Below are 56,147 nucleotides of genomic sequence, written 5' to 3' on the forward strand. Positions count from 1 at the left end.
CGGGTCGACGGAATGGACGACCGGGTCATGGAGGTAACGACGGACCAGGAGATCGATGTTGCGGTCCAGCGTGGCCGAGAACAGCATGCGCTGGCCGTCGGGACGCACCTGGTCCAGCAGTTCGGTGACCTGCGGCATGAAACCCATGTCCGCCATCTGGTCGGCCTCGTCCAGAACGGTGATGTTCACCCGGTCCAGGCGGCAGTCCTTGCGCTCGACGAGGTCCGCGAGGCGGCCAGGAGTCGCGACGACCACCTCGGCCCCCGCACGCAACGCGCCGGCCTGCCTGCCCATCGACATGCCGCCGACCACAGTGGCCAGCCGCAGCTTCAGCAGCCGGGCGTACGGGGTGAGCACCTCGGTGACCTGCTGGGCCAGCTCGCGCGTGGGGACGAGGATCAGGGCCAGCGGCTTGCGCGCCTCGGCACGCCGCCCGCTCGTGCGCACGAGGAGTGCCAGGCCGAAGGCGAGCGTCTTGCCCGATCCGGTGCGCCCGCGGCCCAGGACGTCGCGCCCCGCGAGGGAGTTCGGCAACGTGGCGGCCTGGATCGGGAACGGCTCCTTCAGGCCGAGACTGGTGAGCAGTTCCAGCAATGCGGCCGGCATGTCCAGTTCAGCGAAGGTCGCGGCCGCGGGCAGGGCCGGGGTGACGGTGGCCGGCAGCGCGAACTCCCCCGGCGGGCGGAAACGGTCATTCGTGCGAGTCGAACGGCTCATGGGAAACCTTCCTCGGCAGGGCACGCATCGAGGAATCCCCGGCAGGAACGAACCGGATGAATTGCAAGCACGAGCCGGATGCGGGACTTGAATAATTCCATCGCAATGCAAAAACAGATATCTGGGGCCCCGCCGTAAGGCGGGGCCCCAGATATCCCATACGCTTCGACGTCAGGCGGGAGTGATGTTCTCCGCCTGCGGACCCTTCTGGCCCTGCGTGATGTCGAAGTTCACCTTCTGGCCTTCCTGGAGCTCACGGTAGCCCTGGGTGGCGATGTTCGAGTAATGGGCGAAGACGTCCGGGCCGCCGCCGTCCTGCTCGATGAAGCCGAAGCCCTTTTCCGCGTTGAACCACTTGACGGTGCCAGTAGCCATTTCATATCCCCTTGGGGGGCAGTGCCCGGGGGTCCACACCGTGTGAACCCTTGCATTGCCACATTGAACCCCATCAATTTTAGCACGCTCCGGATTTTTTCCCGGCATCGACCCAGGAACGACAAACGGACCCACCTGTCCGGATTGCCCCTGTTCGGCGCCCTTGATCGAGGGCGCCCCTGATCGCCTGAAGCCACGGGAACGCTCCTCGCCCGCCGTTCGTCTACAGTTCATGAGCCGTCTACAAGCCTGTAGTCACTCCTAGGAAGGCCCGCGGCCTATGACCACACCGCTGCACCTCGCCTCACAACTGGCCGTCGACGTGCTGGACGCCCGCTCGCTGCCGGCCGAGGTCACCCGCTCCCGCAGTGCCGCCAGTGTGCCGGAGGAGCGCGGATGACCTCGACCTTCGACGGGTCCTCGATCGACGGATCCGGCTACCTGGACGTGGTGCGCCTGGCCCAGCACTCACCGGGCTGGCTGGACGACCTGGTGTTGCTCTGGTCGACGTACGGGCTCGCCTTCTTCGCCCTCCTCACGGCGATCGGCTGGTGGCGGGCCCGGCGGGCGGGGCCCGCGGCCGCGGTGCCGGCGCTGGCGGTACCGGCGGTCGTCATCGTCGCGTACGGCGCCGACTCCGTCCTGAAGCTGGTGGTACGTGAGGACCGTCCGTGCCAGAGCCTGCACGTGACGGTGCTGGAGGCGTGTCCGGCACCCGGTGACTGGTCCTTCCCCAGCAACCACGCGGCGATCGCCGCCGCCGCCGCGGCGGCGCTGCTGTTCGTCTCCCGGCGGCTGGGTGCGATCGGTGCCGTGGCCGCGCTGGCGATGGCCGTTTCCCGTGTCTGGGTCGGCGCGCACTACCCGCACGACATCGTCGCCGGGATCGCCGTCGGCGCACTCACGGGGCTGTTGCTGATGACGGTGGTGCGCAGACGGTCGGAAACCCTGGCCCGGTGGATCACATCCGGGAGACTGCGCCCACTGCTCGTCGCCCCCTGAACCAGTCGACCGTCGCCGGCGCAGCCCGCCGCGCGCCGGAGGAGTCACCGGAAGACCAAGCGTCAGAAGATCCCCGTCGCTGAGGACGACACGAGGACGACAACACTGCTCGCGATGTTGCCGCGTCGTGGCCCGACCCCCCTGGACAAGGGCCAGTTCCCGCCCGACGGCATCACGCCGGCCGGCGGTCCGAAGACCTCCCTGGCCATGGAGACGCCGGTCGGCAACGTGCAGGGCTCGGTGGACCTCAGCAAGACGTTCACCAACGACTTCGCCCTCCCGGCCAACAGGTCCGAGGGCTTCAAGACCACCACGACCCCCGCAGGACCGACCGGCTGATCCCCGCCGGGCACGGGGCCGCACGGGTGACAGCCTCCCGGGCGGCCCCGCACCACGCCCTCCTTCGACGCTACGGTTCCGGCTCGTGCATCAGCCGAGGAAGCTCAGGCGCACCTGACGGTTGGCGTTGTCCCTGTTCGTGTCCACCAGACACACGGACTGCCACGTGCCCAGTTCCAGTCGTCCGCCGACCACCGGGAGGGTCGCGTGCGGGGGGACGATCGCCGGGAGGACGTGGTCGCGGCCGTGGCCGGGGCTGCCGTGCCGGTGCTGCCAGCGGTCGTCGGCGGGGAGCAGGGTGTGCAGGGCGGCCAGGAGGTCGTCGTCACTGCCGGCGCCCGTCTCGATGATGGCGATGCCGGCGGTGGCGTGCGGGACGAAGAGGTTCAGGAGGCCGTCGCGGCCGGCCGCCACCTCGCCGAGGAAGGCCTCGCAGTCGCGGGTGAGGTCCACGACCCGCTCCCGGGAACCGGTGGCGACGTGCTGCACTCGTGTGGTGAAGGCATCTGACATGCCCCCATCCTGACCCATAAGCGGGATTCCACACGTCACCGGCCGCCCGCCGGGGAAGATCCCCGAACGCCTCGATGTTCGTAGAACCGTGAACAACACGCGTGAGGTCGACGTGGTCGTCATAGGTGCGGGCCAGGCGGGTCTGGCCGGCGCATATCACCTGCGGCGCACGGGCTTCGAGCCGGACCGTGACTTCGTCGTGCTCGACCGCTCCCCCGCTCCGGGCGGCGCCTGGCAGTTCCGGTGGCCGTCGCTGACGTACGGCAAGGTCCACGGGATGCACTCCCTGCCGGGAATGGAGCTGACGGACGCCGATCCGGCGCGGCCGTCGGCCGAGGTCGTCGGGGAGTACTTCGACACGTACGAGCGGACGTTCGACCTGCGGGTGCGGCGGCCTGTCCACGTGAGCGCCGTGCGAGAGGGCGACGGCGGTCGGCTGCTGGTGGAGACCTCGGACGGAACGTGGTCGACGCGGGCGCTGATCAACGCCACCGGCACCTGGGACCGGCCGTTCTGGCCGCGTTACCCCGGTCAGGAGAGCTTCCGGGGACGGCAGTTGCACACCGCGCAGTACGCGGGGCCCGAGGAATTCGCCGGGCAGCGGGTGGTCGTGGTGGGCGGGGGCGCCTCGGGCACCCAGCACCTGCTGGAGATCGCCCCGTACGCGGCCGCCACCACCTGGGTGACCCGGCGGCCGCCCGTGTTCCGCGAGGGGCCGTTCGGCGAGGAAGCGGGCCGCGCCGCGGTCGCGCTGGTGGATGAGCGGGTGCGGCAGGGGCTGCCGCCCAGGAGCGTGGTCTCGGTCACGGGACTGCCGCTCAACGACGCCATCCGTCAGGGGCTGCGGGACGGCGTCCTGGACCGCCTGCCGATGTTCGACCGGGTCGCTCCCGACGGCGTGGAGTGGCAGGACGGACGCAAGGTCACCGCCGACGTCATCCTGTGGGCGACCGGCTTCCGCGCCGCCCTCGAACATCTGGCGCCGCTGCGGCTGCGCGAGCCGGGCGGGGGGATCCGGGTGGAGGGGACTCGCGCGGTCGACGACCCGCGTGTCCACCTCGTCGGGTACGGGCCGTCGGCCAGCACCATCGGCGCCAACCGGGCGGGACGCGCGGCCGTGCGGGACATCAGACGGCTGCTTGCCGCGGAGTCCGTGGCCGCGTGACCGGGCGCCCGCTCACTGGGGGGACTGCGAGAGCGGGGGCTGCGAGAACGAGGACTCCGAGAGCGGGGACTCCGAGAGCGGCGGCTGCTGCTGCGCGGGCACGCTCGGCGAGGGCCGAGGAGCCGGACTCGGACCCGACGGCCGCGCCGTGCTCTGCTGCATCTCGTTGAACTCGGCCACGTTGCGCTGGTGCTCGGCGTAGTCGGTGGTGAAGCGGGTGTCGCCGGGCTTGACGGTGACGAAGTACAGCCAGTCGCCCGGCTCCGGGTTGATCGCCGCGCGCATCGCCTCCGCGCCGGGATTGTCGATCGGCGTGGGCGGCAGACCCATGCGCTGGTAGGAGTTGTAGGGGCTCTCGATACGGGTGTCGTCCGTGCTCGTCCGGCCCGATCTGCGGTCCAGGGCGTAGTTGATGGTGGAGTCCATCTGCAACGGCATGCCACGCTGGAGCCGGTTGTAGATGACCCGGGCCACCTTGCCCATCTCGGCCTTGGAGGCGGCCTCGGCCTGGACGATGCTCGCGATGGTGACCGTCTGGTAGACGTTCATCGCGTTGTGCTGCGCACCGGCGGCGACCGGCGCCTTGTTGTACTTCTGGGCGGCGGTGTCGACCATGAACTGGAGCACGGACTGCGGGGTCGCCTTGTCGTCGATCGGGTAGGTCGCCGGGTAGAGGTACCCCTCCGGATTGCCCTGGGCCTCGGCCGGCAGCTTCAGGCCGGCCTTGCCGATGGACTTCCGAGTGGTGCCCGGGGGCAGGGAGAGGGCCTTGTCGACGGCCTCGTAGACCTGGTTCGCGCGCGAGCCTTCCGGGATCACCAGACTCATGGTCCGGGTACTGACTTCATCGTTCAGACCGAGCAGCGGCACCGCCACGGCGGTGCCGGCCAGGACGGCGCCGGTCACGACGAGGGCGATACGGCCCCGGCGTGTCAGTCGGGTGGTTCTCCGTGGCGGAGTGTTCGTCTGCATGCGGGCACGGTAGCTTGCATACCGTCATAATCCCGGCATATGTGGGTTCATACAGACATATCTTCAGCTGGTCGGTTCCAATTGCGCGTCCCGGCGGACCAGGGCCGCGTACCGCCCGTCCAGCTCCAGCAGTTCCTCGTGCGTCCCCCGCTCGGCCACGTGTCCGGAGTCCAGCACCACGATCTGGTCGGCGGCCCGGACGGTGGACAGGCGGTGGGCGATGGTGAGCGTCGTCCGGTTGGCCGACAGGGCGTCGATGGCCTCCTGGACGGCGGCCTCCGTACGGGTGTCCAGGGCGCTCGTCGCCTCGTCGAGGATCAGCACCGGCGGATCCCGCAGGATGGTGCGGGCGATGGCCAGCCGCTGCTTCTCGCCACCGGAGAAACGGTGGCCGCGCTCGCCGACGACCGTGTCGTAGCCGTCGGGCAGCGCGGCGATGTGGTCGTGGATCTGGGCCGCCTTCGCCGCCGCGTGCAGTTCCTCCTCGGTGGCGTCCGGCTTGGCGAAGCGGAGGTTGTCGGCGACCGAGGCGTGGAACAGGTACGTCTCCTGCGAGACGACGCCGACCGCGCGGGCGAGGGTGTCGAAGTCGAGGTCGCGGACATCGACGCCGTCCAGGGTCACCCGGCCGCCGGTGACGTCGTACAGCCGGGGCACCAGGTAGCCGAGCGAGGACTTGCCCGCGCCGGTCGGGCCGACGATCGCCAGGCTGCCGCCCGCCGGGACGGTGATGTCGACGCCGTCGAGGACGGGCCTGCCCTTGCCGTCGTAGCGGAACTCGACGTCTTCGAGGCGGACCTCGCCCTTGACGTGGTCGAGGTGGACGGGCCGCTCCCGTTCGGTGATGTCGATCGGCAGGTCGAGGTACTCGAAGATGCGCTGGAACAGCGCCAGCGAAGTCTGGATCTGCACGCCGGTCGACAGCAGGCTGACGGCCGGGCGGAACAGGCCCTGCTGGAGGGAGACGAAGGCGACGATCGTGCCGAGCGAGGTCTGCGGGCCACCCAGTTGGAGTGCCACTCCGGCGGTCCAGTAGATGACGGCGGGCATGGCGGCCATGACGATGGTGATGACGGCCATCCGCCAGCGGCCGGCCATGTTGGACCTCACCTCGAGGTCGACCAGCCGCTCGGACTCCTCGGCGAAGGACGCCGTCAGGGACTCGGCGCGGCCCATGGTGCGGCCGAGCAGGATGCCGCTGACGGAGAGCGACTCGGTGACGGTGGCCGCCATCGCGGCCATCTGCTTCTGGCGCTGGGTGGTTATCTTCTTGCGTTCGTTGCCGACGCGGCGACTGATCCACACGAAGACCGGCAGCAGGAGCAGCGAGACGAGGGTGAGGCGCCAGTCGAGGGCCGCCATCGCGACGATCGTGGCGACCACGCTGGTGAGGTTGGAGACCAGTGAGGTGGCGGTGGAGGTCACGGTGGCCTGCATGCCGCCGATGTCGTTGGCTATGCGGGACTGCACCTCGCCGGTGCGGGTGCGGGTGAAGAAGGCCAGCGACATGCGCTGGAGGCGGCCGTAGACGGCGGTGCGCAGGTCGTGCATGACCCGCTGGCCGACGGTCGTGGAGATCAGGGTCTGGAGCACGCCGAAGACGCTGCTGAGGACGGCGCTGAGGATCATGCCGAGCGCGAGCAGGCTCAGCAGTCCGGTGCGGCGGTCGGGGATCGCGACGTCGAGGGTCTCCTTGAGGAGGAACGGCGTGGCGACCGAGACCAGCGACGAGGCGCCGACCAGCAGGCCGACGATCGCGAGCCGGCCGCGGTAGGGGCGGAAGAGCTTCAGGATGCGGCGCACCTGCCGGGGCTGTTCCTTGGCGTCGGCAGGTGGGGTCCAGGAGGGTTCACGGTCGGGGTGCATGGGCTCCTTCGGAGGTGAGCGGGTGCCGGCGTCGTGGCGGGGCCGGGTCGGCCACGACGGCTGACGACGGCCGACGGATCTCAGGTCATTGTTACCTATACTCACAATGAACGGCATCCTGATATTGTTCCCGCATGACCACCCCCGACCCCGAGGGCCTGCTCGCCGAGCAGTTGCTGCGGCTGACGCGCCGGGTGCACCGCATCCAGAAACACCATCTGGAACAGCGTGACCTGGGCATCACCCCGGCCCAGTCGCGGCTGCTGCGCACCCTGGCGCACTACGGCTCCCCGCCGCGGATGGCCGACCTCGCCGAGCGCCTCGAGGTGGTGCCGCGCGCGGTGACCACCCTGGTGGACGGGTTGGAGGCGAGCGGCAGGGTGCGCCGGGTGGCCGACCCGACGAACCGGCGGGTGACCCGGATAGAGCTGACGGACGCGGGCCGCCAGGCACTGGAGGAGCTGCGCGGCGCGCGCCGGTCGGCCGCGCGCGAGATCCTCGCGCCGCTGACGGACGAACAGCGCGAGGTGCTCGGCGACCTGCTGGACACACTGGTGGACGGGGCGGCGGCCGGGCGCTGCTGACCGTCTCACGCCCGGGGGCGGCGCTCAGCAGCGGCTGTCGTCCTCGGTCAGCACCCCCTGGACGGTCGTCAGGGAGCGGTCGTGACAGCCGCCCGAGCCGTGGAGCCGGTAGCGCTCGCTCGTCGTGCCGACCGCGTGGCGCTGATCGCGGGGGACGTCGAGGGTGTAGGTGGCGTCGCCGGTGTAGGTGTCGTCGAGCCGCGACCACGCCGTGCGCCTGCCGCCGCGGGTCTCGGCCACCGCCGCCCGGTCGCCGAGCGTGAGCACCGTGCGCAGCCGGTCGTCGGCACCGATCGCGGTGGTCCCGTTCATCGTGTACGTCCGGTGCGTGCGCGTCGTCCGGGCGGGCCCGCGTCCGTCGGTCGTGACCGACTCGTCGTCCGTCCAGGTGGCGTCGAGTCCGTCCGTCGTCTCGCCCTCGGTCCACCGGTGTGCGGAGGTGTTGGCCAGCGTCCGGCTGACGGTGGTCGTCACGCGGCCGTGCGAGGTGTCGACGTATCCGGCGACGGTGAGCCGGTGACCGGCGTCGGTGTCCACGCGGTGCTCCGAACCGGGCGTGTAGGACGAGGAGTTCCTGATGTCGCCCTCCTTGTGCACCGTGAGCCCGCCGGTGACGTGCGCCCGGCCCGCGTCCTGCCAGACCAGGACGTTCACCGGAGTGCTCCAGCCCGTCTGTCCCGCGGGGACACCGACCACGGACACCTCGACGCGGTGCGGACGGCCGTCGTCGAGGATGCCCGCGTAGGGCGTGAGGTCGTACTCGACCGGCCGCACGTCGAAGGCCCGCGGACCCGGGACGACGTACCAGAGGAAGGGGTTGGACCAGCCGCCGGTCCACACGTTCGGGAAGGGCGCGGCGATCCCCGCCAGTTGGCCGTCGACCTTGACCTGCACCTCGCGGTAGGGGCCGCCGGCCGCCTTGCAGGAGTACGGCGCCGGGTCGGGGGCGGCGAGGTACCAGAACTCCTCGCAGCCGCCGCCGGAGCCGGTGGCGTACACCTCGGCGACGACGCGCTCGCTGTTGCGCGGGGCGGTGAGGGTGGTCCCGGCGGCCGTGTCGGTGAGGGTGAGGACGCGGTCGGGGACTGTGGTGGCGGGACGGCCCGCGTAGAAGGTCAGCGTGACCTTGACGTCGATGACGCCCGTGTACGTGTCGTCGACGACGTTCCCGATGAGCATTTCGACGTCTCCCGGGTCGCGGAAGGTGGAGCTGTAGCGCGTGACGTCCTTCTCCACGGACCACTCGATGCCGTCCGGCGACGGTTCCGGTGTCGACGTGCGCAGGATCTCCACGCCACCGACGTGCAGATAGCCGAGCCGGTCGTACTGACGGCCCTTCACCTTGCCGTCGAGCCGCAGTACGACCTTGCTCCAGCGGTCGCCGCAGCCCTCAGGGGGCGTGTAGGTGCCCTTGTACGGGGTGAAGTCCCGGAACTGCGTCTCGGCGAGGGTGACGCGGCAGGACTTGGTGTGCGGCGCGGTGACCGGCGGGGCGGCGGTCACCGGGTCGTGCCAGTCGGTGCCGAACTCCGCGGGGACGTCGGCGGACCGGGCGGGAGCCGCTCCCAGGAGGACGCCCGCCAGGAGGGTGAGCCCGGCGAGCATGGACATGACTATCCGGCTTCTCATGGCCGGTGTTCTACGGGGAGTCGGGGCCGGCCGCAATGACGCCCGGGCGGATCAGGCCTTCAGGTCCACCCGGTCCCCCATGACGATGACCGGCCGCCGGGCCGGGTCGAGCGTGCGCAGCAGGTACTCCATGGCCTCCTTCGAGACGCTGACGCAGGCCGACGTGCCACTGCCGTGGTCCATGTGCAGCCAGATGCCGCCGCCCTTCTGTTCGCCCTCGGGACGGGACGGGTCGTTCGGCGGGGTGCCCCTGACGCGGTTGTAGTCGATGGCGATGACGTAGTCGAAGTCGTGCCAGTGCGACTCGTCCCACTGACGCGGGGCCGCGAACGACTCGTCCTGCGTGTACGGCAGTCCCGCACCGGGGTCGTCGAGCACGCCGCCCGCGTCGGAGAGCGTGTAGACGCCGACGGGGCTGCGGTTGTCCCCCATGTGGTGGTCGGTGCTCCAGCCCTTCTTGCCGTTGTGGGCCGGCCAACCGCGCGTCCGCTCCCAGCCGGTGCCCCGCTTGGTGTACAGCACGAGCGTGGCTTCGGCCGAATCCTTGCCCCGGCCGTAGACGACCACGACCTGGCCGGAGGCCGCGGGGATCCGCCGGCGCAGCCCGTCGCCGACGCCCGGTACGCGGGTGGTGCGGACAGCGGCGGGGCTGCCGTGCCGGTTGCGGGCGGGGGCTCCGCGATCCCCGCCGGTCCGGGCCCCGCCGTCTTCCGCCGAGCCACCCGGTGACAGGGCGGTCAGGGCGGTCAGGGCGGTCAGCAGGGTTCCGAACGCCGCCACCAGGACCGTGGCACGCCGCACACCGTTCGTCTGCACCGGCCCATGGTGACACTCCGTACCGGCTGATTGCGCAATGTTCCGGACAGGACGCGCGTATCGCCGTCATGGAAAACCGTTTGCTTTCGACCACGCTGCGACGCGAACCTTTCACGGTTTGTTGCCGCCGCTCTCGCCCCCTCCCCCGACACGAGCCACTGGGACGACCCAAGCCATGCAGATTCAAGACCTTCCGTATCCCGACCCGGGCGTCCCCGACGCGCGTTCGGGTCCCCGATTCCTGTGGTGGCTCGGGCGGAACCAGCTGGGCGGGCAGATGAAGTCGCTGGCCTGGGGCCTGCTGCACTTCGTCTCCGTCTCCGCGCTGCCGTTCTGCGTCGGACTCGCCGTGCAGGCCGTCGTCGAGCGCTCGGGCACGCGCCTCGCCCTGACCGGCGGACTGATGGCGGTGTGCGGCGTCGGCATCGCCGTCGGCGACACCTTCCTGCACCGGGCCGCCGTCACCAACTGGATCACGGCGGCCGCCCGCGTCCAGCAGTTGCTGGCCCGCAAGGCCGCACAGCTGGGCTCCGCGCTGACCCGACGGGTAGCGGCCGGCGAGGTGGTGGCCGTCTCCACCGGGGACGTGGAGAAGATCGGCTGGTTGGTGGAGGCGGTCTCGCGCTTCACCGCGGCCGCGCTGACGGTGGTCGTGGTCTGCGTCGCCCTGCTCGTCTACCAGCCCGCGCTCGGCGTGGTGCTCGCGGTGGGACTGCCCGTGGTGGCGCTCGCCGTGCTGCCGCTGCTGCCCCACGCGACGCGGCGCGCCGACGTGCAGCGCGAGAAGGCGGGCCGGGCCACCGAACTCGCCTCGGACACCGTGGCCGGTCTGCGCGTTCTGCGCGGCATCGGCGGCGAGGAACTGTTCCTCGACCGCTATCGCAGCGCCTCCCAGGAGGTCCGGCGGGCGGCCGTGCGCAGTGCCCGGATGTGGTCCCTGATCGCCGCGATCCAGGTGCTGCTGCCCGGGCTGCTGCTGATCGCGGTCGTCTGGCACGGCGTCCACCTGGCCCGCGCGGGGCGGATCACCGTCGGAGAACTCGTCACCGCGTACAGCTCGGTGATGATCCTCGCCTATCCGCTGCGGCACTTCGAGGAGATCGCCATGGCGTACTCCTTCTCGCGCCCCTCGGCCAAGCGGGCCGCGCGCGTGCTGTCCCTGGAACGCGCCACGGACGTCGGGGGCTCGCGCGCTGCACAGACGCCGGGCGGTGAGCTGTACGACCCGGAGACCGGTCTGCTCGCGCCCTCCGGCCGGCTGACCGCCGTGGTCTGCGGGGACCCGGACGCGGCCGGGCGGCTCGCCGAACGACTGGGCGGACACGCCACCGAGCCGGGCCCGTCGGTGCTGCTCGGCGGGGTGCCGCTGGACGAGCTGCCCCTGGACAGCGCCCGCACCGCCGTCCTCGTGCAGGACAAGGACCCGGTACTGCTGTCCGGTTCGCTGCGCGAGCTGCTCGAGGTGCCCGCGTCCGGTGCCGTCGAGGCCGAGGCCGCGCTGGCCGCCGCGCAGTGCGGAGACGTACTGGAGGCCCTCGTCCAGGGATCGCTGGACGCCACCGACCCGATGGACGCCCGCATCACCGAACGCGGTCGCTCGCTCTCGGGCGGCCAGCGCCAGCGGCTCGCGCTGGCCCGATCGCTGATCACCGACCCCGAGGTACTGGTCCTGGACGAGCCGACCTCCGCCGTCGACTCGCACACGGAGGCACGGATCGCGGAGGGGGTGCGCGGCCTGCGGGCCGGCCGCACGACGGTGGTGTTCACCTCCTCGCCACTGCTCCTGGACCGCGCGGACCGGGTCGTCCTCGTGCACGACGGCGAGGTCGTGGCGGTCGGTGTGCACCGCGAGCTGGTGCACACCGAGCCCCGGTACCGGGCGGTCGTGACCCGCGAGACCGACGACGAGGCTCGCGTGACCGGACCGCTGGAAGACGACCGCGCCGCCCTGCGGGGCGCGCTGGAAGAAATCGAGGAGAGCGCATGATCGGCGTCGCGCCACCGGCGTACGACCCGGCGGCCCCGACGACGGCCACCACCCTGCCCGTCGGCGCCTCGGCGACCGTACGCGCCTACGTGGCCGAACTGTTCCGCCGGCACCGCCGCGCCTTCGGGATCCTGATCGCGGTCAACACCGTCGCCGTGGTGGCCTCCATGGCAGGCCCCTACCTGGTCGGCGGGCTGGTGGAACGGGTCTCCGACGGGGCACGCGAACTGCACCTGGGCCTGACCACCGGCCTGTTCGTGCTCGCGCTGACGGTCCAGGCGGTGTTCGTACGCGAAGTACGGCTGCGCGGGGCGATGCTCGGCGAGAGGATGCTGGCCGACCTGCGCGAGGACTTTCTCGTCCGGTCGGTCGGGCTGCCGCCGGGGGTGCTGGAGCGGGCCGGCACCGGCGACCTGCTCTCCCGTATCACCACGGACATCGACCGGCTCGCCAACGCAATGCGCGAGGCGGTACCGCAGCTGGCGATCGGGGTCGTGTGGGCCGCGCTGCTGCTCGGCGGGCTCGTGGTCACCGCGCCGCCGCTGGGGGCCGCCGTACTGCTGGCCGTACCGCTGCTGGTGGCGGGGTGCCGCTGGTACTTCAAGCGGGCCCCGTCCGGCTACCGCTCGGAGGCCGCAGGGTACGCCGCCGTGGCCGCCGCGCTCGCCGAGACCGTGGACGCCGGCCGCACCGTCGAGGCCCACCGCCTCGGCGAGCGCCGCATCGCCCTGTCGGAGCGCCGGATCAAGGAATGGACGGCCTGGGAGCGCTACACCCTCTGGCTGCGGTCCGTGCTCTTCCCGGTCATCAACGCCACCCATGTCACGGTCCTCGGCTCGGTCCTCATGGTCGGCGGGTTCTTCGTGCTGCACGGCTGGATCGGGGTGGGGCAGCTCACCACGGGCGCCCTCATCGCGCAGATGCTCGTCGACCCGGTCAACCTGATCCTGCGCTGGTACGACGAGGTGCAGGTCGCCCAGGTGTCGCTGGCCCGCCTGGTCGGCGTGCGCGACATCGAGCCGGCCGCCGGGGACGCGGCGCCGGACCCGGACGGACGCGACGTGCAGGCGGACCGGGTGCACTTCGGCTACCGCGAGGGCGTCGACGTCCTGCGCAAGGTGTCGCTGGAGGTCGCGCCCGGCACCCGGCTGGCTCTCGTGGGTCCCTCCGGGGCCGGCAAGTCCACGCTCGGCAGGCTGCTCGCCGGCATCTACGCTCCCCGGGAGGGCCGGATCACCCTCGGCGGCGCGGAACTCTCCCGGATGCCCGCCGAGCAGGTTCGCTCGCACGTCGCCCTGGTCAACCAGGAGCACCACGTGTTCGTCGGCTCCCTGCGCGACAACCTGCTGCTGGCCAGCACCGGCGCCACCGACGCCGAGCTGTGGGCCGCCCTGGGCGCGGTCGACGCCGACGGCTGGGCGCGGGCGCTGGACGACGGCCTGGACACCGAGGTCGGCTCGGGCGGGCTGGCGCTCACCCCGGCCCAGGCCCAGCAGATCGCGCTGGCCCGGCTGGTGCTGGCCGACCCGCACACGCTGGTCCTGGACGAGGCGACCTCGCTGCTGGACCCGCGCGCGGCACGGCATCTCGAGCGCTCCCTGGCCCGCGTCCTCGACGGCCGCACGGTGGTCGCCATCGCCCACCGGCTGCACACCGCGCACGACGCCGACGTGATCGCCGTCGTGGAGAACGGCCGGATCAGCGAGCTGGGCAGCCACGATCAGCTGGTCGGGGCGGACGGCGCGTACGCGGCGCTGTGGCGTTCCTGGCACGGATGATCCCGCGGAAGGCAGGACGGCCGGCGGGGCCGGAGGGGCCGTGCGCACTGCCGTCGGACGGCTCGGGGCCGGGGCCGGGGTATGCGCTCTCGGGCCAGGCCCCGTGCCGTTGCGCGGTGCCGAACCGGAGTGGAAGGCTGGAGACTGGCACCGGCTTGGGGAGCACCCGGGAAGCGTCCGGTCACCGTCCGGTTCGCGCCGGGTGACACCTGTGCCCCGCATCCCGGCGGTCAGCCGCCGGACGCGGTGAGAACGGGCCGTGCCCAGCAGCTGGAGGTACCCGTGGACAGCACCGACGGATGGGGAGATGACGTATACCAGCCCGATGCGTCCGAGATCCAGGACGACGCGGGACTGCTCGACGCGGAGGACACACTCGTCGACGACGGTGTCGACGATCCCCTGGACCGCGGCTGGTCCCCTCCCGAGCGACCGTGGGCGGTGGAGCACGCGGGCGTGACGGCGGGCGAGCGCCGGCGGGGCGAGACTCTGGACGAGCGCCTGGCCGAGGAGATGCCCGACCTCGCCACCCCCGACGGCGACGGTATCGGCGACGTCGAGGACACCGACGGCGAACTGCTGGACAACGAGGTCGGCGATCTCCGCTCCGGTCGTCTCGTGGCCCCCGACGAAGGGGCGCACGAGGACGAGGAGGCCGCCCTCGTCGCCACCGACGTCGGCATCGACGGCGCGGCCGCCTCCGCCGAGGAGGCCGCGATGCACATCGTGGACGAGGACACCTTCGGCTGAACCCGACGCAGCACGCCCGCCGACCGCCCCGTGCGAGGAGCCGCCATGCAGCAGGACAAGCACCCCGACTACCACCCGGTCGTCTTCCGTGACCGCGCCGCCGGCTACGCCTTCCTGACCCGGTCCACCGCGACCAGCGACCGGACCATCGAGTGGGACGACGGGGAGACGTACCCCGTCGTCGACGTGGAGATCTCCTCGGAGAGCCATCCCTTCTACACCGGCCAGGCCCGCACGGTCGACACCGAGGGGCGCGTCGCGCGTTTCGAGCGCCGGTACGGCGGAGCGGACGCCGGGTCCAGCGGCGGGTCCGCTCCGGGCGGGGGCGGCGAGCCGGCCTGAGCCCGAACGGCCCGAGCCCGTCAGATGACGTTGAGCGCCGCCGCGCAGCCCACTCCGCCGAGCAGCATGAACACCGGCATCAGCACCTTGAGCTCGACCCAGCTGCCCGCCCGGAACCGCATCGCCTTCGGCGGCCCCAGCGGGTACCAGCGCTTGCGGCCCACAGGGATCGGCCACAGGATCGGGCAGCCGGAGACGGTCAGCGCGTCCCCGATGTCATGCACCAGCGCCCCCAGCACGACGGGCAGCCCCAGCCACAGGTACTCCTGCCCGGGCGCGGTGAACAGCCAGTCGGAACCGTTGCCCGGCTTGTCCAGGATGCCGGCCAGGATCCACGCGCTCGTCGCGGCCAGCAGCCAGACCAGGACATCGCTGCTCGAGCCGCGGGCCGCCCGCCACAGCAGGCCCTCGATGGCCAGCACCATGTGTGCGAACAGGATCGCCAGCACGGCCCACCGGCCCCCGGTGATCGCCGCCGCGGAGCAGCCCCCGCCGATCAGGACCGCCCACAGCCAGGTGTGCGTCAGCGTCCGGTGACCGCCGGAGCGCCGCGGGTCGCCCTGCTTTCTGGTCGCCTTGTAGACGGCGTACGACAGCTTGTCCACGATCTCGCAGATCCAGCGGGAGAGCGGCCCGAAGGCGCGCGAGATGGTCGCCGCCTTGTGGTCGAGGTCGGGGGCGAGCGCGGCTCCGGCGCAGATCAGCGCGCCGACCAGGAGCACCGGCCAGGGCATCGGGTGGCCCGCCGCGGCGGCTGCCGCTCCGACACCGAGCCAGGCGGCGGCCCCCGACAGTGAGTGTGCTGGTCCCATCATGGCCGTTGCCCGCCCCATTCCTCGTGTGCCGCTGTCCAGTTGACCGGGTGCGTTGACGCTCCGTCGGCGACACAGCGTAGCTGCCGTGATCTTCCTGCTCGCAGCCGATTCCCCCATCGGCCGGGAGGCCAGGCAAGATGGGTGCGTGACCCTCATCGATCAGCTGCCGCCGACCGCCGACCCCGACGCCCTGTACGAAGCCTTCGAGTCGTGGGCCCAGGAGCGCGGTCTCACGCTCTACCCCCACCAGGAGGAGGCGCTGATCGAGGCGGTCTCGGGTGCGAACGTGATCGTGTCGACGCCCACCGGCTCGGGCAAGTCCATGATCGCCGCGGGCGCGCACTTCGCCGCGCTGGCCCGGGACGAGGTCACCTTCTACACCGCTCCGATCAAGGCGCTGGTGTCGGAGAAGTTCTTCGAGCTGTGCAAGCTCTTCGGCACCGAGAACGTCGGCATGCTCACCGGCGACGCCTCCGTGAACGCCGACGCGCCCGTCATCTGCTGCACCGCCGAGGTGCTCGCGTCCATCGCGCTGCGCGACGGCAAGAACGCGGACGTCGGCCAGGTCGTCATGGACGAGTTCCACTTCTACGCGGAGGGCGACCGCGGCTGGGCCTGGCAGATCCCGCTGCTCGAACTGCCGCAGGCGCAGTTCGTCCTGATGTCGGCCACGCTCGGCGACGTCTCCTTCTTCGAGAAGGACCTCACCCGCCGCACCGGCCGCCCCACGTCGGTGGTCCGCTCGGCGACCCGCCCGGTTCCCCTGTCCTACGAGTACAAGTTCACCCCGCTCACGGAGACGCTCACCGACCTGCTGGAGACCAGGCAGGCGCCGGTGTACATCGTGCACTTCACCCAGGCGCAGGCCGTGGAGCGGGCGCAGGCGCTGATGAGCATCAACATGTGCTCGCGCGAGGAGAAGGAGCAGATCGCCGAGCTGATCGGCAACTTCCGCTTCACCACGAAGTTCGGCCGCAACCTCTCCCGGTACGTCCGGCACGGCATCGGCGTCCACCACGCCGGCATGCTGCCCAAGTACCGGCGCCTGGTGGAGAAGCTGGCACAGGCCGGTCTGCTGAAGGTGATCTGCGGCACGGACACTCTGGGTGTCGGCGTGAACGTGCCCATCCGAACGGTGTTGTTCACGGCGCTGACCAAGTACGACGGCAGCCGTGTGCGCACCCTGCGCGCCCGTGAGTTCCACCAGATCGCGGGCCGGGCCGGCCGGGCCGGCTTCGACACGGCGGGGTTCGTGGTCGCGCAGGCGCCCGAGCACGTCATCGAGAACGAGAAGGCACTCGCCAAGGCGGGCGACGACCCGAAGAAGCGCCGCAAGGTGGTGCGCAAGAAGGCACCGGAGGGCTTCGTCGGCTGGACGGAGAACTCCTTCGAGAAGCTGATCGCCTCGGAGCCGGAGCCGCTGACGTCCCGCTTCCGGGTCACGCACACGATGCTGCTGTCGGTGATCGCCCGGCCCGGCAACGCCTTCGAGGCGATGCGCCACCTCCTGGAGGACAACCACGAGCCGCGCAAGCAGCAGCTGAGGCACATCCGGCGGGCGATCGCGATCTACCGCTCGCTGCTGGACGGCGGCATCGTGGAGAAGCTGGACGAGCCGGACCCCACGGGCCGCATCGTCCGCCTCACGGTCGACCTCCAGCAGGACTTCGCCCTCAACCAGCCGCTGTCCACGTTCGCGCTCGCCGCGTTCGAGCTGCTGGACCCGGAGTCGCCCTCCTACGCCCTCGACATGGTGTCGGTCGTCGAGTCCACCCTGGACGACCCTCGCCAGATCCTCGTCGCGCAGCAGAACAAGGCGCGCGGCGAGGCGGTGGCCGCGATGAAGGCGGACGGCGTCGAGTACGAGGAGCGCATGGAGCGCCTCCAGGACGTCACGTACCCGAAGCCCCTGGAGGAGTTGCTCTTCCACGCGTACAACACGTACCGCAAGAGCCACCCCTGGGTCGGGGACCATCCGCTGTCGCCGAAGTCCGTGATCCGTGACATGTACGAACGGGCGATGTCCTTCACGGAGTTGGTGTCCTTCTACGAGCTGGCCCGCACCGAGGGCATCGTGCTGCGCTACCTCGCCAGCGCCTACAAGACCCTGGATCACACCATTCCGGACGACCTCAAGTCGGAGGACCTCCAGGACCTGATCGAATGGCTCGGCGAGATGGTGCGCCAAGTCGACTCCAGCCTGCTGGACGAGTGGGAGCAGCTGGCCAACCCGGAGGAGATGACCGCCGAGGAGGCTCAGGAGAAGGCCGACGAGGTCAAGCCGGTCACCACCAACGCCCGCGCCTTCCGGGTGCTGGTCCGCAACGCGATGTTCCGCCGCGTGGAGCTCGCCGCCCTCGACCAGGTCGACGAACTGGGCGAGCTGGACGCCGGGTCGGGCTGGGACGCCCAGGCCTGGGGCGAGGCGATGGACAAGTACTGGGACGAGTACGAAGACCTCGGCACCGGTCCCGACGCCCGCGGTCCGAAGCTGCTGGTGATCCAGGAGGAGCCGCAGAACAAACTCTGGCGCGTCCGCCAGATCTTCGACGACCCCAATGGCGACCACGACTGGGGCATCAGCGCGGAAGTCGACCTCGCGGCCTCCGACGTGGAGGGCCGTGCGGTCGTCCGCGTCACCGATGTCGGCCAGCTGTGAACACAGGAGACTTCCGCCCATGACGAATCCGGCCGAGAGGCTCGTCGACCTGCTCGACCTGGAGCAGATCGAGGTCAACATCTTCCGTGGACCGAGCCCGCAGGAGTCCCTGCAACGGGTCTTCGGCGGGCAGGTGGCGGGCCAGGCGCTGGTCGCCGCCGGGCGCACCACGGACGGTGACCGTCCGGTGCACTCGCTGCACGCGTACTTCCTGCGCCCGGGCCGCCCGGGCGTGCCGATCGTGTACCAGGTGGAACGGGTCCGGGACGGACGGTCGTTCACGACGCGGCGGGTCACCGCCGTGCAGCAGGGCCGCACGATCTTCAATCTGACCGCCTCCTTTCACAAGCCTGAGGAAGGACCGTTCGAGCACCAGCTGCCGCCGGCCCGCGAGGTGCCGCACCCTGAATCCCTGCCGACGGTCACGGAGGAGATCCGCAAGCACCTGGGCGCGCTGCCCGAGCAGCTGGAGCGGATGGCGCGCCGCCAGCCCTTCGACATCCGTTACGCCGACGGGCTGCGCTGGCACCCCGAGGAGATCGAGGGCGCCGAGCCGCGCAGCGCGGTGTGGATGCGGGCGGTCGGCCCGCTGGGCGACGACCCGCTGGTGCACACGTGCGCGCTCACCTACGCCAGCGACATGACCCTCCTGGACGCGGTCCGCATTCCCGTCGAGCCGCTGTGGGGTCCACGGAATTTCGACATGGCCTCGCTGGACCACGCGATGTGGTTCCACCGGCCGTTCCGCGCGGACGAGTGGTTCCTGTACGACCAGGAGTCCCCGATCGCGACAGGGGGTCGTGGTCTGGCCCGCGGGCGGATCTACGACCTGCACGGGCGTCTGCTCGTGTCGGTCGTCCAGGAAGGGCTGTTCCGGTCCTTGCAGTCGCTGTAGCCGAGGTGGCCGCTGTTCAGTGCGCCGCGGGCCGGGGGCTTCTGCGGCGCAGCCAGTTCCGCAGTCCGCGTGAGGCCTTCGGCGAGCACACCGCGTCGGGTGCGGGCGGGGCCGGGAGTCGTGCGGGCACGGACCCGCGCGGCACCGGGCGTGGAGCGGGCCGGTGGGCGCGAGCCTCGTCGACCGTCTGCGCCAGGTCGTCGCGGAGCCGGCCGACCTCGTCCGGGTCGTCCGCCGTCATGATCCGCACGGCGAGATCCGCCGATGGCGAGCCCGGCGTGCCGTGGGCGGGCGGCCCCGGACGGAACCGGTTCACATGGGCCCGTTCGTAGGGGTCCTGGACCATGTCCGAGATGTGCACGGGGTCGAGGAAGGCGGCCACGGCCCCGGCGCGCTCCCACGGATCGTCGGCCTGTCGCAGCAGGAATCCGAGGTGGCGTCCGCGCCAGGTGCGGGCCCGCAGGTCCAGCCCCTCCCCCAGTCGGTCGCGCAGGGCTTGAGGGGTACGGCCGGTCAGCAGGCGGGCGTTCCGCTCGTCCGCCGCGAACTTCCGCAGTTCCTCCGCCAGATAGAGCCAGACCACGGCGCGGTACCGGTTCAAGTAAAACCTGACTGGTACCACAAGACCGAGGCGCGCGAGCCGGGTGAACCGGGCGGCCGACACCTCCATCAGCGCCGCGCCCTCTGTGGTGCCCACGGTCCTGACGCTCTCCCGGAACGATTCCGGGAATCCGTCCTGCGCGCGCAGGCGCTCGATCTCGGCACGGTCGACGCGGCGGCCTCCGCCTCCTCCCTCGTCGGGCAGGGTACGGATCCGGCCGAGGTGTACCGCGAGGTCGAATTCACCGCGGCTGAGGCCTAGTTCGCGAGCGGCGCGGCTCGGCGTGCAGGTCGGGTGACGCGGTGCCTCGATGGTGTTGCCCGTCATGGTCGTCTCCCCCGTGGAGTCGGTGGCTCACGCCGTCCGCGCTCGCCGTGAAAAAACCGTAGCCGGTCCGGCGAATTTCCGGGCGGGCCTGTGGATAACTCCGTACGGGGCAAGGAATGCGCAGGTCAGAGGTCTTCTTTGGGTTCACGCCCGGGCTGGCGGGCGTCCACGCCGAGGTGCTCGCCGACGCGGTTGACGAGCAGCGTCATCTCGTAGGCGATCTGGCCGATGTCGGCTTCCGCGCCGCTGAGTACGCACAGGCAGCTGCCGCTGCCGGCGGCGGTGACGAACAGGACGGCGTCGTCGTACTCGATCATCGTCTGGCGGACTCTGCCCGCGCCGAAGTGGCGTCCCGAACCCTTGGCCAGGCTGTGCAGTCCGGACGCGACGGCGGCGAGGTGCTCCGCGTCCTCGCGGCGGAGGCCGGTGCTCGCGCCCGTCACCAGACCGTCGTTCGACAGGACCAGCGCGTGCCGTACCTGTTCCACACGCCCGGTCAGGTCGTCCAGGAGCCACCCGAGTCCCTGGTTCTGCGCCATCTTCCGTCTCTCCCCGTGTGACGTCTCCCCCTGGCTGGAGGAACTTCCCGCCAGCCTTCCCCACGACCGGCGTCCGGGCAAGGAGGATGGGGGCATGGCACAGAAGATGACCGATGAGGAATGGCGGGCGTTCGTCTCGGAGGGCACCCGCACCGGCAAACTGTCCACTGTGCGCGCCGACGGCAGCCCGCACGTGGCGCCGATCTGGTTCCTGCTGGACGGCGACGAAGTGGTCTTCAACACGGGCAAGGAGACCGTGAAGGGGCGCAGTCTGGCCCGTGACGGACGCGTCGCGCTCTGCGTGGACGACGACCGGCCCCCCTTCCACTTCGTGACGCTGAGCGGCCGAGCCCGGCTGTCCGAGGACCTCGGCGAGGTCCGGGACTGGGCGACCCGGATCGCCGCACGGTACATGGGTGAGGAACGGGCCGAGGAGTTCGGCGCCCGCAACGGTGTTCCGGGGGAACTCCTGGTCCGCGTCACCGTGGACCACGTGGTGGCGGTGAAGGACATGACGGGCTGAGGCCGCCTCCGGCGGTCAGCCCACCGAGTCGAGCAGCCGGGCGGTGTGCATCCGCCCGGCGTATTCGACGAGCCGGATCAGCACCTCCTTTCCCGAGTCCCGGTCGCGGGCGTCACAGAGGACCACGGGCGTGCCCTGGTCGAGGTCGAGGGCGCGGCAGACGTCCTGGGCACCGTGGGCGCGGGCGCCGGAGAAGCAGTTGACGGCCACGACGAACGGGATGTGCCGGTGCTCGAAGTAGTCCACGGCCGGGAAGCAGTCCTCCAGCCGCCGGGTGTCCGCCAGGACCACCGCTCCGAGGGCGCCCTGTGACAGCTCGTCCCACAGGAACCAGAAGCGGTCCTGGCCCGGTGTGCCGAACAGGTACAAGGACAGGCCCGAGCGGATGGTGATGCGGCCGAAGTCCATGGCCACGGTGGTGGTGACCTTCTGGTCCACACCGTCGGTGTCGTCGACCAACTGCCCGGCTTCGCTGAGCAGTTCCTCGGTGCGCAGCGGGCGGATCTCACTGACCGCGCCGACCAGGGTGGTCTTGCCCACGCCGAATCCGCCGGCGACCAGAATCTTCAGCGCCAGGGCGGGCGTCTCGCCGTCCGTGGTGTCGGGGTGCTCGGAGGCCATGATCACTTCTCTCGGGGGTGGGAGTCGCGGCCGGCGGCGCGGCGTGGGGCCGGTGGGTGGTGAACTGTCATCTACAGCGCTCGCAATCCCGCGATGACCTCGCGCAGAATGCGTTCGTCGGGCAGCTGCGCCGGCGGTACCGGGCGGCTGATCGTGACGCAGCCCAGGTCCAGCAGATCGCCCAGCAGCACCCTGATCACGCCCACGGCAAGGTCCGCGCCCGCGGCCAGTTCGGCGACCGACTGCGTTTCCGTGCGGCACAGGTCGACGAGCGTGTGGTGCTCGGGGCCGAGCGCGGGGTCACCGTCCGCGGGAAGGCCACCGGGGTCGAGTGTGACGAGTGCGATCAGGTCGAAGCGCACTCCGGTGGGGCCGGACGTGGTGCGGCCGCCTGTCATGGCGTAGGGACGGACGAGAGGTCCGGCCTCGCCGTCGTACCACTGGCTGCCCTGTTCCCGCGCGGCGTCCGTGGTGTTCTCGGTCATCTGTGCCGACCGCCCTCTCGGTTCATCCGGCGGCAGGCGGCCGGGCGGCGGCCCGGGGGGCCGTGTGGAGGTGTTCGCCGACGCGCCTGACCAGCCGTGCCATCTCGTACGCGACGAGTCCGATGTCTGCCGTGACCGCGGTGAGGACGGCGAGGCAGGAACCGTCTCCGGCGGCGGCCACGAAGAGGAAGGCGTCGTCCATCTCCACCATGGTCTGGCGCACCCCACCGACCCCGAAGTGCCGCCCGGTGCCCTTGGCGAGGCTGTGGAAGCCGGAGGCGACGGCGGCGAGGTGCTCGGCGTCCGCGCGCTCGAGGCCGGTGGAGGCGCCCACGGCCAGACCGTCGTTGGACAGCACCACGGCGTGCCGTACGTCGCCGACGCGGGTCACCAGGTCGTCCAGCAGCCAGTCGAGTTCGCCGGACCTCCCCCACTCCTGGCTTCGCTCGCGCGGGGGGACCCCCATGGCGGCCCTCATGCTCGGGTCCTGGATCATGCGGGGTCTCCTTCACTGCTGTCGCTGCCCGTTTCGGGATCGGGGGTGGCGCCGCGGCCGGGGCGCCTGCCGCCGCCGCGCGTCCAGCCGGCGCGGTAGGCCGCCATGCGGTCCCGCACCAGTTCCGGGGTGCGCTGGTCGTCGCTGTGCGCGTCCGGTGCCGGGGACGGCTTCTCGGGGCGGTGTTCGCGCAGTTGGGGCGCCAGACTCGCCTGCCGTATCCGGCGCGGGAGGTCGTCGGAGCCCTCAAAGTCGTTCGGGGGGCGGTGCAGCCGCAAGGTGGTGACTCCCGGGGGTGCGGATTCGGACGCGGTTCGTGCCGAGGGCCGGCCGGTGGCCGCGGGGGCGGGCCGGTCGGCGGACGCGGCCACAGCCTCCTGGGGCGCGCCGGGCACGCGCTCGTACGCCGGGTGCCCGGCCCGTTCCGGGTCCGCCGCCGAGCGGTCGGCGGCTTCCGCGACGCCGCTGTGCAGCAGGGCGGTGGGTACCAGGACCACGGCGGTGGTGCCGCCGTAGGGGGAGGTGCGCAGGTGCACCTTGATGCTGTGGCGCGCGGCGAGCCTGCTGACCACGAAGAGGCCCAGGCGATCGCTGTCGAACAGGTCGAGCGCCTCGGACTGCTCGATGCGCCGGTTGGCCTCGGTGAGGGTCTCGGGGCCCATGCCCAGGCCACGGTCCTCGATCTCCAGGGCGTAGCCGTTGCCGACCGGTTCGCCCGTGACGCGTACGCGCGTGTGGGGCGGGGAGAACTGGGCGGCGTTCTCCACCAGTTCGGCCAGCAGATGGGTGAGGTCGGCGACTGCGGCGCCGACGACGGATGCCTCGGGGAGCTGTCTCACCTCCACGCGCGCGTAGTCCTCGACTTCGGAGACGGCCGCGCGTACGACGTTGGTGAGGGAGACGGGCATGCGCCAGGCCCGGCCGGGTGCCGCGCCGGAGAGGATGATCAGGCTTTCCGCGTGGCGTCGCATGCGGGTGGTGAGGTGGTCGAGCCGGAAGAGGTCGCCGAGTTCGCCCGGGTCGTCCGAGCGGCGTTCCATGCTGTCCAGCAGGCTCAGTTGGCGGTGCACCAGGACCTGGCTGCGGCGGGCGAGGTTGACGAAGACCCCGGAGATGCCGCTGGCGAGTTCGGCGCGCTCCACGGCGGCGCGCAGGGCGGCGCGGTGCACGGTTCTGAGGGCCTCGGCGACCTGGCCGGTCTCGTCCTCGGCGGGCGGCTCCGCAGGGGCCTCGGTCGGGATGTCGATGTCCTCTCCGGCGCGCAGTCTCCGCATCGCCTCGGGAAGTTTGCGGCGGGCGATCTCCAGTGCGCCGTTGCGCAGGCTGACCAGCTCGACCACGAGGGCGCGTCCGATGCGCACGGAGATGACGAGCGAGGCGGCGACGGCGACGAGGCCGAAGAGGACGGCGGCGCCGGCCGGGGTGAGGAGACCTCGGCCGTACGGGTCGGCCCGGCCCGCGACGGTGCTCGCGGCGTCAGTTCCGATGGCCCGCATTCCGTCCCGCACGCGCGCGTGGGCGGTCTCCCAGGTGGCTGCCGGAGCCGCGTCGACCGCGCGGACGCCAGGGCGTGCGGCCAGGACCTTGTCCTCCATGCTGGCGATGCCGGTGTAGGCGCCGCTCGCGGCGAGGTTCCGCCAGGCGGCACTCTGGGCGTCGGGCAGGTCGGCGACGGCGGTGTCGGTGAGCGTGCGGCGCGTGTCGACGGCGCCGGCGAACAGCCGCAGTCGTTCACCCGCGAGACCTCCGGCCGAACGGGCGCCGCCGAGCACGACGTCCTCCTGTGCCAGTGCCTCCTGTGCGCGGGAGAACTCGAGGAGTACGCGCGCGTCGGAGCCGAGGTCGGCCTGCTGGATGCCGGTGAGGGCGCCGTCGACTCCGAAGGCGGTGCTGATGGTCCGCGTGTACTGCCCGTACGTCTCCTTCCAGCCTGCGCGCCGGTCGAGTACCGCCCTGCGCAGCGTGCGCAGGTGCTCGGCCCCGGTGACGAAGGTGTCCAGGCGCTGTGCGACACCGGAGGGCAGTTCCTCGCTGTCCGCGACGGTGTTGTCGTCGCCGAGCCGCAGCCGGGCCACGGCGCGGTCGGTGCGGGCGGCAAGGGTCCGCAGGTCGCCGCCCTGTCCGGCGACCGGAGCGGTCGCGTACCGGACGGCGGCCGCGCGCTCGGCCTGGAGAGCGGTGACGGCGCCTGCGAGCGGGGTGCGCAGTTCGGCGTCCACGCGCTGTGACTGGCGCAGTCGTGACACGTCCTGGGCGGTGCTGACGGTGGCGTACGCCCACAGGGCGAGCAGGGAGACGACGGGCACCATCAGCAGGCTGACGACCTTGGCCCGTACGGTCCGGGGCCGCAGCCGCCGGCGTCCCGCGCGCGTGGGGGTGCCGTCCGAGGCCTGGCCGGGTGTGTCGTCGGGGTCCTCCTCGGCCGGTCGACCGGCATGGGCGCGACGGCCGCGCGCGGGCGGCGGGGACGGCGTCTGAGCGCCTGGGGTGGTCCTACGGGGTGTACGCATGGCCTTCTCGCTCGGAAGTGGGTCGTAACAGCTCTGCGGCGGGAGGCCGGTCAGCCGGCCGGGTTCTGCACCGCACGCTGCGCGGAGGCGGACGCCTCGCGTTCCCCCGCGGTCGGTGAGAGGGCGACGAAGGCCGAGGTGATGAACAGGTAGGACCCGAGGCCGACGGCGAGGGGGAAGATGAACTGCATCGCCGTGGCCCCGGGCAGGACCTCGCCGGAGGGGGTGACGTGCACACGGACCGCGAACATGCCGGTGTAGTGCATGCTGCTGACAGCCGCTCCCATGACGAGCGAGGCGACGGTGACCGCGACGGGCGACTTGATGTTGAGACCGGCCCACAGGGCCGCGGTCGCGGCGACCACGGCGATCAGGACCGAGATCCCGACGAGTACCGGGTCGTAGGTCACGTCACCGTGCAGCCGCACCGCGGCCATGCCGATGTAGTGCATGCTCGCCACGCCCAGCCCGGTGGTGAGGCCGCCGAGCAGGAGGGCGCGGGTGCGATCGCGGCTGTAGCCGACGGCGAACACGCCGGCGCAGACCACGACCATGGCGACCAGGAGGCTGAGGATGGTCAGCGGCACGTCGTAGCGGATGTCGGTGCCGCTGACGCTGAAGCCGAGCATGGCCACGAAGTGCATGGTCCAGATGCCGGTGCCGATCGCGGAGGCCGCGGTGACGAGCCAGTTGCGGCGCGCCCGGCCGGTGGTGCCGAGCGCGCGGACGGTGCAGCGCAGCCCCAGGGCGGCGCCGATGCAGGCCATCACGTACGACAGCGCGGGGGTCAGCCAACCGAGGGAGGCGTGGTCCAGGTGTCCCATGGCCCCGGGACGCTAGCCCCGGCAGGGGCGTACAAAGGGGGCGCATTTCGAAAGGTGCCGGAATCTGGCACAGACATGCGCCGGAACGATCGCGTCACGTTCGAACATGCGCGCAGCGCGCCCTCCAAACAAGTGAGGGAGTATGCGCACCATGAGCGACGACCACACACACGTCCAGGAGTTCTTCACCGCCCGGGCGGACGACTGGGACAGCAAGTTCCCGGAGGACGGCCCGGTCTTCGCGGCCGCCGTGGCCGACCTCGGGCTGCGCCCCGGCGACCGCGTGCTCGACGCCGGCTGCGGCACGGGACGCGCCCTGCCGCCGCTGCGCGCGGCCGTGGGGCCGTCCGGAGCCGTCATCGGAGTCGATCTGACACCCGCGATGCTGCGGGCCGCCGTACGGGCGGGGCGGGATCGTCACGGGCGGCTGCTCCTGGCCGACGTCGCCGCGCTGCCCTTGCGGTCCGGGGCGTTCGACGCCGTGTTCGGTGCGGGCCTGATCGCACACCTACCGCATCCGTCGGAGAACCTCCGGGAGCTGGCGCGCGTGGTGCGGCCCGGCGGCATCCTGGCCCTGTTCCACCCGATCGGGCGGGCCGCGCTGGCAGCCCGCCAGGGCCGTCGCATCACCCCGGACGACCTGCGCGCCGAAGGCAACCTGAGGCCGCTGCTGGCCGGTGCCGGATGGCGCATGACGTCGTACGTCGACGAAGACGCCCGTTTCCTGGCGCTGGCGGTCCGCGAGGGATAGCTTCCGTCACCCGGTTTCAGGCCGTGGCGCGGGGCTGGTCCTCGCCCGCCACCGCCGCCACGAACGCGTCGGGGTTGTCGAACATGATGTTGTGGCCGGCGGCCGGGACCGTCCGCACGCGGACCCCGGCCGCCTCCAGCCGCTCCCTGCCGGGCAGTTCACCGCTCAGCTCGCCCTGGAGGAACACGCGCTCGATCCCCAGCCCCTCCAGGATGGTGCGCATGACGGGGTCGGAGCCCCTCCTCAGTCCGACGGCACTGCGGTGCAGTCCGCGCGGATCGGCCAGCCGCATGGTCGACGCCCAGAGCGGGCCGACCCTCTCCAGCACGCGCGCGTACCCGCCCGCCACGAAGTCCTCCTCCTCGTACGAGGCGATTCCGCTGCTGCCCGCGGTGGCCGGCGGAAACGCGTCGAGATTGGCCTCCGTGAGGACGAGCCGGGAGACCAGGCCGGGCCGCCGGTGGGCGAGCACGACGGCGACGGCTCCGCCCATGCTGTGCGCGATCAGCTCGGCCCCCGTCAGACCCGACTCGTCCAGCGCGGCCGCCACGGCGTCGGCGTGCTCTTCCAGGGTGTAGCCGAAGTCCTCGGGCCGGTCGCTCACGCCGTGCCCGGGCAGGTCGACGAACAGGCTGCGCCGGCCGGCGAGCTCGGGCCGGGCCGCGATGTGCGCGTGGTACACGGTCGAGGCCGCCCCCAGCCCGTGCAGGTACACGCGCGCGGGTCCGGTACCCGGGGTCTCGGTCCACCGGATGCGGCTCCCCTTGCCGTCGAACTCGGCGTGCTTCATCACGTCCTCCTTGGTCACAGCCCTGGCAACGGTCGGCACGACAATACCTCGGCGACGATGTATTGCGGAATAGATATACGGCCCGCTCGATATACGGACTCGACGACATACCGCGAACCTGAGAGAGAATGCGTGCATGCTGGAGCTCGCCATCCTCGGATTCCTTTACGACGCCCCGCTGCACGGCTACGTCCTGCGCAAGCACATCGCGGCGCTGACGGGCCACGTACGGCCCATCGCCGAGAGCACGCTGTACCCCGCGATCAAGCGCCTGGAGAAGGCCGGCCTGCTGGCGCGGGCCACCGAGCCGGGTTCCGTGGCCGCACCGCGCCATGTGCTGACGCTGACCGAGGAGGGCAGGCGCGAGCTGCGGCACAGGCTCGCCGAACCGGGCCCGCGTGACATCACCGACGAGAACCGCTGGTTCACGGTGCTCGCCTTTCTCCGGCACCTCGAGGACCCGGCCGCGCAGGCGGCGGTGCTGCGGCGCCGGCTGGCCTTCCTGGAGGAGCCGGCCAGCTTCTTCTACGACGGCGACCGGCCGCTGCGCGCGGAGGAGTTGGACGACCCGTTCCGGCGCGGCATCCTCACCGTCGCCCGGGCCACCAGCCGGGCGGAACTCACCTGGCTGCGCGAGACCCTGGCCTCACTCGACGGGCTCGGCAGCCGCCGCGCGTAGCGGGGGGGCGCACCAGGAGGGGAAGGCCGCTTCACCGCGTCGTCCCTCTTTTGCCACCGAGGCTCCAACCTTACGTTGAACAACGACGGATGGACGATCAGCAAGAGATGCCACTCAGGGGAAGGTGGTCCGTATGTGGGGCAGGATCCGCGACAAGGTCGCCCGGCCGGCCGTCTCGGGGCGCGGGGAAACGGGTGGGGATGGTGAAAAGCGCACGCACAATCTGTTCGATGCCGCGGCCACCTATGTGTCCGCCCGCGCGGAGGACGACCAGGACCGGATCGACGAGGCAGCGTCCTGGGTGTCGCCGGAGGCGTTGTCGTTCGGGGTGAGCGAGCTGGCGTACCGGGCCGTCATGGCGCTGGCCCGGGAACGCGACGAGTCACCGCGGAAGGTGGCCCGTGACCTGCTGGGGCTGCCCGTGGCCTGACCCGGGTCCGGCGAGCGGCATTTCGCCCCGTCCAGGTGGATACCTGCGCAGCTCTGCGTGGTGGCGGTCGTGACAAGGGCGTTCCGCTCGCACTAGGGTGCGCGCCGTTGGACGAACCACTGGGGAGGCTGGGATGCCTGGGACGGAAGAGGAGGCCGTCGCCGCCGCGGACGATGCGCTGTACGTGCTCACAGCTGTGCTGCTGACGCCGGCGCAGTTTCCGAGCGTGCTGGGCGACGACTATCCGGAGGCGTGCGCCGCGCTCGGCCTGGCGCCGTACGCGGACGGCTACGGCCTGGTGCTCGGCCAGGACGGCGACGGCGCCCGCTGGACGGTCGTCATCGACGACGTCTCGCTGGTCGCCGTGGCGATCGCGTCCTGGGACTGCGGCATGGAGTACGAACTGTCGCCCGACGAGCGCACGGTCGTCGCCGCCCTGCCCGGCTGGCCCCTGGCGGTCGCCGTCGCCGCTCCGAACGTGCCGGCGCCGCACGACCCCGGTCCCGACGCCGCGGACCGGCCTGCGCTGGCCCCGCCGGACACCACGTCCTGGGGACCGGCCCAGCGGCGTCTGGGCGCCGACGAGATCGCCTTGCAATGGGCGATGTGGCGGGGGCAGATCAACGAGGCCGACTTCGTCGCACCGGGCGGCTCGGCCCCGGCACAGGACGGCGGAGCGGACCCGCAGGACGGTCCGGCGGACGCGCGGGGCGGCGGAGCGGACACGCCACCGCGGGGCCACCGCGGCGTTCGGCGTGTTCTGGCGGAGGCTCACGCGTACGTGGACACGCCGCCGCCGCTCGGCCGGATCCGCTCGTCGTTCGCCCCGGGGGACGCCCGCACGCTGCGCGTCGACGGCCCGGGCTGGTCGATGGTGGCCCGCACCGACGACATGGCGTTCGTGCTGCTCGACGAGGAACCCGGCGAGGTGCTGCCGGTGGGCCGGGGTCCGGAGCTGCCCGGCTTGCTGGGGGCGCTCGACAAGCTGGCGGCACGGCCGAGCTGACGCCGTCGGCGCCCTGCCCGGGCGCCGGGGGCGGTGCAGGTCACCCGCTGCTGTCCGTATCGATCAGGAGGGCCTCCATCGCGATGTCCGGGGCCTCGTGGGCCCTGAGCGCTTCCAGTTCGGCCCGCCACGGCTCCGTCCAGCCCGTTCCGCGACCGCCGACCCTGACCAGAGCCAGAGCGAGCACCCCGGACGCGGCCGTCGCGCGTGAGCGCAGGCTACGAGCGGCCGCGAGCAGGGCCGCGCGCGTGGGCGGCCGGTCCAGGTCCACTGGTACGTAGTCGGTGGTGCTGGGGATGCGTCCCGGGCCGGTTTCGCACAGCCGCGCCAGCCGGTTCCACCGGTGCTCCTCATGGAGTCCGTGGCGTACGGCCTCCACTGCGGCCTCCCATCTGAGGCGCGCGGCGTCGGCGTGCATGCCGACGGACTCCAGCGTGTCGGCCAGACCGTCCAGGAGGTGCAGGGCCTTGCCGCGGTCGAGGCCCGGCCGTATGGCGGCGCACCACTGGTGCAGGCGCCGCAGCGCCTCGACACGTGCTTCCGGATCATCGGTGCGGGCCCGTTCGGCCATGGTGTCGAACACGGTACGGGCGGCGGCCTCGGCGGCCGGTCCCGGCGGGAAGAACAGCAACTGCTGCGCCGCCGCCCGCCAGACCCGGTGGGGCCGGTCCGGGTCCGCCATCACCTCGGACAGCACGCGGAGGGCGTCGGTGGCCTCGGGGGTCAGCCGGCCCGCCAGCGCCTGGCAGGCGGCCACCGTCGTGTCCTCGCCGGCCTCCTCGACGAGCCGCACGAGGAACGCCCGGTACGGCTCGCCCTTGGTGGCGGGGACCGCTTGCACGCGCGTGTGCACGACGGCGTCCCGTACCGCGGGTTCGTCGGCCGCCGCGCGCAGCCGGTCCGAGACGCCGGCGTGGTCGATGTCCGGCAGCAGCACGCGGGCCAGTACGGCCCGAACGTCCGGGTGCTGTCCCGGAGCGTCCCAGGCGGCCAGGAGAGCCTCGAACGCGCCGTCCAGGGTGCCCAGGGCGCGTACGGCCTCCTTGCGCGTACCCACGGGCGCGTCGGTGGCTGCCGCGACGGGCGCCAGCAGGGCCACGGCGTCGCGGTCGGGGACCCGCTCCAGGAGCCGCCGCAGCGCGGCCAGGGCGGCCCGTCCCCGCACTCCTCCGCTCGCGGCGTGTCGCAGCAGGAGGTCACACAGCTCGGCGCGGGTGGCCTCCGGCGTCCGGTCGGCGGCTTGGCCGGTGGCTTCCCCGAGGGCCGTGAGCGCCGCCGCGGCCACGGGCTGCGGGGCCTCCCGCACCAGCACCGTCAGCCGGCGGGGGTCCCGCAGCAGGGCGGCGGCGTCGGTCCGGGTGCGCAGGGGTGCGGTTTCGTCGGTCGCCACGCCGGCGAGGTGCACGGCCCACGCGTCCCGTTGACCGGGCAGCCACCGGCCCATCGCCCCGGGAGGCACCTTGGGCGCCCAGGGCACCGCGCGGGGCCGCAGCCGCCCGGTGAACTGTCCTCGCACGGCCGCGAGGACGGTGTCGAGGACGTCCGTGCGCCGGACGGCGAGGGTCCGCAGGACGACCGGCAGGGTCGCGAAGGTGGCGTCCAGGGCGACGAGTTCGGCGCAGCGCCTCTCCCGCAGGTGCGGCGGCCGGACCCAGACCGCCGCGGCACGGGCGGCGAGTTCCGGGGCGTCGCAGGTGAGCGCGACCTGTCGGACCGCGGAGTCCAGGGCGGGCAGCGCGGTGAGCCGGTGAGCGAGGAGTTCGGCGAGCGCCGTGGTGACGTGGGGCCGGTTCCGCGCCTGCCCGCAGGCGGCCGCCCAGATGGCCCGGGCCGCCTCCTCGTCGACGCTCAGGGTGGTCACCGCTCGGGCGTACGGCGCCGCGAGCACGACCTGGCCCAGCAGTCCGGCCGCGTGAACGGCACGGTCGCGCCGGCCGGCCCGTGCGGCCTGTTCGACGACACGGCGCAGCAGCCGCTCGGCGGCGGCCAGGCAGGCCGGTGTCGTGTCCCGCGACTGGACGGTGGTGAGCACGGCGTCGCGCAGCACGCGTTCGGGCAGGGCGGCCAGCAACCGCGGCTCGGCACCGGCGAGTTGTTCCAGGGCCCAGCGGCGTACGTCGACCTGGTCGTGCCAGGCGCGTTCGCAGTCGACCGCGATCCGGGCGAACTCATCGGGATCCCCGTCGAGTTCCGCACAGGCGAGCAGTGCCGGCCAGGCCACGGCACGATGGTGGGACCGGTGGTTCGAGGTCATTTCCCGCAGCACCGGTTCGGCGTCGGCCAACGGCAGGGCCGCGGCCAGCCTGGTCTGGGTCCAGGGGCGGTTGTTGTGGCGGTCCAGCCTGGGCCGGATGATCTCCGCGCGGTCGGCGGGGGTGAGGGCGGCGAACAGGCTGAGCGGGGCGCTCCCCAGTCGTCCGCCGTCGGTGAGCCGCCGCTCGGCGACACTTCGCCGGTCCGCCGCCGGCAGGAGCGCCAGCAGCGCGTCGGGGGCGACCTCACGCCGTTCCGGGCCGCGCATGCGGCTGCCGGTGGCGGGGCAGCGCTCGGCCAGGAAGGCGAGGTCCTCGGCGGGCAGTTCGCGCAGTGCCCTTCGTACGGAGGGCGGCAATGGGCCGGCGGGCACGCAGTAGTGGGGCAGCCGGCCGTCCTCGTCGGGTTCCGCCGCGCGCAGGATGGCCGCCGCTTCGGCGGGCCGTCGGAGCGCCGAGAGGACCCCGCGGGAGGTGAGCAGGGCCGGGGCCCGTTCCAGGAGCAGGAGTGCCGTGCCGGGATCGCGGTGGGCGGCGATCGAGGTGACGGCGCGGTACCGGGTCGTGAAGCGGTGTCTCTCCTGCCGCGGACACGCTTCGAACTGTGCGGCGAGGTACCCGGCCACGGCTCTCGGTGCGGTGCGGGCCAGGGAGTTGAGGACACCCTGGGAGGGATGGAGGCGACTCAGCCAGGCCGCCGCGGTCCTGGCGGTGCACGCGGGCAGCAACGCGGCCGCCTCACGCGCCCCGTGCCGCTCGTGCACGCGAGGCAGCAGCCGGTCGGCGAGTGCGTGCCGACGGCTGAGCCTGAGCAGTCGGAAGGTGTCGTGACGGACGGTCCTGATCTCGCTCAGGGCCACTCGTTCCAGGGCGTGGTCGGGGATCGGCAGCCGGATGGCGGCCGCACGGGCCCGGCGCCCGAGCACGGGATCCGTGAGGACATCGGCCACGCGTTCCAGGTCACGCCGTACGACGGCCAGGAAGAGCGCGGTGTGCCGTTCGTCGCGGTCGCCGAAGTCGAGGGCGTGGTGCAGGGTTTCGTAGGCGTCCGGGGTGAGAGTGCGGGCGTAGCGCGCCAGGGCACTCATGCGTTCCGGGAACGGCAGGGGGTCGAAGTGGGCCCTCAGCCAGGCGGGCGTCAGCGGCGCCTGCGGAGGGAGGGGCTGTCGGGAGGGCGTCCGCGACGCCTCGTCTCGGGCCATCAGCGCTCACCGTGGAGTCGCCGGGCCTCCTTTCCATACGTCATGGCCGTCATCGTGGTCCCTGGTGATCAACGGCGCAAGCGAATTCACGGCGGCCGTCTCAGCGCCGCCCGCGGACCCGATCCGTCGGCCGGTCCCCGGGCGGCGATGTGGCGACTCGCCTCAGCGGCCGATTTCCTTGCGCGTGATGCGGCGCAGCCTGCGTCGCTGCGAGGGATCCAGCGTGAGGTACGCGGCCGCGGGCACGCCCAGGACGATCAGGAACGAGACCCACCAGGGCAGCCATATCAGCAGGATGAGCCCGACCGCCACACCTCCTGCGGCGATCTTCGCGTTGTTCGACATGAGCGTCGCCTCCTTCGCGGCCACTGCCACTCTCTGATCTGAGAACGGGCTCGCGCTTCCTGCGGTTCCGGGCCGGGACCCTGAGACGTCCCTGAGGCTCGACCCTTACATACCCCTGAGGACCGGTCTCGTCCCCCGGAAGCCGATGGCCGGCCCCGCTGAAGCCGACGAGTGGGCGACGCCCCGTGTTCACCTGCCGGCCGCGCACGGTTCCGCCGTGGGACCAAATCTTGCCGCGTCAGCGAAATCGCCCACCAGGAGGCACGATGTCCCCGCACACCACCCGTCGGCGCCGCGTCCACCGCACTGTCGCGACAGGTCTGCCGCTGGCCCTGGCGGCCGCTCTCGTGGTGGCCGGTACGGCCGCGGCGGCACCCTCGGGGGATGCACACGTGACCCGCACGGCCACGCTCGGCGACATTCCCCTCGGCGCGTTCAGCAACGGGCTGCTGCCCGGCAGCGTGGACGACGACCGGGGCATCGACCTCGGCGGCATCGGCAGCGACATCTACCCGGCGGGCCGCAAGGGCGAGTACTGGACGGTGACCGACCGGGGCCCGAACGGCCAGATCAAGGTGAGCGGCCAGAAGCGCCGCACCTTCCCGGTACCGGGCTTCGACCCGGCGATCGTGAAGGTCCGGGTGTCGGGCGGCACCGTCAAGGTGATCGACGCGGTCCCGATCACCACATCCTCCGGCAAGCCCGTCACCGGGCTGCCGAACCAGCGGGGCCACGACGAGGCGCCGTACACCTACAACGCCGCCACGCAACTGTCGTACGACCCGAACGGCCTGGACACCGAGGGGATCGTGCGGGCCGAGGACGGCACCTTCTGGCTCACCGACGAGTACGGCCCGTCCCTGATCCATGTCTCCGCGCGCGGGAAAGTGCTCACGCGCTACGTTCCCAGGGGGCTCGGTCTCACCGGCGCGGACTACCCGGTCGTGGAGGCGCTGCCGTCGGTGCTGCTGCACCGGAAGATCAACCGCGGTTTCGAGGGGCTGGCCCAGTTGCCCGGCGGCGATCTGGTGATGGCGCTGCAGAGCCCGCTCTCGCTGCCGGACACGGACGCCGGGGACGCGTCGCGGACGACCCGGCTGCTGCGGTTCTCGCCGAAGAAGAAGGCGGTCACCGCCGAGTACGCCTACCGGTTCGACCCGGTGAACGTGGTCGACCCGAGCGAGGACGACACGTCGGAGCTCAAAATCTCCTCGGTGGTGGCCGTGGGCCGTGACCGGCTCCTGGTGGAGGAGCGCACGGACAAGGCGGCCCGGCTCCAGCTGGTGAAACTGCGGCGCGGGTCGGACATCCTCGGTGGCCCCTGGGACGACGACACGACGTCTCCGTCCCTGGAACAGCTCGACGACCCGGCGGCCGAGGGCGTCCCGGTGCTCGCCAAGCGCCTCGTCGTCGACCTGGGCAAGGTCGCCGGGGTGCCCGGGAAGATCGAGGGCATCGCGCGCGTGGACGACGACACGCTGGCGCTCATCAACGACAACGACTTCGGGATGACGGACGGCGCGGGTGCCTTCGACGCCCAGGGCCGGCTGGTGGACAGCGGTGTCGAGACGACGGTGACGTACGTCCGACTGCCCGACGGCATCTGACGGGCGCCGCCCTCAGGACAGGTCCGGGAGCGAGGGGATGAGCGACTCCAGGTCGCTCGGCACCTCGCTCGGCAGCACGGTGGGGAATCCCGACGGCAGACCACTCGGCAGCCTGGAGGGCAGGCCCGACGGCAGCCTGCTGGGCAGCTCGGTCGGGAGACCGAAAGAGGGGCGCGCGGAGCCGCTGGAAGTGGCGGTGCTCTCCGGCCGCTGGTCGTCCGGGGAGCCGTCAACGCCGGAGCCCATCATGACCACGGTGAGTATGGCCGCGGCCGTCACCAGCACGGCCAGGACGGCGAAGAGCGGACCCCGGCGCCTCCGCGGGCCGGGGCCCGGCCCGTCGGCAGCGGGTCCGAAACCGCCGCCCGGCGGTCCGGGCGGCGGAGGCGGTACGGATGGTGTGGTCATACCGTCCACCATCGCCTCATACGGCTCATCGGGCGACCGGCGCACGGAAGTTGATACCGGCTCACACCATGGACCGCACGATTCCGGAGCATTCCGCGCGCGGGCGGATCGGCGGCACGCGCGCGTACGCGTCACCGGCACGCGCGCGTGCGTGCGCTCAGCCGCGCGCCCCCAGCAGGTGGTCCATGGCCAGCTGGTCGAGGCGCTCGAAGGCCATCCCGCGCGCGGCGGCCGCCTCCGCGTCGAAGTCCTCGAAGGCGCTGCGGTCGGCGAGCAGAGCCTGGAGGCCGTCCGCGGCGGTGGGCTGCGCCAGCTGGTCCAGACGCGAGGCGCGCAATGCCTCCTGGACCTCCGGGTCGGCGCGGAAGGCGGCCGCACGCTCCTTCAGGATGAGGTAGTTGCGCATGCAGCCGGCCGCCGAGGCCCACACGCCGTCGAGGTCCTCGGTCCGCGGCGGCTTGAAGTCGAAGTGGCGGGGACCGTCGTAACCGGCGCTCTCCAGGAGGTCGACCAGCCAGAACGCGGCCCTCAGGTCACCGGCGCCGAAGCGGAGGTCCTGGTCGTACTTGATGCCGGACTGGCCGTTGAGGTCGATGTGGAAGAGCTTGCCCGCCCAGAGGGCCTGCGCGATGCCGTGCGGGAAGTTCAGCCCGGCCATCTGCTCGTGGCCCACCTCGGGGTTGACGCCGTACAGCTCCGGCCGCTCCAGGCGCTCGATGAACGCGAGCGCGTGGCCGACGGTGGGCAGCAGGATGTCGCCGCGCGGCTCGTTCGGCTTGGGTTCGATGGCGAAGCGCAGGTCGTAGCCCTGGGCGGTGACGTACTCGCCGAGGAGGTCGAAGGCCTCCTTCATACGGTCGAGGGCGACACGCACGTCCTTGGCGGCGCCGGACTCGGCGCCCTCCCGGCCGCCCCAGGCCACGTACGTCTTCGCACCCAGCTCGACCGCCAGGTCGATGTTGCGGATGGTCTTGCGCAGCGCGTAACGGCGCACGTCGCGGTCGTTGGCGGTGAACGCGCCGTCCTTGAAGACCGGGTGCGTGAAGAGGTTGGTGGTGGCCATCGGCACGGTCATGCCGGTCGTGTCCAGGGCCTGGCGGAAGCGCTTGATGTGCGACTCACGCTCGGTGTCCGAGGACCCGAAGGGGATCAGGTCGTCGTCGTGGAACGTCACACCGTAGGCGCCCAGCTCGGCCAGGCGCTGCACCGTCTCGACCGGGTCGAGGGCGCGGCGCGTGGCGTCGCCGAACGGGTCCCGTCCCTGCCAGCCGACGGTCCACAGGCCGAAGGTGAACCTGTGCTCGGGGGTGGGCTGGTAGCTCATGCCGCGGCTCCTTGCTCGCTTGGCTCGCTTGCGACTATTTCGTCATGGCGATTTACAAATTAGTATGCGCTCGCGTCCCTGGGAAGGGACAAGATGTTCTCGAGGTCGGATCTCGAGACCAGATCCCGCGAGCCGCGGAAAGAGGGAGAGCCCGATGTCAGCAGCCGAGGGTCCGCTCGTCGTCGGGGTGGACTCGTCCACCCAGTCCACCAAGGTCCTGGTCGTCGACGCGGCCACCGGGCGGGTCGTGGCGAGCGGCCAGGCGCCGCACACGGTCTCCTCGGGCGCCGGCCGGGAGAGCGACCCCCGCCAGTGGTGGGAGGCCCTGTGCACGGCGCTGCACCAGTGCGGGGACGCGGCCCACGAGGCGGCCGCGGTGTCGATCGGCGGCCAGCAGCACGGCCTGGTCACCCTGGACGCCCGGGGTGAGCCGGTGCGCCCGGCGCTGCTGTGGAACGACGTGCGCTCGGCGCCGCAGGCCCGCCGGCTCGTCGAGGAACTGGGTGGCCCGAAGGCCTGGGCGGAGCGGACCGGCAGCGTGCCCGGCGCGTCCTTCACGGTCACCAAGTGGGCCTGGCTCGCCGAGCACGAGCCGGACGCGGTCCACGCCACCGCGGCCGTCCGGCTGCCGCACGACTACCTCACCGGGCACCTGACCGGGCAGGGCACCACCGACCGCGGCGACGCCTCGGGGACGGGCTGGTGGGCGTCCGGGACCGAGGCGTACGACGAGGAGATCCTCGCGCACGTGGGCCTCGACCCGGCGCTGCTGCCGCGGGTGGTGCGGCCGGGCGAGGTGGCCGGGACGGTCCGCGACAGCCACGACCTCCCGTTCTCCAAGGGCACCCTGGTCGCCGCCGGTACGGGCGACAACGCGGCGGCGGCGCTGGGCCTGGGGCTGCGTCCGGGCACGCCGGTGCTCAGCCTGGGCACGTCGGGCACGGTGTACGCCGTCTCCAGGCACCGTCCGGCCGACCCGAGCGGCACCGTCGCCGGATTCGCCGATGCCCGCGGCGACTGGCTGCCGCTGGCCTGCACCCTGAACTGCACCCTCGCGGTCGACCGCGTGGCGGCCCTGCTGGGCCTGGACCGTGAGGCCGTCGAGCCAGGCACTTCCGTGACGCTCCTGCCCTACCTGGACGGCGAGCGCACCCCGAACCTGCCGAACGCCTCCGGCCTGCTGCACGGCCTGCGCCACGACACGACCGCCGGACAGCTCCTGCAGGCGGCGTACGACGGTGCCGTGCACTCCCTGCTGGGCGCGCTCGACCTGGTGCTCGACCAGGACGCGGACCGCACCGCGCCGCTGCTGCTGATCGGCGGCGGGGCCCGGGGCGCGGCCTGGCAGCAGACGGTACGGAGGCTGTCGGGGCGGCCGGTGCAGGTGCCCGAGGCCAGGGAACTGGTCGCGCTCGGCGCCGCGGCGCAGGCGGCCGGGCTGCTGACCGGCGAGGACCCGGCCGCTGTCGCCCGCCGCTGGAACACCGCGGCCGGACCGGTGCTGGACGCCGTGGAACGGGACGAGGAGACGCTGGCCCGGATCGCCGGGGTACTCTCCGACGCGGCGCCGTTGCTGGAGCGGGGGCCGGTCGGCCGCTGACCGTCCGCCGTCAGGAGCACGACGGCTCGGGGACGGGACGCCCGCAGGGCGCACCGACGGAATGACGCACTGACCGGAAAGACGGACCTAGGACTGGGGGAGGCATGAGCGCACCGCCGCACGAGGCTCGCCCGGCCGGTCCTGGCCGGGCCCTGCCGGACACGCAGCAGGGCATGCGCCGCCGCAACCTCGCCCGGGTGATGCACGCCGTCAACGCCGAGGGACCACTCTCGCGCGCCGCGGTCGCCTCGCGCATCGGCCTCACCCGGGCGGCGGTGTCGACGCTGGTGGACGAGCTGGTCCGGTGGGGGCTGCTGCACGAGCTGGGCCCCGAGCGCCCCGGCCGGGTGGGCCGGCCGGGGTCGGCGCTCGCGGTCAGCGGGCGGGGGCCGGCCGGGATCGGGGCGGAGGTCGGTGTCGACCACCTCGCGGTGTGCGCGGTCGACCTGCGCGGCGAGGTACGGGCCCGGGCCGTCCGGCACCGCGCGAACCGTGGCCGAGCGCCCGAACCGGTGCTCGAGGAGCTCGACGCGCTCGTCCGCCGGGTCGTGGCGGAGGCGGAGCGGGAGGGCCTGTGGCCCGCCGGGCTGGCGGTCGCGGTGCCCGGTCTGGTGGCGCGGGACGCCCGCACGGTCGTACGCGCCCCCAACCTCGACTGGCGCGGCACCGACCTCGGAGCCCTGCTGCCCACGGACATACCGCTGACCGTGGACAACGAGGCCAACTTCGGTGCGCTGGCGGAACTCTGGCTCGGGGCGGACACCCCCGGCGACTTCCTGCACGTGTCGGCGGAGATCGGCATCGGTGCCGCGGTCGTCGTGGACGGCGGGCTGCTGCGCGGGACACGGGGGTTCGCGGGCGAGCTGGGGCATGTGCCGGTCCGCCCGGACGGACCTCCGTGCCCGTGCGGCGGGCGGGGCTGCCTGGAGCAGTACGCCGGTGAGGAAGCGGTTCTGCGCGCGGCGGGGCTCGAACCGGGTGAGGATCTGGTCGGGCTGCTCGCCCGTCGGGCCGAGGAGGGGGACGCGGACGTACGGAGGGCGCTCCGCGACGCCGGCACGGCCCTCGGCATAGCCCTGACCGGGGCGGTCAACCTGCTCGACCCCGATTCAGTCGTCCTGGGCGGCGCGCTGGCGGGGCTGTCACCCTGGCTCCTGCCGTCCCTGGAGACCGAGCTGGCGAGCCGCACCGCCGGACCCGCCTGCCCGGTGTCGGTGTCCCGCCTGGGGCCCGAGGGGCCGCTGCTGGGCGCCGCGCACTCGGTGATACGCGCCGTCCTCGACGACCCGGCGGCGGTGGCGGAACGCGGCTGAGGGGCGAAGCGGAGCGGGCTGGGGGGCGAAGGGGAGCCGGCTGAGGAGCGAAGGGGGCGCACGTGGCGGATTGGATACCTCGCGAGGAGTGGGTCAAGACCCAGCCGCAGGCGCTTCTCGCCTCCTGCGTCGTGATGCTGGACGACCGCGACCGCATGCTGCTCCTGCGCTACGGGCCCGGACAACCGGTCGCGGGGACATGGTGGCTGCCGGGCGGGATGGTCGACCACGGCGAGGACCCGTGGGCGGCGGCACGGCGGGAGATGCGGGAGGAGACCGGCATCGAACTGGGGCCGGTCCCCAACCTGATCGGGATCGACCACCGGGTGGACGTCCTGGGGACCGGACCGGTTCTCGACTGCTTCTTCCACGGCGGCACCCTCGACGACGAAGCAAGCGTCCGGCTCAGCTCGGAGCACGACGGCTACGGGCTGTTCGCCGTCGACGAGTTGGCCGGGACTCCGCTCACCGCCCGTCTCCCGAGCCTCGTCGCGCTGCACACGGCGGCCCTGTCCAGAACCGTCGTCTGCCTGAGGGAGGGTGAGCCCCTCGTCTAGCCGTCCCGCTTCCAGGGACCGACGGCGACCTTCCCCGTGGTGCCCGGGTCCAGCTCCGGTGTCACCATCACCGGCGAGGCTCCCGGCTTCGCCCAGACCCTGACGTAGGGGACGTCGACCGCGGTGCCGGACAGGACGGTGTTGCGCCACACCAGGCCCGCGTGCGCGCTCTGGCCCGGCTTCAGGGAGAACGGGCGGGCCGGGCCGTCCGCGCCGGTGCCGGAGGCGATGGCCGAACCGCCCCGCAGGACCCGCACCCCGCCGACCGGACGGTGGTCCTCGTCCAGGAGGCTCAGCCGGGGGTAGCCGGTGAGCCGTTGCGGCCGGGTCCCGCAGTTCACCAGGTGCAGGACCACCACGCGGAGGCCCATGGCGGCATCACCGTCGTCGGCGTACAGGCGCAGCCCCGAGGACGGGCAGGGGCCGCCCGGAGCGGGTGCCTCGTCGACGGGGACGCTGCGCACCTTCGTGACACGGACCCCCGACCAGCCCCGCGCGCCCGGCGGCAGATCGCTCGTGCCGACCGTGCCGGTCACCGTCCGGCCGGGGCGGACGTTCGGCACGATCCGGTACGAGTCAGCCAGTGACGCCCCGGTGTCGGAGACGAAGGCGAAGCTGACGGTGTAGGTGAGCGGTTCCGTGGCGTGGTTGGTGACCTGGAACCGGCCGCAGCCGTGCGTGCCGTCGCCGCCGGCGTCGTCGATCCGGGCATCACCCGTTGCCCCGGCGGAGGGCTCGGCGGTCGCGGCGGGCCCCGAGGACAGGTGCGCACCGCACGCGGGGCTGTCGGACGGGACCGCGAGACCGGTGGCCCGGGAGCACGAGGTGAGCAGCAGGACGCAGGCGACGGCAGTCGGCACGAGGACGGAGGCGGGGGCGGGGACGGCACGCATCCGCCGAGTGGATCAGTACGTGGCCGCGATGGGCTGTGAGGGAAGCCACTCCTCCGGTCACAGGACCGTCACAGGGCCGCAACCGGCCGAGCACTGGGACGAGTTCACTCGATCGAGTGACGGAGTTGTCCCCAACTCCCGCGTCATCCACGGAAACGTCCGTCGTCCTTCTGCCCAACCTGCAGGCACCGTACCGTGATTCACGCGAGGCACAGCCGCCATCGGCTCGAGGTGGCGGCGCGAAGAAGTGGACGAGGAGACACATCCGGACGGGGGAAGCACATGTCAGGGGAGACATCTGACGGACCGCGGCGCGACGCCGTCGGGCTGCGCGAGAGGACTACGGGCTCGCTGGGCTGTACGCGTATCAGTTCGCAACCCGGGCGGTCGAATCACCGTTGGCCAACGTGTGCGACACCGATCACACGTGCGTGGCAAAGATCCGCAAGGAATGGCCGTACCCACGGCTGCGCGAAACGGCCGCGGCCCTCCGCGACCGGCCGTGCCCCGACTCCGCAGCCCACTCCCCCACCCCCACTCCGGAAGGCAACCCCAGCATGGACCGGCACAGATCACTGCCCACCAGACGACACCTGCTCAAGGGCGCGGCCCTCGCCGCCGTCCCCTGCGCGCTGCTGCCCACCGCGCGGGCCGGTGCCGCGGCCCAGGCCGTCGACTACCCGAGCGCCGAGTGGCAGCCGGCGACCAGCTCCAACTACACGGTGTCCGGCCGCCCCGGCACCTACACGATCGACCGCGTGATCATCCACGTCACCCAGGAGACGTACACCGACACCCTGGCCATCTTCCAGAACCCGCAGAAGGCGGTGTCCGCGCACTACCTGGTGCGCTCCGCCGACGGGCACATCGCGCAGTGCGTGCGTGAGGCGAACATCGCCTGGCACGCCGGGAACTGGGACTACAACACCCGCAGCATCGGCATCGAGCACGAGGGCTGGGTGGACCAGCCCGCCTACTTCACCGACGCCCTGTACGAACAGTCGGCGAAACTGACGGCGGCGATCTGTGACACGTACGCCATCCCGAAGGACCGGGCCCACATCATCGGCCACTACCAGGTACCGGGGACCGACCACACCGATCCGGGCCCCAACTGGGACTGGGTCCGCTACATCAGACTGGTCAACTTCGCCTGACCGGTTGTCCGGGTCACCACCCCGAGTGACGATGTCCCCAGCCGCATCGTTGTCCGGGAGGCCTCGTTGACCGATCCGTGGATGGCCCTCGAGCCGGGGGCCGACCCCGCCGAGCGCGTCCGGGCGCTGCGCCGGGCGCACGACACGTTCACCACGGCCGGCACCGTGCCGCGGCCGGTGCGGTCGGTGGTGGCGGACTCGTGGCGGCGCAGCGCGCGGGCCGGCGTCGGCCCGGACGGCACCGCCAGTGTCGAACTGACCGACGGGGACCTGGGTGCCTATCGGGCGGAGCATCCGTTGGCCCGGGTGATGCCGCTGGTCCGCGAGCTGATGGGGCCGTTCGCCTCGGACGGCGAGCATCTGCTCGCGGTGTGCGACGCGCACGGCCGGCTGCTGTGGGTCGAGGGCCACCCGGCGACCCGGCGCCGGGCGGACCGGATGAACTTCGTCCCGGGCGCGCGCTGGGCGGAGACCGCGGTCGGGACGAACGCGCCGGGCACGGCGGTCGCCGTGGACCGGCCGGTGCAGGTGTTCGCGGCGGAGCACTTCATCCGGCGGGTCCAGCCGTGGACCTGCGCGGCCGCGCCGGTGCACGATCCGCACACCGGGCGGGTGCTGGGGGCGCTGGACATCACCGGCGGGGACGGGCTGGCACACCCGCACAGCCTGGGCTTCGTACAGGCGGTGGCACGCGCCGCCGAGTCGCAGCTCGCCCTGCTCGCGCCGCCCGGGCCCGCCGCCGAAGCGCCCGCGCTGACCGCGCTGGGCCGGGACGAGGCCACGCTCCGGCTGGACGGCCGCCGGATCGTCCTCACCCGCCGGCACAGCGAACTGCTGGTGCTGCTGGCCCGCCATCCCGAGGGGCTGTCCGGCGACGAACTGCTGTGCGCGCTGTACGAGGACGAGTCGGTGCCGCCGGTGACGCTGCGCGCCGAACTGGCCCGGCTGCGCCGGCTGCTCGGCCCGGGGCTGCTCGCGTCCCGGCCGTACCGGCTGACGGTCCCGGTCGAGTCGGATGTCACCGTTGTCGAACGGCGGCTGCGGGCGGGCTCGGTGACGGCGGCCGCGGCCGTCTACGCGGGCCCGCTGCTGCCCGCCTCACATGCGCCGGCGGTGGTGCGGCTGAGGCGGCGCCTGGCCGATGGGCTGCGGGCCGCGCTGATCGCCCGCCGCGACCCCGACCTGCTGGCCGACTGGGCGCACGCCCCGTGGGGCGAGGAGGACCTCGACGTGTGGCGGGCGCTCGCGGCGGTGCGACCGACGGCGGCGGTACGGGCGCGACTCACGGCGCTGGAGTCGGAACTGACCGTGCAACCGCCGGAACCGGCGGCTCCGGCCCATCGGGCAGCGCGCTGACCGGCCGCGCAACGTCCTCGCAACGTTCCGGTTCCTAGCCTCGCGCCGGAAGCTGCCCAACGGCGGGCAGCGCTTCATCGGGAGGCAGACCAGCATGACCCGTTACGCGGCGCCCGGCACCGAGGGCGCGATCGTCTCCTACCAGGCGCGCTACGACCATTTCATCGGCGGCGAGTACGTGCCGCCCGCCCGGGGGCAGTACTTCGAGAACCCCTCGCCGGTCAACGGGCAGCCGTTCACCGAGATCGCCCGCGGCACCGCGGAGGACGTGGAGCGGGCGCTCGACGCGGCGCACGCGGCCGCGCCCGGCTGGGGGCGGACGTCGGTGACGGAGCGCTCCGACATCCTGCTGAAGATCGCCGACCGCATGGAGGCCCACCTCGAACCGCTGGCGGTCGCCGAGAGCTGGGAGAACGGCAAGCCCGTGCGTGAGACGCTGGCCGCCGACATCCCGCTGGCCATCGACCACTTCCGGTACTTCGCCGGTGCGATCCGCGCGCAGGAGGGTTCGCTGGGCGAGATCGACGACGACACGGTGGCGTACCACTTCCACGAGCCGCTCGGAGTCGTCGCGCAGATCATCCCCTGGAACTTCCCGATCCTGATGGCGGTCTGGAAGCTCGCCCCGGCGCTCGCGGCGGGCAACGCGGTCGTCATCAAGCCCGCCGAGCAGACCCCGGCCTCCATCCACTACTGGATGAGCCTGATCGCGGACCTGCTGCCCCCGGGCGTGGTCAACATCGTCAACGGCTTCGGCGTGGAGGCGGGCAAGCCCCTCGCCTCGAGCCCCCGCGTGGCGAAGGTCGCGTTCACCGGGGAGACCACGACGGGGCGGCTGATCATGCAGTACGCCTCCGAGAACATCAAACCCGTCACACTCGAACTCGGTGGCAAGTCACCGAACATCTTCTTCGACGACGTCTGGGCCCGCGACGACGACTTCCGCGACAAGGCCCTAGAGGGCTTCACCATGTTCGCGCTCAACCAGGGCGAGGTGTGCACCTGCCCGTCCCGTGCCCTCGTCCAGCGCGGCAACTACGCCGAGTTCCTCGACGCCGCCGTCGCCCGCACCCGGCAGATCAAGCCCGGCCACCCCCTCGACACCGACACGATGATCGGCGCGCAGGCCTCCAACGACCAGCTGGAGAAGATCCTCTCCTACCTGGACATCGGCCGGCAGGAGGGGGCCAAGGTCCTCACCGGCGGTGAACGCATCGAGCACGAAGGAGAGCTGAAGGGCGGCTACTACGTCCAGCCGACCATCTTCGAGGGCGACAACCGCATGCGGATCTTCCAGGAGGAGATCTTCGGCCCGGTCGTCTCCGTCACCTCCTTCGACGACTTCGACGACGCCATCAAGATCGCAAACGACACTCTGTACGGCCTCGGCGCCGGCGTGTGGACCCGCGACGCCACGACCGCGTACCGCGCGGGCCGCGCGATCCAGGCGGGCCGCGTCTGGACGAACTGCTACCACGCGTACCCGGCACACGCGGCGTTCGGCGGCTATAAGCAGTCCGGAATCGGCCGCGAGACGCACAAGATGATGCTGGAGCACTACCAGCAGACGAAGAACCTGCTGGTGTCGTACTCCCCGAAGAAACTGGGCTTCTTCTAGACGCAGAAAAAGGGCGCCTGACCAGGGCAGATGCCCGGCAGGCGCCCTTCTCGGCGCCCATCTAAGAGGCGAGTCGAAACGCGCCCTCACTCCCGATATCTCCCACTCGTTTCCCAGCTCTGACCAGCAGTTCCGGGGCATTTCCGGGCCAAGGTCCCGCTAAGGCGCTCTCCGCGAGCGAATCGTTGATCACGTGGCGGCGAACACCTTGATGACGAGGCGCCTCACCCGCCGCCGGGCCCGTCCGGCCGTACAGCACGACGTCCCCCCGTACTACCTGGCACAGGCAGCCTGACATTCTTGCGCGCGGTAGTGCGAGGAAATGCATGCTGCAGAACCGCCCTTGGCACTTGTCACATGTGAACTGAGCTCGCCGATTGTGAGGTTCCGAGGGGTGCGGCTGGTGCCTGGCGCCCGGCCGGTTGGAGGGCTGCGGTGGCGCGCCACGAGGGCCTCGCGGTGGTGCGGTCAGCGACCTTCCCAGTGGGGTGTGCGCTTTTCGGCGAAGGCGTGGGCGCCTTCCTGTGCGTCGTGGGACGCGAGGACCGGTGCGACGAGCTGATCCTGCTGGCGGAAGGCGTCCTGGTCGCCGTATGCGGTCCGCTCGTTGACCGCGCGCTTGACGGCCGCGATGGACAGTGGGGCGTTGCGCGCGATGCGGTGGGCCAGTTCCACGGCCTTGGCGAGCGTCTCGCCCGGTGGGGTGAGCTGGTTGACGAGGCCGAGCTGATGAGCCCGCTCCGCGGGGAGGGGGTCGCCGGTGAGGAGAATTTCCACGGCGATGTTGCGGGGGATGCGTTCAGGCAGCCGTACGATTCCTCCTTCGGGGGGAACCAGGCCGAACGTCACCTCGGTGAGGCCGAAGGTGGCGTCCTCGGCTGCGACGATCAGGTCGCAGGCGAGCGCCATCTCGGTGCCGCCGCCCAGCGCCCAGCCCTCGACGGCCGCGATGAGCGGGGTGCGGAGCTGGGTTCGGGTGAGACCTGCGAAGCCTCGCCCAGGGAGGACTGGGGTGTCTCCCTTCGCGAACGCCTTGAGGTCCATCCCCGCGCTGAAGGTGCCGCCGGCACCGGTGAGGACGCCGACCATCAGGTCGTCGTGGCTGTCGAGTTGGTCGAAGGCATCGGCCAGCGCCCGCGCGGTGGCGCCGTCGACGGCGTTGCGTACCTTTGGCCGGTCAATGGTGATCACGAGGACGCCGTCTTGTTCTTCGGTGTGCACGGTGGGGGCGCCGTTGGTGGGTTTGGTTGTCATGGTGGGCATTCCTTGTCTCTCCCGGTCGTTCCCACCGGTGTGAATCTCCGACCGCTGACAGCGGAGGGCTTGATTCTCGGGGTTGTTCACCGCCTGCGCCGGTGTTGTTGGTGTGCGACCACTGCTAGCGCGGGACCGCTCCACCGCTACGCAGGGATTCGATGTCGTCGGCAGTGAAGCCGAGCTCTGTGAGGACCTCTTCGGTGTGCTCACCCAGATCGGGAGCCGGGCGTGCGGGGACTTTCTGTTCTTGGTCCAGGTGCACGGGGCTGTTGAGGGTCATGTGTGGCTCGCTGCTGCCGTCCTCGATCGGCACCACGATCTGATTGGCCAGGAGTTGGGGGTCGTGGGCGAATTCCTCGAGTGTCTGGACGACCCCGTAGGTGAGGCCGGCGGCGTCGAGTACCTCGCGCCATTCGGCCAGGGGACGGGTGGCGAACCGTTTGTCCAGCAGAGCGACGATCTCGGCGGCGTGGGCGCGGCGGCTGGGGGTGTCGTGGAACCGGGGGTCCTCGGCGGCCTCGGGGTGCCCGATGGCCTTGAGGAACAGGGGGACCTGCTTGTCTTCGTTGGCGAAGGCCAGGAGGATCCAGCGGTCGTCCGCGGTGCGGTACACGTTGCCCAGGGCGTTGGGCGGGTCGGAGCGGTCGATGGGGCGGGGTGGTTTCGCGCCGAGCAGGGCAGCCTGCAGCCACATCCCCGCAGCCCAGGCGCCTTCCGCGATCAGGGATGCGCTGACGCGTGCGCCCTGGCCGGTCTTCTCGCGTCGGTACAGGGCGGTCATGATCCCGGCGAACAGAGTGATCGAGGTGGGATGGTCGCCGGAGCCGAACGCGCTGATGGCCGGGGCCGCGTCGCGCTGGCGAGTGAAGTCCATCAGACCGCTGCGTGCCCAGAACGCCGTGACGTCGAAGCCGGGCAGGTGCGCGTCCGGGCCTTGCTCACCGAAGCCGGTGACGTCGGCGTAGACCAGCCGGGGGTTCAGGGAGGCAAGATCGTCGTAGTCCAGGCCGAGCTTGTCTCGGGTGCGGGGCGGGAAGTTGGTGACCAGGACGTCGGCCCACCGCACCAGCCGTTCGAGTACGGACCGGGCGCCGGACGATTTCAGGTCGAGCTCGATGCTGCGCTTGTTGCGGTTGTCCAGCTGCCAGGGGTAATTGACCCCGTCGACGCGGGGGTTGGGGGGAATACGGCTGAGTGCACGGTAGCTGTCGCCGGTGCGCGGTGGTTCGACCTTGACGACATCGGCGCCGAAGTCACCGAGCACGGTGGCCGCGGCCGGCCCGGCGATGAAACTGGCGATATCGACGACGTGCAGTCCCTCCAGCAAGGGCGTGTTCTCCATGAGAGGTTCCTCTTCCGCGGGTGTCCGGCGGACATGTGGGTTGTCCTCGTCGCCGGCGCTGCCTGCAGCGGGCCGTCATGGGAGATGCACGGCAGGCGGCGCAGCGGCGAAGGGTGTACTGACGGCCGGTCCCCGGGGGCGCAGGGCTTCGGCGCTGTCGTGGTGCGAGGTGCGAGGCGCACCGGCGCTAGTGGCGGCCGTCGGGGGCCATGGGCACGAAGGCGTTGTATCCGGTGATGTCGCGCCCGACGATCAGTGCCTGCACCGTGTCGGTGCCCTCGTAGGTGTCGATGGCCTCGATGTCGCACAGATGCCGGGCCACGTGGTAGTCGAGCAGGATGCCGTTGCCGCCGAGCATGTCGCGGGCGTCGGAGAGGATGGCACTCGCGCGTTCCGTGTAGTGCATCTTGGCCAGCGCGACCCGCGGCATCGAATACTTGCCTTCGTCCATGAGCTGGCTGAGCCGGTACTGCATGCACACCATGTCGGTGATGTCCGCCAGCATCCGCGCCAGCCGGTACTGGACGAGCTGGAAGGCCGCCAGTGGTACACCGAACTGCTTGCGCTGCATGGCATAGGCCAGTGCGGTCTCGTAGCCGGCGATGGCGGCGCCGATCGACTCCCAGGCCACGCAGAAACGCGAGGCCAGCAGGACCTTCTCGGTGTCACGGAAGGTGTTGACGTTGGCCAGGCGGTTCTCGGCGGGCACGCGGACGTCGGTGAGGGAGATCTGCGCGTTCTGCACGCAGCGCAGCGCCGTCTTGCCGGTGATGACCTCGGCCTCGAACCCCGGGGCGCCCTTCTCGACGACGTAACCGCCCACGTGGCCGTCGTCATCGCCGCGGGCCCAGATGATCACGTAGTCGGCGAAGGTCGCGTTACCGATCCAGCGCTTGTGGCCGTTGAGTACGTACGAGTCGCCGTCCCTGTGCGCGGTCGTCTCCAGCTTGACCACGTCCGTGCCGTGGGCCGGCTCGGTCAGACCGAAGGCGCCGATCTTCTCCAGACGCGCCATCTGCGGCAGGAAGCGCTGCTTCTGCTCCTCCGAGCCCAGCAGCGCGATCGACATCATGGCCAGGGCCGAGTGCACTCCTATGAACGTGGACATGCTCAGATCACCGCGGGCCAGCTCCATGATCACTACACCGGCCGTCACGTTGCTCATCCCGGGCGAGCCGTAGCCGGGAACCTGGAAACCTGCGATGCCCAGCTGCGCCAGCTTGGGAACCAACTCGTGCGGAAACTCCGCGCGCTCCCAGTAGGGGTTGATGATCGGGATGACCTCCTGGTCCATGAACTCACGCACGCGTTGCCGCAGTGCCTGCTGATCATCCGTGAGCAGGTCGTTCAGCAGGTAGTAATCCGTATGCTCGGGGCCCCCCAGCACGGGTGGCTGGACGACCGGATGCCCGTTCCCCGGGCCGACGGTGGTGACGTCGACGGGCATCATCGTGTCCTGGCTTTTCGCGTTCATCCGTCCGACGCTCCCTTTTGCTCGACCTGGGTTCGCTTCGTCCCCATGACACGACGCTAGGGGCTGGCGTGCGGGAAACCATCGGACGCAGAGCACGAGCTTTCCGAAGTAATTCGTACCCGCGACCCGATGCACTCGGGGTGACCGCTCCGGCACAGAAAGGCGCGAGGCATGGAAGGTCGGCAACTCACCCGGCGCACAATGTCTACCTGGCCGCCGGAAGAACCGGCTGCCGGAGATCTGTGCGTTGGATGGCGCGGTCGGGACCATGGCGATAGCGTGACGATATGGCTGTGGGCAGCGTCGAAGCAGCAAAGTGCCTGTCCGTCGTGGCGTCGAACGTGGCTGCGCACATGCCGGAAGTCAGCCAGGACGTGTGGGAGCTTGTGATTGCCGAAATCCCGCACCTGAGAGGCGATCGGATAATTCTCGACACCCTTAAAGCGAGCGTCGAGGAGAATATCGCCACATTGCTGCACGGATTTGAGAACGACATGCCGCTGAACACCGTGGACGGGCCCGCGGCTGCACTGGATTATGCGCGACGGCTGGCTCAGCGCAATGTTCCCATCAGCTCGCTCGTCAGGTCCTACCGGATCGGTCACTGGCGTTTCCTGGAGTGGTGCCTGGACGAGCTCCGCCGTCAAGGACCCGATGAGAAGGTCTGCACGGCTACCGCGCGCCTCATGCTGGAGCTGAGCTTCGGATACATCGACCGCGTCAGCGAACGAGTCATCGAGGTCTACCAGTTGGAACGGGATCGTTGGCTGCTGGGCCAGACCGCCGTGCGCGCCGTACGGGTGCGAGAGATCCTGGCCGAAAAGCACGTGGACGCCGACTCGGCGGAATCAGCCCTTGGCTATCGGATAGGTCAACATCATCACGTGGGGTTGATCCTCTGGCTGCCCCGGCGGCCCCTTGGCGGTGAAGGTCTCGCCCGGCTCGACCGGCTGACAAGCCGGATCGCCGTGGAACTCAACTGCTGTGCCAACCCGCTGTTCGCCGCCCGGGAGGAATCCCTGGCCTGGGCCTGGCTGGCCTTTCGTTCGCCCCGGGTTTCCTGGGACGTGCTGGCCAGTGCGGTCGAGGACGGCGACCCCATGGCGTGGGCGGCCGTGGGGGACGTGGAACCCGGCGTCGAGGGTTTCCGCCGCACTCATCGCCAGGCTGTGCGCGCACAGGAACTAGCGATGGCGGCGGGTACCGGAGCCCGGGTCACCGCGTACGCCCAAGTCGCCCCGATTGCATTGATGTGCACGAACATTGAGGACACCCGCGCCTGGGTGTGGAGCGTGCTGGGTGCCCTGGCCGTCGACGACGAGCGCTGCGCCCGGCTCCGGGAGACCTTGCAGACTTTCTTCGCCACCGGCTGCAGCTACACCGCCACCGCCCGCCATCAGATTCTGCACAAGAACACCGTGCAGTACCGCATCCGAAGAGCCGAGGAAATCCTGGGGCGACCACTGCAGGAGCGGCGCCGCGACCTGGAGTTGGCGCTGCTCGCGGTTCAGTACCTCGGCTCAACTTTCCTGCGACCGGGCCCCTCCTGAGCGCACTCGTAGGCAATCCGCCGCTCTCGCGGCCACGTTGAACTGACCGACGAAGTGCTCACGCCCTGTCCCGGCGGAATCAGCTCATCGCTTGCCCGGTTCGGCCGGCGGGACGATCTCCCGCTTGAGGATCTTGCCGGTGGGCCCTTTCGGCAACGCGTCCACGATCCATACCTTCCGCGGATATTCGTACGCGGCGACCTGCCGCTTGACGTAGTCGCGCAGCTCCTGGGCCGTGGCAGCGGCGCCTGGCTTGAGAACGACGGCGGCGCCGATCTCCTCGCCGAGATCAGGATTGGGCAGGCCGATGACCGCGGCATCGGCCACCGCCGGATGTTCGTACAGCACGTCTTCGACCTCGCGCGGGTACACGTTGTACCCGCCGCGAATGATCAGATCCTTCTCCCGGCCGACGATCCAGAAGTACCCGTCCAGGTCGACCCGGGCAAGGTCGCCGGTGTGCAACCAGCCGTTGCGGATCGCGGCGGCCGTGGCTTCGGGACGCTGCCAGTACCCCTTCATCACGTTGTGACCGCGGATCACGATCTCGCCGGTCTCGCCCTGCGGCACCTCGATGCCGCCGTCGTCGACCACCCGCATCTGGACGCCGTGGATCGGGGTGCCGATCGAGCCGGGCTTGCGCGGGGCATCCAGGCGGCTGAAAGAGGCGACCGGCGAGGTTTCCGACAGTCCGTAGCCTTCGAGCACCACACAGCCGAACGCGGCCTCGAAGTCGCGCAGCACCTGGACCGGAATCGCCGCGCCACCGGAGACGGCCAGCCGGAGCGCGGAGACGTCGTAGGTCTCCCGGTCCGGCGGCTGCAACAGCCTGCTGAAGATCGTCGGTACCCCGGCGAAGACCGTCACCCCGTGCTCGGCCAGCATCTGCAGCGCCTGCCCGGCGTCGAAGCGCGGTAGCAGCGTCAGACACGCGCCGGCGGTGACGGCGGCGTTGAGCGTGCAGCTCTGCCCGAACGCGTGGAACAGGGGGAGCCCACCGAAGATCACGTCGTCCGAGGTGAGATGAACCAACTCGGACGCCACGACGTCACAGTTTCGGGTGAGGTTGGCGTGGGTCAGTTCCGCCCCCTTCGGCTCACCGGTCGTCCCCGATGTGTAGAGGATCACCGCGGTGTCGTCCTCGCGCCGCTCGATCACGTCCTCGGCGAGTGGGGCGGAGGCGAGCAGCGCGTCGAATCCGCTGGGATCGACGACCACCGCATCGGCCTCGACCTGCTGTGCGCCGGTGCGTACCTCCTCGGGGAAGGCGGGCCGGGCGAAGAGCAGCCGGGAGCCCGAGTCGCCGAGGTAGTAGGCGACCTCCCGGGCCTTGAGCAGGGGGTTCATCGGAACGACGATGCCGCCGGCCCGGAGCACGCCGAAGTAGGCGATGGCGAATTCCGGACTGTTGGGCAGCATGATCCCGACTTGGTCGCCAGGTTTGACGCCGCGGTCGCGGAGCAGTCCCGCCATCCGGGCGCTGACCTGGTCAAGCGCGCGATACGAGAGGATGTCATCCCCTAGACGCAGCGCGGCGCGGTCCGGGTGGGCACTGGCGCTTCGTACGACGTGCGACGCGAGGTTCATGGCAGAGCCACCCTTCGGCAGGTTCGCCTTCGTCGGCTGCGTAGCCTCGGCGACAGCGGGATCGCCCGCGCCGCCCTCATGCGCAGCGGAACCGGGAGGTGACCGTCGTCGAGATCACCTCATCGGTTGCGGCTTGCGCTCTGCGGCCTTCTCGATGGCGACATCGGGTCCTTGGCAGCGTGTGGTTTCCCTGCTGGGCGTGGAGCCACAGCACCGCGCCTCGGTATGTGTTTCCGGGCCGTCGGACTCTTGGGCGATCGCCGGTCGAATCCCCAAACATGCACCGCTTGCCCGCACGAAGGCTTCGCTGTCCATTCTGCCGCACCACGTGGGTGCCGCATCTCAGGTCTTTGACCGCAGGTCTCACCGTCACGTCGGGCGCAATGTGCCGTGGCGTCCGCCCTGGGGCAGCCGCACGGCGCGAGCAGCAGCAGAAGCCCGACGCCACCACTGCCGTCGCTGGAATCACGTGGGAATCACGGCATGGGCGATCCCGGTGAGGTTGCCCTGCGCGATGAGGATCTCCCGCCGGTTCGATCCGTCGAGATCCGCTGCGTAGACGGTCCCGGCCATGTCGGTCACGAATATGCGGCCTCCGTCCAGATCGAGAGCGATGCCGATGCCTTCCATCAGGTGGGTCCACAGGATCTCGGGCTCCCGCCGCCCGTTCGGCGGATCCATCGGCGTGCGATTCACGGAGTTGCCTCGCGGCGGGTCCCCTCGGTCGGTCCAGTACAGCGTGCGCTCAGCGAGGTCGAGCTGCAGGTCGATCGGCTCCGGCAGCCCCTGGAGCAGCACCTCGATGTCGCTGCGGTCGGCGGCGGATTCACCGGCGGGAAGGTCGATCGCGGCCCGTAGGATCTTGCCCAGTCCCGCATCGCTCGGGCCCTTCTGCGTCCAGTACAGGTGGCCGCCACCAGGGTCGACGGCGACTCCGACGCACCAGTTGGTCTGGTCGCGGCGGTCGTCGTCTCCCCGCCCTGTCTGCACGAGGGTCTCCACGTTCGAGCCGTCGAGGTCGCAGCGCATGACGCGCATTCCTTCGCGATCGCCCCAGTACAGCTTTCGGCCGGTGACCTCGAAGTGCAGCTGCTTCGGTGTGTGCGTTCCGCCGCTGGGAACGATCGTCGTCCTATTGCTTCCGTCCAGGTCGACGCGCTCGATCGAGCCGTCGTTCACCGGCGGCGACCCCATGTTCGTCCAGTAGATGTGACCTGCCCCGACATCGACGGCCACACCGTCCGGGTACCTGCATCCGGTGACGAGGACCGTCTTGTCGGCACCGTCGGGGTTCACGGAGAACACGCGGCCGTCACCGCTGAGTTCGAGCACGAACAGTCTTTCCTGCCGCTCTGTCACCGTGTCTCCTCCCGGGTGAGAACCGAGTGCCACGGGTGCCGTCTCATGCCGACCGGCCGGCTGTGTCGCTGTGCGGGCCGGATGCGGCGCGCACAGCGAGCAGACTGAGCAGCATCGCGTCACGCTGGGCGGCCAGTTCGTCGACCGAGTGGCCGTTCACCTCATGCAGGACGCCGTCGACGATCTTCTCTCTGAGCTCGGGTGTGAGCTCCGGGGTGCCCAGGTCCTGCCACATCCCGGTCAACCGAGGCATGAGGGTGTCCATGAAGTGCTGGATGCCGCCCTCGCCGCCGCCGAGATGCCACAGCAGATTGGGTCCCATGACACCCCACCTGAGTCCTGGACCCCAGGACACCGCGTCGTCGGAGTCCGCGACGTCGAGCACACCCTGCTCGATCAGGTGGACGACCTCGCGATACAGCGCGGCCTGGAGACGGTTGGCGACGTGCCCGGGGAGCTCCTTCTTGAGGTGAATCGGCTTCTTGCCGATCGCGGCGTAGAAGGACATCGCGTCCCGGATCGTCTCCGGGGCGGTCTTCGTTCCGCCGACGACTTCGACCAGCGGGATGATGTGTGGCGGGTTGAAGGGGTGCCCGATGAGGGTGCGCTCCGGACGTCGGCACTCCGCTTGGATGACACTCATCGTGATGCCCGACGAACTCGACGCGATGATGGAGTCCGGCGGTGTGGCCTCGTCGATGTCGGCGAACAGCTTGACCTTCAGCTCCGGGCGCTCCGGCGCGTTCTCCTGCACGAAATCGGCGTCCGCGACGGCCTGTCGCATATCGGCGGTGAACCTCAGGCGATCGGGTGAGGTTCCAGGTTCGGCCCCGAGCGTGGCTGCCGACTCCCAAGCTGCGTCTACGTACGACCTGAGGGCCTTCTCCGCAGCCGGAGCAGGGTCGGTTGCCGTGACCTCGAAGCCTCGAGCGAGATAATGCGTCGCCCAGCTCGCTCCGATGGTGCCGGTGCCGACGATCGCTACGCGATGGACTGGTTTGTACGCATTCATGTCTTGTCGTCGCTCCTGGGTGCTCTGGTGCCTGTGGGCAAGGGGAATCACGGCCAGGGGTCAGTGGTCAGGACGGCTCGGCCGTGCTGTCGGTCGCCCAGGCAAAGTCTCAGTTCACTTACACTGCGGCGCTCCCTTCCCTTCCCACGCGGTGGGTACATGCGGCCGGGGTCCGTCCCGCGCTCCATCGCCCCTGGTGCAGGCGTGTGCCCTGGCGCGAGACCACTCGCATGAGGTTCGCCATCGGCGGTCCATCCCGACTCGTCGGCTCCGTTCCAGGGTGCGGCGCTTGCCCGTCCAGGGCATCTCGGGGCCACCGAGGAGCCACTTCTCCCATCACATTCCGACGTCGGGTCGTGCCGGCCCGAACGGCCGGCGAGGCACGTGCCGCGCTCGAGTCGGCCCGACGCCCCAGTTGCCCTACCGGCCGCGTCCACGCCTCGGTGGCGAACTTCATGACGAAGCCATCGCTCTGCAGCTTCCACCCGGTTTCGCGTCAGGTCCGGCAATCGGTGGCCGTCCGATTCTCTCGCCGCGTTGAGTACCCCTTCCGACGGGGCGCCGACCAGGCCGTCTCGGGCCCGGAATGTGAACGACCTGATAGAGCGGGAGGAGGCCACGCGTGCCCCCTGCATGCCCGATCGAGCAGAAACTTGCGGGGAGCGACGGGGAATACCGGCAAGCCGCCCAGGAACACGCAGGTCAGCGTCACCCCGGCTCAGCCCTGATCCGCCTACGCGATCTTCCAAACTGGGGCGCTGGGTGACTGGGGGCGGATGGTCCCTTCCACGGCTGGCTTGGCTGAGTCATCGAGAACACACCGCTCGGCGAATGAGCGCGAGTGGTGGTCTTGCAGCGAGGTCGTGAGACGCGGGCGCCGTCATGTGCGTCGGATGACCAGCACGGCCACGTCGTCGAGGTGGTCGACCGCGACCGCGGCGTCGAGGACGCGGTCGGCGGTCTCCTCGGCGTTCAGTCCGTCGTGGAGGGCCTCGCCGGCCAGTGTTCCGGCTCGTTCCAGTCCGGCTTCCAACGTGAGGCCCGGTCCTTCGACCACGCCGTCGGTGACCATGACCAGCGCGCTGTCCGCGTCCAGGGTGAAGGTCTCCTCGCGGTACTCGATGTCGGGCACGACTCCCAGGACCGGC

General features: G+C 71.3%; 51 protein-coding genes (2 of these 51 only partly in view). 23 read left to right on the forward strand and 28 right to left on the reverse strand.

Annotation, left to right across the window (positions count from 1 at the left end):
• Positions 1-717: the 5' portion of a DEAD/DEAH box helicase gene (locus tag ACFY01_RS05940; protein WP_390734408.1), read on the reverse strand. Its footprint begins 708 nt before the window's first position; 717 of the gene's 1,425 nt are visible here — the first part of the coding sequence; the start codon lies at positions 715-717; its stop codon lies off the left edge, out of view.
• Between the two features lie 171 nt (positions 718-888).
• A complete protein-coding gene (locus ACFY01_RS05945; protein ID WP_311699250.1) occupies positions 889-1,092 on the reverse strand; it encodes a cold-shock protein in 204 nt (67 codons plus the stop codon).
• Between the two features lie 396 nt (positions 1,093-1,488).
• On the opposite strand from ACFY01_RS05945, the gene ACFY01_RS05950 reads away from it, so the two are divergent.
• Together ACFY01_RS05950 and ACFY01_RS05955 are read left to right on the forward strand one after the other, a co-directional pair.
• Positions 1,489-2,094 carry a phosphatase PAP2 family protein gene (locus ACFY01_RS05950; RefSeq protein ID WP_390734409.1) on the forward strand — a complete coding sequence of 202 codons (606 nt, stop codon included), beginning with the start codon at positions 1,489-1,491 and terminating at the stop codon, positions 2,092-2,094.
• 114 nt (positions 2,095-2,208) lie between these two features.
• Complete coding sequence (locus tag ACFY01_RS05955; RefSeq protein WP_390734410.1) at positions 2,209-2,433, forward strand: hypothetical protein; 225 nt, start codon at positions 2,209-2,211, stop codon at positions 2,431-2,433.
• A 90-nt stretch (positions 2,434-2,523) separates the two neighbouring features.
• Here ACFY01_RS05955 and ACFY01_RS05960 read toward each other — a convergent pair whose 3' ends face one another.
• Complete coding sequence (locus ACFY01_RS05960) at positions 2,524-2,946, reverse strand: secondary thiamine-phosphate synthase enzyme YjbQ (protein WP_390734411.1); 423 nt, start codon at positions 2,944-2,946, stop codon at positions 2,524-2,526.
• Positions 2,947-3,034: 88 nt separating this feature from the next.
• On the opposite strand from ACFY01_RS05960, the gene ACFY01_RS05965 reads away from it, so the two are divergent.
• Positions 3,035-4,111 (forward strand): NAD(P)-binding domain-containing protein, encoded by a 1,077-nt coding sequence (locus ACFY01_RS05965; protein ID WP_390734412.1) that lies wholly within the window; start codon positions 3,035-3,037, stop codon positions 4,109-4,111.
• 12 nt (positions 4,112-4,123) lie between these two features.
• Here the strand turns inward: ACFY01_RS05965 and mltG are convergent, their stop codons facing one another.
• Together mltG and ACFY01_RS05975 are read right to left on the reverse strand one after the other, a co-directional pair.
• Positions 4,124-5,083 (reverse strand): endolytic transglycosylase MltG, encoded by a 960-nt coding sequence (gene mltG, locus ACFY01_RS05970; RefSeq protein WP_390734413.1) that lies wholly within the window; start codon positions 5,081-5,083, stop codon positions 4,124-4,126.
• Between the two features lie 63 nt (positions 5,084-5,146).
• The gene (locus ACFY01_RS05975) at positions 5,147-6,949 is read right to left on the reverse strand and encodes an ABC transporter ATP-binding protein (protein WP_390734414.1); all 1,803 of its coding nucleotides are present in this window, start codon (positions 6,947-6,949) and stop codon (positions 5,147-5,149) included.
• A gap of 134 nt (positions 6,950-7,083) precedes the next feature.
• On the opposite strand from ACFY01_RS05975, the gene ACFY01_RS05980 reads away from it, so the two are divergent.
• Positions 7,084-7,533, forward strand: coding sequence for a MarR family winged helix-turn-helix transcriptional regulator (locus tag ACFY01_RS05980; protein ID WP_390734415.1), 450 nt, complete (start codon positions 7,084-7,086; stop codon positions 7,531-7,533).
• A 24-nt stretch (positions 7,534-7,557) separates the two neighbouring features.
• Here the strand turns inward: ACFY01_RS05980 and ACFY01_RS05985 are convergent, their stop codons facing one another.
• On the reverse strand, positions 7,558-9,162 hold the full coding sequence (locus tag ACFY01_RS05985; protein ID WP_390734416.1) for a peptide-N4-asparagine amidase: 1,605 nt from the start codon (positions 9,160-9,162) through the stop codon (positions 7,558-7,560).
• Positions 9,163-9,213: 51 nt separating this feature from the next.
• Positions 9,214-9,978 carry a L,D-transpeptidase family protein gene (locus tag ACFY01_RS05990; protein WP_390734417.1) on the reverse strand — a complete coding sequence of 255 codons (765 nt, stop codon included), beginning with the start codon at positions 9,976-9,978 and terminating at the stop codon, positions 9,214-9,216.
• Between the two features lie 175 nt (positions 9,979-10,153).
• Here ACFY01_RS05990 and ACFY01_RS05995 point away from each other — a divergent pair, with 175 nt between their 5' ends.
• From ACFY01_RS05995 to ACFY01_RS06010, 4 genes are all read left to right on the forward strand, one after another.
• Positions 10,154-11,965, forward strand: coding sequence for an ABC transporter transmembrane domain-containing protein (locus tag ACFY01_RS05995; protein WP_390734418.1), 1,812 nt, complete (start codon positions 10,154-10,156; stop codon positions 11,963-11,965).
• Complete coding sequence (locus ACFY01_RS06000) at positions 11,962-13,743, forward strand: ABC transporter ATP-binding protein (protein ID WP_390734419.1); 1,782 nt, start codon at positions 11,962-11,964, stop codon at positions 13,741-13,743. Before ACFY01_RS05995 ends, ACFY01_RS06000 begins: the two co-directional genes overlap by 4 nt.
• 282 nt (positions 13,744-14,025) lie before the next feature.
• A complete protein-coding gene (locus ACFY01_RS06005; RefSeq protein WP_390734420.1) occupies positions 14,026-14,493 on the forward strand; it encodes a DUF5709 domain-containing protein in 468 nt (155 codons plus the stop codon).
• A gap of 45 nt (positions 14,494-14,538) precedes the next feature.
• Complete coding sequence (locus ACFY01_RS06010) at positions 14,539-14,835, forward strand: type B 50S ribosomal protein L31 (protein ID WP_390734421.1); 297 nt, start codon at positions 14,539-14,541, stop codon at positions 14,833-14,835.
• A gap of 20 nt (positions 14,836-14,855) precedes the next feature.
• Here the strand turns inward: ACFY01_RS06010 and ACFY01_RS06015 are convergent, their stop codons facing one another.
• Complete coding sequence (locus tag ACFY01_RS06015) at positions 14,856-15,650, reverse strand: metal-dependent hydrolase (protein ID WP_361801736.1); 795 nt, start codon at positions 15,648-15,650, stop codon at positions 14,856-14,858.
• A 145-nt stretch (positions 15,651-15,795) separates the two neighbouring features.
• On the opposite strand from ACFY01_RS06015, the gene ACFY01_RS06020 reads away from it, so the two are divergent.
• Both ACFY01_RS06020 and ACFY01_RS06025 read left to right on the forward strand, forming a co-directional pair.
• The gene (locus ACFY01_RS06020) at positions 15,796-18,309 is read left to right on the forward strand and encodes a DEAD/DEAH box helicase (RefSeq protein ID WP_390734422.1); all 2,514 of its coding nucleotides are present in this window, start codon (positions 15,796-15,798) and stop codon (positions 18,307-18,309) included.
• 19 nt (positions 18,310-18,328) lie between these two features.
• Positions 18,329-19,204, forward strand: a complete 876-nt coding sequence (locus ACFY01_RS06025; protein WP_390734423.1) for an acyl-CoA thioesterase — start codon at positions 18,329-18,331, stop codon at positions 19,202-19,204.
• Positions 19,205-19,220: 16 nt separating this feature from the next.
• Here the strand turns inward: ACFY01_RS06025 and ACFY01_RS06030 are convergent, their stop codons facing one another.
• Both ACFY01_RS06030 and ACFY01_RS06035 read right to left on the reverse strand, forming a co-directional pair.
• Complete coding sequence (locus ACFY01_RS06030) at positions 19,221-20,132, reverse strand: DUF6397 family protein (RefSeq protein ID WP_390734424.1); 912 nt, start codon at positions 20,130-20,132, stop codon at positions 19,221-19,223.
• 125 nt (positions 20,133-20,257) lie between these two features.
• Positions 20,258-20,671, reverse strand: a complete 414-nt coding sequence (locus ACFY01_RS06035) for a roadblock/LC7 domain-containing protein (protein WP_132854825.1) — start codon at positions 20,669-20,671, stop codon at positions 20,258-20,260.
• Between the two features lie 94 nt (positions 20,672-20,765).
• Between ACFY01_RS06035 and ACFY01_RS06040 the strand changes: the two genes are divergently transcribed.
• Positions 20,766-21,194, forward strand: a complete 429-nt coding sequence (locus tag ACFY01_RS06040; protein WP_390734425.1) for a PPOX class F420-dependent oxidoreductase — start codon at positions 20,766-20,768, stop codon at positions 21,192-21,194.
• Between the two features lie 15 nt (positions 21,195-21,209).
• On the opposite strand, the gene ACFY01_RS06045 is transcribed toward ACFY01_RS06040, so the two are convergent.
• The 5 genes from ACFY01_RS06045 to ACFY01_RS06065 form a co-directional block, all read right to left on the reverse strand.
• Positions 21,210-21,815, reverse strand: a complete 606-nt coding sequence (locus ACFY01_RS06045) for an ATP/GTP-binding protein (protein ID WP_390734426.1) — start codon at positions 21,813-21,815, stop codon at positions 21,210-21,212.
• 71 nt (positions 21,816-21,886) lie between these two features.
• Positions 21,887-22,300, reverse strand: coding sequence for a DUF742 domain-containing protein (locus ACFY01_RS06050; protein WP_390734427.1), 414 nt, complete (start codon positions 22,298-22,300; stop codon positions 21,887-21,889).
• A 22-nt stretch (positions 22,301-22,322) separates the two neighbouring features.
• A complete protein-coding gene (locus tag ACFY01_RS06055; protein WP_390734428.1) occupies positions 22,323-22,796 on the reverse strand; it encodes a roadblock/LC7 domain-containing protein in 474 nt (157 codons plus the stop codon).
• Positions 22,793-25,306 (reverse strand): nitrate- and nitrite sensing domain-containing protein, encoded by a 2,514-nt coding sequence (locus ACFY01_RS06060; protein ID WP_390734429.1) that lies wholly within the window; start codon positions 25,304-25,306, stop codon positions 22,793-22,795. Before ACFY01_RS06060 ends, ACFY01_RS06055 begins: the two co-directional genes overlap by 4 nt.
• A 50-nt stretch (positions 25,307-25,356) precedes the next feature.
• Positions 25,357-26,130, reverse strand: coding sequence for an MHYT domain-containing protein (locus ACFY01_RS06065; RefSeq protein ID WP_390734430.1), 774 nt, complete (start codon positions 26,128-26,130; stop codon positions 25,357-25,359).
• A gap of 151 nt (positions 26,131-26,281) precedes the next feature.
• On the opposite strand from ACFY01_RS06065, the gene ACFY01_RS06070 reads away from it, so the two are divergent.
• Positions 26,282-26,881, forward strand: coding sequence for a class I SAM-dependent methyltransferase (locus ACFY01_RS06070; RefSeq protein WP_390734431.1), 600 nt, complete (start codon positions 26,282-26,284; stop codon positions 26,879-26,881).
• A gap of 16 nt (positions 26,882-26,897) precedes the next feature.
• Here ACFY01_RS06070 and ACFY01_RS06075 read toward each other — a convergent pair whose 3' ends face one another.
• The gene (locus ACFY01_RS06075) at positions 26,898-27,671 is read right to left on the reverse strand and encodes an alpha/beta fold hydrolase (RefSeq protein WP_390734432.1); all 774 of its coding nucleotides are present in this window, start codon (positions 27,669-27,671) and stop codon (positions 26,898-26,900) included.
• Between the two features lie 136 nt (positions 27,672-27,807).
• On the opposite strand from ACFY01_RS06075, the gene ACFY01_RS06080 reads away from it, so the two are divergent.
• The 3 genes from ACFY01_RS06080 to ACFY01_RS06090 all read left to right on the forward strand — a co-directional run bounded on the left by ACFY01_RS06080 (position 27,808) and on the right by ACFY01_RS06090 (position 29,786).
• Positions 27,808-28,350 (forward strand): PadR family transcriptional regulator, encoded by a 543-nt coding sequence (locus ACFY01_RS06080; RefSeq protein ID WP_390734433.1) that lies wholly within the window; start codon positions 27,808-27,810, stop codon positions 28,348-28,350.
• Between the two features lie 133 nt (positions 28,351-28,483).
• A complete protein-coding gene (locus ACFY01_RS06085; RefSeq protein ID WP_390734434.1) occupies positions 28,484-28,780 on the forward strand; it encodes a hypothetical protein in 297 nt (98 codons plus the stop codon).
• Between the two features lie 133 nt (positions 28,781-28,913).
• The gene (locus ACFY01_RS06090) at positions 28,914-29,786 is read left to right on the forward strand and encodes a hypothetical protein (RefSeq protein ID WP_390734435.1); all 873 of its coding nucleotides are present in this window, start codon (positions 28,914-28,916) and stop codon (positions 29,784-29,786) included.
• Positions 29,787-29,826: 40 nt separating this feature from the next.
• Here the strand turns inward: ACFY01_RS06090 and ACFY01_RS06095 are convergent, their stop codons facing one another.
• Together ACFY01_RS06095 and ACFY01_RS06100 are read right to left on the reverse strand one after the other, a co-directional pair.
• The gene (locus ACFY01_RS06095; protein ID WP_390734436.1) at positions 29,827-33,240 is read right to left on the reverse strand and encodes a hypothetical protein; all 3,414 of its coding nucleotides are present in this window, start codon (positions 33,238-33,240) and stop codon (positions 29,827-29,829) included.
• A 162-nt stretch (positions 33,241-33,402) separates the two neighbouring features.
• Entirely contained in the window at positions 33,403-33,585 is a 183-nt protein-coding gene (locus ACFY01_RS06100; protein ID WP_390734437.1) for a hypothetical protein, read from the reverse strand.
• Between the two features lie 266 nt (positions 33,586-33,851).
• On the opposite strand from ACFY01_RS06100, the gene ACFY01_RS06105 reads away from it, so the two are divergent.
• Entirely contained in the window at positions 33,852-35,192 is a 1,341-nt protein-coding gene (locus ACFY01_RS06105; protein ID WP_390734438.1) for an esterase-like activity of phytase family protein, read from the forward strand.
• A gap of 12 nt (positions 35,193-35,204) precedes the next feature.
• Here the strand turns inward: ACFY01_RS06105 and ACFY01_RS06110 are convergent, their stop codons facing one another.
• Both ACFY01_RS06110 and xylA read right to left on the reverse strand, forming a co-directional pair.
• Complete coding sequence (locus ACFY01_RS06110) at positions 35,205-35,600, reverse strand: hypothetical protein (protein ID WP_390734439.1); 396 nt, start codon at positions 35,598-35,600, stop codon at positions 35,205-35,207.
• A gap of 157 nt (positions 35,601-35,757) precedes the next feature.
• Positions 35,758-36,924, reverse strand: coding sequence for a xylose isomerase (gene xylA / locus ACFY01_RS06115; protein ID WP_390734440.1), 1,167 nt, complete (start codon positions 36,922-36,924; stop codon positions 35,758-35,760).
• A 154-nt stretch (positions 36,925-37,078) separates the two neighbouring features.
• Between xylA and xylB the strand changes: the two genes are divergently transcribed.
• The 3 genes from xylB to ACFY01_RS06130 all read left to right on the forward strand — a co-directional run bounded on the left by xylB (position 37,079) and on the right by ACFY01_RS06130 (position 40,394).
• Positions 37,079-38,524 carry a xylulokinase gene (gene xylB, locus ACFY01_RS06120; RefSeq protein WP_390734441.1) on the forward strand — a complete coding sequence of 482 codons (1,446 nt, stop codon included), beginning with the start codon at positions 37,079-37,081 and terminating at the stop codon, positions 38,522-38,524.
• Positions 38,525-38,628: 104 nt separating this feature from the next.
• Complete coding sequence (locus ACFY01_RS06125) at positions 38,629-39,837, forward strand: ROK family protein (protein WP_390734442.1); 1,209 nt, start codon at positions 38,629-38,631, stop codon at positions 39,835-39,837.
• Positions 39,838-39,899: 62 nt separating this feature from the next.
• Positions 39,900-40,394, forward strand: a complete 495-nt coding sequence (locus tag ACFY01_RS06130; RefSeq protein ID WP_390734443.1) for an NUDIX hydrolase — start codon at positions 39,900-39,902, stop codon at positions 40,392-40,394.
• On the opposite strand, the gene ACFY01_RS06135 is transcribed toward ACFY01_RS06130, so the two are convergent.
• Entirely contained in the window at positions 40,391-41,287 is an 897-nt protein-coding gene (locus tag ACFY01_RS06135; RefSeq protein WP_390734444.1) for a DUF4232 domain-containing protein, read from the reverse strand. The two genes, ACFY01_RS06130 and ACFY01_RS06135, sit on opposite strands and share 4 nt — an antisense overlap.
• A gap of 557 nt (positions 41,288-41,844) precedes the next feature.
• Between ACFY01_RS06135 and ACFY01_RS06140 the strand changes: the two genes are divergently transcribed.
• From ACFY01_RS06140 to adh, 3 genes are all read left to right on the forward strand, one after another.
• Positions 41,845-42,444, forward strand: coding sequence for an N-acetylmuramoyl-L-alanine amidase (locus ACFY01_RS06140; protein WP_390734674.1), 600 nt, complete (start codon positions 41,845-41,847; stop codon positions 42,442-42,444).
• Between the two features lie 66 nt (positions 42,445-42,510).
• Positions 42,511-43,800 (forward strand): GAF domain-containing protein, encoded by a 1,290-nt coding sequence (locus ACFY01_RS06145; RefSeq protein ID WP_390734445.1) that lies wholly within the window; start codon positions 42,511-42,513, stop codon positions 43,798-43,800.
• 94 nt (positions 43,801-43,894) lie between these two features.
• Positions 43,895-45,418 (forward strand): aldehyde dehydrogenase, encoded by a 1,524-nt coding sequence (gene adh / locus ACFY01_RS06150; RefSeq protein WP_390734446.1) that lies wholly within the window; start codon positions 43,895-43,897, stop codon positions 45,416-45,418.
• A 468-nt stretch (positions 45,419-45,886) separates the two neighbouring features.
• Here the strand turns inward: adh and ACFY01_RS06155 are convergent, their stop codons facing one another.
• The 3 genes from ACFY01_RS06155 to ACFY01_RS06165 form a co-directional block, all read right to left on the reverse strand.
• On the reverse strand, positions 45,887-46,672 hold the full coding sequence (locus ACFY01_RS06155; protein WP_390734447.1) for a crotonase/enoyl-CoA hydratase family protein: 786 nt from the start codon (positions 46,670-46,672) through the stop codon (positions 45,887-45,889).
• 124 nt (positions 46,673-46,796) lie between these two features.
• Entirely contained in the window at positions 46,797-48,017 is a 1,221-nt protein-coding gene (locus tag ACFY01_RS06160; protein WP_390734448.1) for a CaiB/BaiF CoA transferase family protein, read from the reverse strand.
• A 187-nt stretch (positions 48,018-48,204) separates the two neighbouring features.
• On the reverse strand, positions 48,205-49,491 hold the full coding sequence (locus ACFY01_RS06165) for an acyl-CoA dehydrogenase family protein (RefSeq protein WP_390734449.1): 1,287 nt from the start codon (positions 49,489-49,491) through the stop codon (positions 48,205-48,207).
• Positions 49,492-49,784: 293 nt separating this feature from the next.
• Here ACFY01_RS06165 and ACFY01_RS06170 point away from each other — a divergent pair, with 293 nt between their 5' ends.
• Positions 49,785-51,041 carry a PucR family transcriptional regulator gene (locus tag ACFY01_RS06170; RefSeq protein ID WP_390734450.1) on the forward strand — a complete coding sequence of 419 codons (1,257 nt, stop codon included), beginning with the start codon at positions 49,785-49,787 and terminating at the stop codon, positions 51,039-51,041.
• Positions 51,042-51,125: 84 nt separating this feature from the next.
• Here the strand turns inward: ACFY01_RS06170 and ACFY01_RS06175 are convergent, their stop codons facing one another.
• From ACFY01_RS06175 to ACFY01_RS06190, 4 genes are all read right to left on the reverse strand, one after another.
• Positions 51,126-52,628 (reverse strand): long-chain fatty acid--CoA ligase, encoded by a 1,503-nt coding sequence (locus tag ACFY01_RS06175; RefSeq protein ID WP_390734451.1) that lies wholly within the window; start codon positions 52,626-52,628, stop codon positions 51,126-51,128.
• Positions 52,629-53,093: 465 nt separating this feature from the next.
• Entirely contained in the window at positions 53,094-53,987 is an 894-nt protein-coding gene (locus tag ACFY01_RS06180) for a 3-hydroxyacyl-CoA dehydrogenase (RefSeq protein ID WP_390734452.1), read from the reverse strand.
• 43 nt (positions 53,988-54,030) lie between these two features.
• Positions 54,031-54,999 carry a 3-hydroxyacyl-CoA dehydrogenase NAD-binding domain-containing protein gene (locus ACFY01_RS06185; RefSeq protein WP_390734453.1) on the reverse strand — a complete coding sequence of 323 codons (969 nt, stop codon included), beginning with the start codon at positions 54,997-54,999 and terminating at the stop codon, positions 54,031-54,033.
• An 880-nt stretch (positions 55,000-55,879) separates the two neighbouring features.
• Positions 55,880-56,147: the 3' portion of a SpoIIE family protein phosphatase gene (locus ACFY01_RS06190; protein WP_390734454.1), read on the reverse strand. Its footprint extends 1,703 nt past the window's final position; the window shows 268 of its 1,971 coding nt (coding positions 1,704-1,971); its start codon lies beyond the right edge, outside the window; its stop codon occupies positions 55,880-55,882.

Source organism: Streptomyces sp. NPDC001480 (genome assembly GCF_042894725.1).
Taxonomy (GTDB): domain Bacteria; phylum Actinomycetota; class Actinomycetes; order Streptomycetales; family Streptomycetaceae; genus Streptomyces.

Coding starts and splice junctions, on each gene's coding strand:
- ACFY01_RS06140 (WP_390734674.1), top strand. CDS start 41,845: ATGGACCGGCACAGATCACTGCCCACCAGACGACACCTGCTCAAGGGC.
- ACFY01_RS06175 (WP_390734451.1), bottom strand. CDS start 52,628: ATGAACCTCGCGTCGCACGTCGTACGAAGCGCCAGTGCCCACCCGGAC.
- ACFY01_RS05950 (WP_390734409.1), top strand. CDS start 1,489: ATGACCTCGACCTTCGACGGGTCCTCGATCGACGGATCCGGCTACCTG.
- ACFY01_RS06015 (WP_361801736.1), bottom strand. CDS start 15,650: ATGATGGGACCAGCACACTCACTGTCGGGGGCCGCCGCCTGGCTCGGT.
- ACFY01_RS05960 (WP_390734411.1), bottom strand. CDS start 2,946: ATGTCAGATGCCTTCACCACACGAGTGCAGCACGTCGCCACCGGTTCC.
- ACFY01_RS05985 (WP_390734416.1), bottom strand. CDS start 9,162: ATGAGAAGCCGGATAGTCATGTCCATGCTCGCCGGGCTCACCCTCCTG.
- ACFY01_RS06070 (WP_390734431.1), top strand. CDS start 26,282: ATGAGCGACGACCACACACACGTCCAGGAGTTCTTCACCGCCCGGGCG.
- ACFY01_RS06100 (WP_390734437.1), bottom strand. CDS start 33,585: ATGTCGAACAACGCGAAGATCGCCGCAGGAGGTGTGGCGGTCGGGCTC.
- ACFY01_RS06075 (WP_390734432.1), bottom strand. CDS start 27,671: ATGAAGCACGCCGAGTTCGACGGCAAGGGGAGCCGCATCCGGTGGACC.
- ACFY01_RS06065 (WP_390734430.1), bottom strand. CDS start 26,130: ATGGGACACCTGGACCACGCCTCCCTCGGTTGGCTGACCCCCGCGCTG.
- ACFY01_RS05995 (WP_390734418.1), top strand. CDS start 10,154: ATGCAGATTCAAGACCTTCCGTATCCCGACCCGGGCGTCCCCGACGCG.
- ACFY01_RS06125 (WP_390734442.1), top strand. CDS start 38,629: ATGAGCGCACCGCCGCACGAGGCTCGCCCGGCCGGTCCTGGCCGGGCC.
- ACFY01_RS06035 (WP_132854825.1), bottom strand. CDS start 20,671: ATGGCGCAGAACCAGGGACTCGGGTGGCTCCTGGACGACCTGACCGGG.
- ACFY01_RS06025 (WP_390734423.1), top strand. CDS start 18,329: ATGACGAATCCGGCCGAGAGGCTCGTCGACCTGCTCGACCTGGAGCAG.
- ACFY01_RS05980 (WP_390734415.1), top strand. CDS start 7,084: ATGACCACCCCCGACCCCGAGGGCCTGCTCGCCGAGCAGTTGCTGCGG.
- ACFY01_RS06165 (WP_390734449.1), bottom strand. CDS start 49,491: ATGAACGCGAAAAGCCAGGACACGATGATGCCCGTCGACGTCACCACC.
- ACFY01_RS06155 (WP_390734447.1), bottom strand. CDS start 46,672: ATGACAACCAAACCCACCAACGGCGCCCCCACCGTGCACACCGAAGAA.
- ACFY01_RS06080 (WP_390734433.1), top strand. CDS start 27,808: ATGCTGGAGCTCGCCATCCTCGGATTCCTTTACGACGCCCCGCTGCAC.
- ACFY01_RS06090 (WP_390734435.1), top strand. CDS start 28,914: ATGCCTGGGACGGAAGAGGAGGCCGTCGCCGCCGCGGACGATGCGCTG.
- adh (WP_390734446.1), top strand. CDS start 43,895: ATGACCCGTTACGCGGCGCCCGGCACCGAGGGCGCGATCGTCTCCTAC.
- xylA (WP_390734440.1), bottom strand. CDS start 36,924: ATGAGCTACCAGCCCACCCCCGAGCACAGGTTCACCTTCGGCCTGTGG.
- ACFY01_RS06060 (WP_390734429.1), bottom strand. CDS start 25,306: ATGCGTACACCCCGTAGGACCACCCCAGGCGCTCAGACGCCGTCCCCG.
- ACFY01_RS06185 (WP_390734453.1), bottom strand. CDS start 54,999: ATGAATGCGTACAAACCAGTCCATCGCGTAGCGATCGTCGGCACCGGC.
- mltG (WP_390734413.1), bottom strand. CDS start 5,083: ATGCAGACGAACACTCCGCCACGGAGAACCACCCGACTGACACGCCGG.
- ACFY01_RS06095 (WP_390734436.1), bottom strand. CDS start 33,240: ATGGCCCGAGACGAGGCGTCGCGGACGCCCTCCCGACAGCCCCTCCCT.
- ACFY01_RS05945 (WP_311699250.1), bottom strand. CDS start 1,092: ATGGCTACTGGCACCGTCAAGTGGTTCAACGCGGAAAAGGGCTTCGGC.
- ACFY01_RS06055 (WP_390734428.1), bottom strand. CDS start 22,796: ATGATCCAGGACCCGAGCATGAGGGCCGCCATGGGGGTCCCCCCGCGC.
- xylB (WP_390734441.1), top strand. CDS start 37,079: ATGTCAGCAGCCGAGGGTCCGCTCGTCGTCGGGGTGGACTCGTCCACC.
- ACFY01_RS06050 (WP_390734427.1), bottom strand. CDS start 22,300: ATGACCGAGAACACCACGGACGCCGCGCGGGAACAGGGCAGCCAGTGG.
- ACFY01_RS06160 (WP_390734448.1), bottom strand. CDS start 48,017: ATGGAGAACACGCCCTTGCTGGAGGGACTGCACGTCGTCGATATCGCC.
- ACFY01_RS06030 (WP_390734424.1), bottom strand. CDS start 20,132: ATGACGGGCAACACCATCGAGGCACCGCGTCACCCGACCTGCACGCCG.
- ACFY01_RS05975 (WP_390734414.1), bottom strand. CDS start 6,949: ATGCACCCCGACCGTGAACCCTCCTGGACCCCACCTGCCGACGCCAAG.
- ACFY01_RS06110 (WP_390734439.1), bottom strand. CDS start 35,600: ATGACCACACCATCCGTACCGCCTCCGCCGCCCGGACCGCCGGGCGGC.
- ACFY01_RS06010 (WP_390734421.1), top strand. CDS start 14,539: ATGCAGCAGGACAAGCACCCCGACTACCACCCGGTCGTCTTCCGTGAC.
- ACFY01_RS06040 (WP_390734425.1), top strand. CDS start 20,766: ATGGCACAGAAGATGACCGATGAGGAATGGCGGGCGTTCGTCTCGGAG.
- ACFY01_RS06000 (WP_390734419.1), top strand. CDS start 11,962: ATGATCGGCGTCGCGCCACCGGCGTACGACCCGGCGGCCCCGACGACG.
- ACFY01_RS06085 (WP_390734434.1), top strand. CDS start 28,484: ATGTGGGGCAGGATCCGCGACAAGGTCGCCCGGCCGGCCGTCTCGGGG.
- ACFY01_RS06045 (WP_390734426.1), bottom strand. CDS start 21,815: ATGGCCTCCGAGCACCCCGACACCACGGACGGCGAGACGCCCGCCCTG.
- ACFY01_RS06105 (WP_390734438.1), top strand. CDS start 33,852: ATGTCCCCGCACACCACCCGTCGGCGCCGCGTCCACCGCACTGTCGCG.
- ACFY01_RS06135 (WP_390734444.1), bottom strand. CDS start 41,287: ATGCGTGCCGTCCCCGCCCCCGCCTCCGTCCTCGTGCCGACTGCCGTC.
- ACFY01_RS05955 (WP_390734410.1), top strand. CDS start 2,209: ATGTTGCCGCGTCGTGGCCCGACCCCCCTGGACAAGGGCCAGTTCCCG.